This is a genomic window from Cyanobium sp. ATX 6A2 (assembly GCF_024346355.1).
Lineage (GTDB): Bacteria > Cyanobacteriota > Cyanobacteriia > PCC-6307 > Cyanobiaceae > NIES-981.
In genome coordinates, this window is record NZ_JAGQCU010000017.1 from 1 (window position 1) to 54,377 (window position 54,377).

Below are 54,377 nucleotides of genomic sequence, written 5' to 3' on the forward strand. Positions count from 1 at the left end.
CCACGCCGATCCATCTCGAACTCGGCCGTGAAACGCTGCAGCGCCGACGGTATTTGGGGGGTAGCCCCCTGAGAGACTAGGTCGATGCCAGGAACCACACCCTTCCAATCCCTACACAGGTTTTAAGCCATCCGTTTCACAGCGGTGTCTGGCAGCCAGGTGCGTCTGTCTGTGAGTATGAGAGCGGCTCATCAGCGCGCGTTTCCCTACTTGTGAGGATCTGTGTCTGGTCTTCAGCCTGCTGATCGCATCATCGTGGCGCTCGATGGCATGGATCCGGATTCCGCCCTGCGCTTCAGTGAATCGATCCCCGAGCTCCAGTGGGTGAAGGTGGGCCTGGAATTGTTCGTTGCTGGTGGTCCGCAAATCGTTGCGGCGCTGCGGGATCGGGGAAAGCGGATCTTCCTCGATCTCAAATTCCACGACATTCCAGCCACCATGGCGGCAGCTTGCCGACAGGCTGCCGCCCTTGGCGCCGAGCTCATCACCGTGCATGCCTCTGCCGGCTGTTTCGCCCTTACCCAGGCCCAGCTTGCTGTGACGGAGGAGGCCCAGCGGGAGGGGCACCAGCCACCGTGCTTGCTTGCTGTGACCGTGCTCACGAGCTGGGATGAGCAGGCGTTCCAAGCGCAACTCAAGGTTGCTGGTTCTCTTGAGCAGCACGTCTCCCAGCTGGCCGACCTGGCCGTCCAGGCTGGGATCGGAGGATGTGTCTGCTCCCCCCACGAGCTGGCCGTCTTGCGAGCGCGCTATCCCGAACCGTTTGTTCTGGTGGCACCCGGGATACGGCCCCAGGGGAGCCCCATTGGAGATCAGGCCCGGGTGATGGCGCCGGCTGAGGCGCTGGCGGCTGGAGCCAGTCGGTTGGTGATCGGTCGGCCGATCACGGGTTCGGTCAACCCACCCGAGGCCTTTGCCGACTGTTGCCGGAGTTTGAAGCACGGCTGAGGGGGAGCTGGTCGGCGGCCAGCACCTCGGCGTAGAGCTGTTCCACCGCATCGATGTTGTTGGCGAGGGTGTAGCGCTCCAGCACCCGTCTGCGGGCCCGCAGGCCCAGTTCCGCTGTGAGCACCGGTTGATCCCGCAACACCGGCAGGAGCGTTCGCAGCTGGGTCGTGACCCCCTGTGTGCGCATCACGATGCCCGCCCCACCCTCCAGCACTTCACCGTCGGCTCCAGCATCGGTGGCCACGCAGGCGGTGCCGCTTGCCATGGCCTCCAGCAGTGCCAGGCTCAGCCCCTCCACCAGGGAGGGCAACAGAAACACCTCAGCGATCTGTTGCAGGGCCACGCGCACTTCCAGGCGGGATTCGTAGCCCCACCAGACCACATCCGCCTCCTCACGACCGGCCTGCAGGGCACCCAGCAGCGGGCCATCACCCACGATCACGAGCACGCAACCGGCCGGACGCACCAGCCGCCAGGCCTTGAGCAGTGCCTCAACGTTCTTCTCCGTGGACAACCTGCCCATGTAGAGAAACACCCTTTGGCCCCTGAAGCGCTCCCGCAGCTCGGGAAAAGCCGCGCTCGGTTGCGTCTCGGCCGGACACCAGAGCTGGGGATCAACCCCATTGGGGATCACCGCCAGCCGCTCGGCTGACACCCCCAGCCGCTCCAGCACTTCAGCCTGGAGCTCGGAAAAGATGATCACGCGATCAAAGCGGGCCAGGGAGCGGGCGTAGAGCTGGTAGGTGAGTTGCTGGGTGCCGGAGGCGAGATTGCGCAGGCTGGCATCAAACGCCGGGTGAAAGGTGGCCACCAGCGGCAGTCCAAGTTGTTGGCAGAGTTCCGGCAGGCGGAAGTCGAGCGGCGAAAGGGTGAGGCTGGCGTGCACCAGATCTGGCTGCAGCCGCTCCAGCGATTCCCGCAGTTCCCGCTGGGCACCCGGTGAGGGGATCGTGTACACCTGCGACTTCACCAGGTAGGGCAGTGCCACATCGGCTGCAGGGTTTGCCCGCGATGGATCTGTCGCGGCGCGTTCATCAGCCAGCTGAGCGTGGCTGTCGCCCGAGAACGAGCCTGATGGCGTGACGGGCTGTCGCCCCTGGGGTTCGGCGAGGCCGAACTGACCGGTGGCCGGGGTGTCGAAGTGGATGAAGCTGACCCCGTACCCGCGGCTCTTCAAGGCGTGAGTCGTGTTGAGGCCATAGGTGACGTTCCCGCAGAACGGCGATTTCTTGCCCAGCCAGGCAACATGAATCACCAACCTGTCCGCTTGAACTGGGTTGACGCTACCAGCGGCGCCAGGGTCGCTCCGCCAGCGCTGCCACCAGCGCCAGAGCGGCGAGGGTCTGCAGCACAGGCAGCAGGCCCCAACGGCTCACCGTGGCCCCGGCCAGCACCAGGGGCAGGCTCAGGGCGATGTTGATGAGGTTGTTCTGCAGACCGAACACCTTGCCCCGCTGCGACCTGGGCGTGCCTTCCTGAATCGTGGTCTGGGTGGGGATCGCCAGCAGGGCTGCCCCCACTCCCAGCACCCCGCACAGCAGCAGCGTGAACGGCAGGCTGCCGAGCAGCCGCCCGAGCAGCAGCAGACTCCAGCCGATCAGGGCCAGCCCCGCTGCCGCCAGCCGGTGCCTGCCGATCGCCTGGCCCAGCTGGGCCACGGCCAGTGCTCCGGCGGCCAGCCCCAGGGCACTCATGGCCAGGGGCACTCCGAAGCGGGTGGGGCCGAGCCCCGGCACGGCCGCGGCCAGGCTGATCGCCAGCACGGTGAGGGCTGCCAGCAGGCTGTAGAGCAGCACCAGCTGGAGCATGGCCCAGGCCACCCGCGGCCGCTGGCGCAGCACCGCCACGCCCTCCCCCAGTTCCCGGCGCAGCGATCGTTGCCGCCGCCGCGGTTCGTCGTGGCGGCGGATCCTGCTGATCGCCAGCGCCGCTGCCACGTAGCAGAACGGCAACAGCAGAAACTCACCCCCATTCACCCCCAGCCGGGCCAGGCCATCACGCAGCAGCCGCAGGATCGGTTCGCCCAGGGCGAAGCCCACGATCGTGGTGGCCATGCTCGTGGTCTGATAGATCGAGTTGGCCGCCAGCAGCTGGGGCTGGGGCACGAGGCTGGTGATCGCGGCCTGCTCAGCCGGTGTGAAGAACTGGGTGAGTGACGACTCCAGAAGTGTGAGCACCAGCAGCGCCCAATACCCCCAGGGCAGTCCCAGCCACTGGGGCCCCTCCAGCAGGCTCAAGGGAACCAGCAGCACCAGCACGGCCCGCAGGCCATTGGAGGCCACCATCACCCTGCGCTTGGGCCAGCGATCGGCCCAGACTCCCGCCAGCGCCCCCAGAAACACCGCCGGCAGCGTGTTGGCCACGTAGATCCCTGTGGCCAGGAGGGTGATCAGCTGGGCCCTGGTTTCCGGCACCTCGATCCGCATGGCCGCAGCTGCCCCCGCCAGGGCGGGGCTGCTGGCGGTGCCGCTCACCCAGTGCTGGGCGATCAGGAACACCATCAGCACGATGTAGAACTTGTCGGCCAGCTGGGAGAAGATCTGCCCCAGCCAGAGCCAGCGGAAGTCGTGGCGGGCGAGCACCGCCGCCACGCCGGTGTCCTGGCGATCGTTGGCCGGGGGAACTGTCACGGCGGGGCGTCCCCATCCATCGCGCCACTCTCAAGCAGGCCGTTGAGGCTGTTGGCCAGCAGGCGGAAGGCGCGGGGCCGCCGCCCGAGATGTTCATCGCACCAGCAGGCCACCAGCTCCAGCAGTCGCAGCCACACCACCGGTGGACCCATCAGGACGCCATCCCGGCGCCGTGGCGGCGCCGGCCGCACCAGCCGCTGCAGCAGCGCCAGCTCCGAGGCGTTGAGCACCAGGCGGGCCTGGCTGTGGCTACCGATCATCAGCCCGTCGGCCGGCACGAAGCTGCTGCGCCAGTTCCGGTCGCCGATCGGCGGTTGCAGGGGTTCCCCGCTGCGCGCACAGCGGCCCAGGGGCAGGGCGTAGCCGCCCAGCGCCAGCAGGTGCACCGACCCCTGCACGGCCACCGCCAGGGCCTCTACCCCCGCTTGTGGCTCGCGCACAAACGCTTCCAGCCGCCCCAGCTGCAACAACAGGTCGGCCAGCATGCCGGGGGCCGGTACCTCGTCCGGCACCAGTGCCAGGCACAGTTCGGCCAGAGCCTGCGCCGCAGCCAGGGTTTCCAGCTGCTGGCCCAGGCCGCCATAGCTGCGCAGCAGGCGCAGTTGCCGCACCCGCCGCAGGCCCCGGTTGCCGCCCACCTGCAGGCGCAGATGGGCCAGGGGCACCGCTGCCGCCAGGCTGCTCTTCGGCCGGCGGGCGCCTGGCACCGCCAGGCGGATGAGGCCATGGCTGTCGCTGAGCAGCGTCAGCAGCCGATCGTTCTCTCCCAGGGGCCTGCAGCTCAGGGCCAGGCCCTCCACCGGGAACTCGGCCACGGCAGCTCAGGCCCGCAGGGCCTGCATCAGTGCCACGCCACGGCTGGTGCCCAGCCGGCTGGCGCCGGCTTCCACCAGGGCGAAGGCCTGCTCCAGATCGGCGATGCCCCCCGAGGCCTTCACGGCGGCCCGGCCCCGGGCCAGCTGCCGCAACCGCTCCACCAGTGCTGGCGTGACCGCCTGGCCGAAGCCGCTGCCGCTTTTGAGGAAGCGGGCGCCGGCGTCGATGCTGATCTCCACCAGCAGCTCCAGCCTGGCCGGCGGCAGCCGTTCGGCTTCCAGGATCACCTTCACCGGCAGCCCGAGATCGCAGATCGCCTCCAGTTCACTGAGCACGGCGCCGGTGTCGCCATCGGCCAGGGCGCCGAAATCGGGCACCACATCGAGTTCGTCAGCTCCGGCGGCGGCCGCCGCTTCGGCCTCGGCAAGCTTCACCTCCGGCGGAATGGCGCCGAAGGGAAAGCCCACCACACTCACCAGCCGTGGCGACGGGCCGCGACCCTCACTTGGCCGCGGCAGTCGCTCCCGGGCCGGGGTCACCCAGCGTGAGGCCAGGCAGACCGCAGCGAATCCGAAGTGGCGGGCTTCATCGCAACAGCGGTGGATGGCGTCGAGACCGTGGTGGGGATCCAGCAGGGCATGGTCGATCAGGGGGGCGATGTCGGGCCGTTCCTGGCTCACGGGGACCGGCTCAGGCGTCCTTGGCCTGGATCACCCCGAAACCACCGTGGTTGCGGTGATACACCACCTGCAGCTGGCCGGAATCGGCATCGCGGAACAGGAAGAAGTCGTGGTCGATCAGCTCCAGCTGGTGCACGGCGTCATCAAGCGTCATCGGCTGCATGTCGAAGTACTTGCGGCGCACGCCGCGGCTGGGAAGCTCGGGCTCCTTGCCGTCGGTGAGGCTGGTGCCAGGCGGCGGCAGTGTGGCGGCTCCCGCCTCCTCATCGCGGGCCGAACGGTGCACCGGACCCTGGCTGCGTTCCTGCAGGCGCTTTTTGTAGCGGTCGAGCTGGCGCGTGAGCTTGCTCGCCACCAGATCGATGCTGGCGTAGAGGTTGTCGCTGCGCTCCTGGGCACGGATCACGGTGCCGTTGGCGAACATCGTGACTTCGGCGATCTGCTGCGGCACCCGCGGGTTGCGGGCCACCGACAGGTGCACGTCGGCCTCCTTCACCATGTCCTCGCAGTGGCTGACGGCACGGGACAGCTTGGTTTCGGTGTAGTCCCGGATCGCCTGGGTCACTTCAAGATTGCGGCCATGGATCAACAGTTTCATCAGATGGCAGCCGCCTCCGGTTTTCTCATGTGCCAACGGTAGGAAGGCGCCCTCCCCATGGCCCCCTCGTCCGACGCAATCCTTTTTGAAGCCTCCAGGCCGGTGCCCTTTGCACGGGCCTGGCATGCCCAGCGCCAGCTGCAGCGGCGTCTGCTGCAGAACCCGGCCGGCGCCGATGCCCTGCTGCTGCTGGAGCACGAGCCCTGCTACACCCTCGGGCGCGGGGCCAGCACGGTGCACCTGGGCTTCGATCCGGCGGCCCCGCCCCTGCCGCTGCACCGGATCGACCGCGGCGGCGAGGTGACCCACCACCTGCCCGGCCAGCTGGTGCTCTATCCGGTGCTCAACCTGCAGCGTCACGGGGGCGACCTGCACCTCTACCTGCGCCAGCTTGAGCAGGTGGTGATTGACCTGCTGGCCGGCCTCGATCTGGACGCCACCCGCCTCGAGGGCCTCACGGGCGTGTGGCTGGAGGGGCGCAAGCTGGCGGCGATCGGTGTGGGCGCCCGCCGCTGGATCAGCCAGCATGGCCTGGCCCTGAATGTGGACTGCGGCCTGGAGGGATTTGGGGCGATCGTGCCCTGCGGCATCGCCGGGAGGCCAGTGGGCCGCCTGGCGGACTGGCGGCCCGAGCTCACCGCTGCCGACCTGCGCCGGCCCCTGGCGGACTGCTTCGCCGCGCGCTTCCAACTGCGCTTGCGGCCCCCCGCCGCCTGCGAAGCGCTGGAGGGGTGGTAAGGGTTGAAGGGAGATCCGCATGTGCTGCCATGGCCGTTGCTGAGGTCAAGTGGACGGCCAGCCGACGCGACAGCCAGGCTCTGGCCGAACGCCACGACTGGAGCGCCCTCACCGGCCTGGAGCAGCTCTGGCCGGAGCTGGTGGGGCTGTACGGCGATGCTCCGGCGGTGGAGGCCCCCCATGCCCGTGAGCCGGAGGCCTGCAGCTACCGGCAGCTGCAGCTGCGGATCGAGCAGGTGGCTGCGGCCTTCACGGGCCTGGGTGTGAAGGCCGGGGATGTGGTGGCGCTGTTCGCCGAGAACGGCCCCCGCTGGCTGATCAGCGACCAGGGCCTGATGCGCTCTGGCGCTGCCGACGCCGTGCGCGGCAGCGCGGCGCCGCTGGATGAGCTGCGGTACATCCTCGAAGACTCCGGCGCCATCGGTCTGGTGGTGGAGTCGGCGGCGCTGCTCGAGCGGCTGGCCCTCTCGGCCGAGCGGCTGGCTGCCCTGCGCTTCGTGGTGCTGCTGGAGGGGGAGGCGGCGGCAGAGCCCGGGGATCTGCCCTGTCTCTCCTGGGGCCGGTTGCTGGAAGCGGGGGCGATGGCCCTGGATCAGGGCAGGGCCGCCCCTGCGCCGCCGTCGGATCCGGCGCGCCTGGCCACGATCCTCTACACCTCCGGCACCACAGGCCGCCCCAAGGGCGTGCCCCTCAGCCACGCCAATCTGCTGCACCAGTTGCGCCACTTCGGCGTGGCCGTGGCACCCCACCCCGGCGACCGGGTGGTGAGCGTGCTGCCGATCTGGCACTCCTATGAGCGCAGCGCCGAATATTTCCTGTTCTCGGCCGGCTGCTACCAGACCTACACCACCCTCAAGGCACTGCGGGGTGATCTGCAGCGGGTGCGCCCCCACTACCTGATCAGTGTGCCGCGGCTCTGGGAGGCGCTGCTGGCGGGGTTCGAGGAGGCCCTGGGCGCCATGCCGCCGATGCGCCAGGGCCTGATCAGCCGGGCTCTGGCCAACAGCCGGGCCTACGGCCTGGCCCGCCGCCAGGCCCTCGACCTCACCCTGGCCCCCGAATCCGTCGCCGCCCGCCTCACGGCCGTCCTGCAGGCGGCACTGCGCTGGCCCCTGCACCGGCTGGCGGCCGTCTTGCTCTGGCCCCGGGTGCGCAGCCAGCTGGTGGGCGGGCGCCTGCGTACCGCGATCAGCGGCGGTGGCGCCCTGGCCCTGCATGTGGACAGCTTCTTCGAGGCCATCGGCATTGAGCTGCTGGTGGGCTATGGCCTCACCGAGACCAGTCCGGTGCTCACCTGCCGCAGGCCCTGGGCCAACCGCCGCGGCAGTGCCGGCCAGCCCCTGCCGGCCACCTCGATCCGCATTGTGGATCTCGACCATCGCCGGCCCCTGGCCATCGGCGAGCGGGGGCTGGTGCTGGCCCGGGGCCCCCAGGTGATGGCGGGCTACTGGGGCAAGCCTGAGGCCAGCGCCCGGGCGCTCGATGGCGAGGGCTGGTTCGACACCGGTGATCTGGGCAGGCTGCTGCCCGATGGCTGCCTGGTGCTCACCGGCCGGGCGAAGGACACGATCGTGCTCAGCAGCGGTGAGAACATCGAGCCCGGCCCCCTGGAGGAAACGCTGGCGGCCAGCGAGCTGGTGGAGCAGGTGATGCTCGTGGGCCACGACCGCAAGCAGCTCGGCGCCCTGCTGGTGCCCCGCCGTGAACCGCTGGAGGCGTTTGCCAGCCAGGCCGGCCTGCCCCTCTCCGAGGGCGGGAGAGAGGCCGAGCCGGCACTGCTGCGCGCCCTCACCCGCGAGTGCAACCGCCTGCTGGCGGCCCGGCCCGGCGCCCGTCCCGAGGAGCGCCTGGGCGCGGTGGCGCTGGTGCAGCCATTCAGCCTCGAGAACGGCCTGCTCACCCAGACGCTGAAGCAGCGCCGGGACCGCATCGCCGAGCGCGACGCGGCGGCGATCGAGGCCCTCTACCGCTGAACGGCCGGATCGGCCGCCAGTTCGCCGAAGAAGGCCCGGTACTGGGCTGGCCCGCCGGGAAACAGGGCATCCAGCCGCAGCGGATCCTCGGGGTCGGTGAGTCCTTGGAGGCGGCCGTCGGCCATCGAAGGCCGGCTTACCTGGCCGCCGCTGCTGTCCACCAGCACCACCCGGTTGGGCCGGTCGAAGCATCGGCCCAGATCCTGCAGCAGCGTGAGAAAACCGCGGTCGCTCCCCCCTCGCCGCCAGCTGCCGGGCGTGGGCCCGGGGGTGGAGGTGATCGTGTCGCCCACCCCCACCAGCTGGGGCATCAGCGAAGGCGGGATGCGCTCCGCCGCCAGGGCCAGCAGATCGGCGTGGAGGCGGGGAGCCGTGCGCACGTTGAAGGCCTCACCCAGGGGGTGCACACCGTGGTGGCGGGCGATGTGGCGGTTGATCAGCACCAGTAGGCCCGCCTCCTTGACGGCCCCGCGCAGCATGAACTGCACATCGGTGGTGCCGATCCCGCTCTCCGAGGCCCAGACGGGCCGTTCGCGGCCCTCGCCGTCGAGCACGTTGGGGGCAATGTGCAGGAAGAAGCTGCCGGCAAGGCTCTGCAGCTCGGCCTCCTCGAGCAGGCCCTGCATCAGCTCCAGCAGACCCTGCTGCAGCTCCCGCGCCAGCGCTGCCGGACGCTCGCCGGCGGCGCTGAGCTGGAACAGGCCATTGAGATTGACGGTGGGCGAGAGGGGGTTGTCGAGCACGGCCCGGGCGATCTGGCGCTCCAGCTCAGGGCTGTCCAGCCGTGGCAGCAGGCCCGGCAACCAGGCCCGCAGCTCCTCGGCCATGCGCGCGGGGAGCGCCTCCAGGAAGGCCAGCTCGGTGGCACTCACCCCGGGGGTGTCCACCTGGCCGTGGCGGTTCTGCAGCTGCACCCCGCCGGCCGCCAGGCCGGGGAGATAGAGCCCATGCCGGCTCGGAACGTGGGCCTCCCCCAGGGCCCGCTCCACCAGCCGGTTGACCCCGCGGCGGCCTTCGTGCTCGCCGTTGGTGAGCACGCTGAAGCGGCCGTCGAGTTGCCTGGCGGCCTGCACGTAGCTGGGCTCGATCCGGCGGGTGAGGGGGTCGAGCACCAGATCCATGCACACCCCATCGAGGTCCTGCACCACCAGGAGGCTGGCCGGATCCCGCAGCCGGGGGCGGAGTTCGGCGAGCAGATCGGTGGGGCTGAGTGTGTCCACGGGCCGCAGCAACTCCGCTCACCCTGCCAGCGGAGCCCCGCTGCCGTGGTGGTTGACCGGTGGCAGGGCGACTGACAGCCTGAGCACTGAAGCAGTGAGTTCATGGCCGACGGCACGATCACCATCAAGCGCTCGATCACCGTGCGGGCCGTGGTCACACCCCGCTGGAAGGAGGACGCCGAGCGCGAACTCAGCAATGCCCTGGCCAACAGCGATGGCCAGCTCGCCCAGCTGGAGCGGGAGGGTCAGCAGCTGGTGGACGAAATCCGGCGCCAGAGCCTCAATCCGCTCGATCCCCGCGTGCAGGAGCAGGTGGGCTCGGTGCAGCAGCAGGTGGCCTCCAAGCGGGCTGAACTGGAGGAGCAGAAGCGCCAGATTCTCGAGCAGCAGCGCCAGGTGAGCGAGCTGGAGATGGAGCAGGTGGTGGAGCAGGGCCAGCTGGAGAGTGTGGTCGCCGTGGGGGTGGGCGACAACCTGGTGGAGAAGCTGCAGGCTGCTGTGCTGGTGCGCGATGGCGTGATCGAAGCCATCGAAGGCGCCCTCTGAACGGGACGCCAGCGGCAGGGCTCGTAAAATTCCCCCCGACACTGCGGCGCATCCCGTTGGCCACCCACGAAATCTTCATGCCCGCCCTCTCCTCGACGATGACGGAGGGGAAGATCGTGGAGTGGCTCAAGCAGCCGGGCCAGCGCGTTGAGCGCGGTGAATCGGTGCTGGTGGTGGAGAGCGACAAGGCCGACATGGATGTGGAGGCCTTCCAGGAGGGATACCTGGCCGCCGTGCTGATGCCCGCCGGCGGCACCGCGCCGGTGGGGGAGACCATCGGCCTGATCGTGGAAACCGAGGCGGAGATCGCCGAGGCCGCCGCCAAGGCCCCGGCTGCCCCCGCTGCGGCTGCCGCTCCGGCCCCATCGACCGCGCCGCCGGCCGCCGCTGTCCCATCGCCTCCCGCGGCGCCCCCAGCCCCTGCACCCACGACTGCCGCCGCTCCACCGGCTGCGCCGGCTGCTCCCGTGCCCGCCTCCACGGCCAGCGGCCGGGTGGTGGCGTCCCCCCGTGCCCGGAAACTGGCCAGCCAGCTGGGGGTGGACCTCAATGCCCTGCGCGGCAGTGGCCCCCATGGCCGCATTCAGGCCGAGGACGTGCTGTCTGCCACCGGCCAGCCGATCACCGTGCCCCGGGTGGCCGAGGGTACCGGCCCGGCCCTGGCTCCTGCCGCTGCCGGGAACGGCAACGCCGCCGCCGCCCCGGCGTCTGCGCCCGCCGGTCAGACCTTCGGTCGGCCCGGCGAGGCGGTGGCGTTCAACACCCTGCAGAACGCGGTCAACCGCAACATGCTCGCCAGCCTGGAGCTGCCCTGCTTCCGGGTGGGCTACACGATCACCACCACCAAGCTCGACGCCTTCTACAAGCAGGTGAAGAGCAAGGGCGTGACCATGACCGCCCTGCTGGCCAAGGCCGTGGCCGTGACCCTGGCCCGCCATCCCCAGGTGAATGCCGCCACCAGCGCCGACGGCAGCGCCATGGCCTATCCGGCGGCGGTGAATGTGGCGGTGGCGGTGGCGATGGAGGACGGCGGCCTGATCACCCCGGTGCTGGCCAGCGCCGATCAAACCGACATCTATTCGCTGGCGCGCAACTGGGCCGACCTGGTGGCTCGCGCCCGCAGCAAGCAGCTGCAGCCCGATGAATACAGCACCGGCACCTTCACCCTCTCCAACCTGGGGATGTTCGGTGTGGACCGCTTCGACGCGATCCTGCCCCCGGGCACCGGCGCCATCCTGGCGGTGGCCGCCTCGCGGCCCACGGTGGTGGCGGGCAAGGACGGCTCGATCCGTGTGGCCAACCAGATGCAGGTGAACCTCACCTGCGATCACCGCACCATCTACGGGGCGCACGCCGCCGCCTTCCTCAAGGACCTGGCCCAGCTGATCGAGACCAATCCTGAGAGCCTTGCACTCTGAGCCCAACAGCTCGGCGGCGCCGGCCGACCAGCGACTCTCCAGCTACAGCTTCGATCTCCCCCAGAACCGCATCGCCCAGCGGCCCGTGGAACCCCGTCACGCCGCCCGGCTGCTGGCGGTGGATTCTGCGGGGGTGGGCCCGGCTCCCCATGCCCGCCACCTCACGGTGTGGGATCTGCGCCAGGAGCTGCGTCCCGGCGATCTGCTGGTGGTGAATGACACCCGGGTGCTGCGGGCCCGGCTGCGGGCCCGGCGTCCCAGCGGCGGGGCGGTGGAGCTGCTGGTGCTCGAGCCCTGGGAGCCCAGGCCTGGTGACGCTGCAGGCCCGGGCCAGTGGCTGTGTCTGGCCAGACCGGCCAAGACACTCAGGCCCGGCGACTGGATCGAGGTGGTGGCTGAAGGGCAGCCGCCGCTGGCGGTGCAGGTGCTGGGCAGTGATGCCGACACCGGCGGGCGGATCGTGCAGTTTCCGCCCGACTGCGGCGATGCGGCCACCCTCGAGCCGTTGCTGCTGCGTTACGGCGCCATGCCCCTGCCGCCCTACATCCAGGACCACGACGCCGCGGATCACGAGCGCTATCAAACCCGCTACGCGGCCCGTCCCGGCGCCGTGGCGGCCCCCACCGCCGGCCTGCACCTCAGCGACGCCCTGCTGGCGGCGATCCGCGGGCGGGGGGTGGAGGTGGCCAGCACCACCCTGCATGTGGGCCTCGGCACCTTCCGTCCGGTGAACACCGAAGACCTCAGCCGCCTGCAGCTGCACAGCGAGTGGGTGGAGGTGAGCCCCCAGCTGGTGGGGGCGGTGGCCGCCTGCCGGGCCCGCGGCGGCCGGGTGATCGCCATCGGCACCACATCGGTGCGCAGCCTGGAGGCGGTGGCCAGGCTGCACGGCGGCGAGCTGGCGCCCCACAGCGGTCCGGTGAACCTGGTGATCCAGCCCGGCTACCGCTTTGCGGTGGTGCAGGGCCTGCTCACCAACTTCCACCTGCCCAGGAGCTCACTGCTGCTGCTGGTGAGTGCCCTGATCGGCCGTGAGCGCCTGTTGGCGCTCTACGCCGAGGCGATCGAGCGCGAGTATCGCTTCTTCTCCTATGGAGATGCCATGTGGATTCCCCCGGAAGCCGTGCTGCCGGGGGCACGGACCTGATCAGGCGGCAGCCAGATTGGCGGCCACGAAGTCCCAGTTCACCAGCTTTTCGAGGTAGGTGGTGATGTAATCGGGCCGGCGGTTCTGGTAGTCGATGTAGTAAGCGTGTTCCCACACATCCATGGTGAGGAGAGCCTTCTGACCATGGGCGAGGGGAAGGTCGGCATTACCGGTCTTGGTGACCTTGAGGGTGTCGCCGTCCAGCACAAGCCAGGCCCAGCCGCTGCCGAACTGGGTGGCACCGGCGGTTTTGAATTGCTCAACGAAAGCTTCGAAGCTGCCGAAGTCGGCGTTGATCTTGTCGGCCAGGGCGCCGGTGGGCTGGCCGCCACCACCGGGCTTCATGCACTGCCAGTAGAAGCTGTGGTTCCACACCTGGGCGGCGTTGTTGAACACGCCAGCCTTGCCCGTATCTCCGGCCACGCTGGAGATCGTGTCCTCCAGGCTCTTGCTCTCGAGATCGGTTCCGGCAACCAACTTGTTGAGGTTGGTGACGTAGGCGTTGTGGTGCTTGCCGTGGTGGAACTCCAGGGTCTGGCGGGAGATGTGGGGCTCCAGCGCGTCGAGGTCGTAGGGCAGGGCGGGGAGCGTGTGAGCCATGAAACAGGGAGTATTGCTGGATGTTGCCGTGCGGTGGTCCGTACGGCACCGCGATCCTAACGAGCCCTCCAGGAGAGCTGTCCTGGCTGCGCCGGCTGCCCGGTGCTGCCCTGGCCCCGCTCAGCCCTTGATCTCCAGCAGCTCCACCTCGAAGATCAGGGTGGCGTTGGGGGGAATCACCCCCCCGGCGCCGCGCTGGCCATAGGCCAGATCCGGAGGAATCACCAGCTTGCGCTTGCCACCCACCTGCATGCCGGCCACGCCCTCATCCCAGCCGCGGATCACGCGACCGGCGCCCAGGGGGAAGGAGAAGGGGCCGCGGCCGTAGCTGCTGTCGAATTCGCGGCCGTTCTCCAGGGTTCCCCGGTAGTTCACCACCACGGTCTGGCCGGAGCTGGCCACAGGTCCATCACCGATCTGCAGGTCGGTGATGCGCAGGCCGCTCTCGGTGATCCGCTCCTTGGGGGCCACCAGCTCCCCCCCCAGGACACTGGCCTGGGCCAGCTGCGGATCGATGTTGTCTGGGGCCATGGTGAAGAGGGTGGGGTTGGGATCCTCGGGATCGAGCTCGAAGGCATCCCGTTCCGCAACGTCTGCCGGGGCATTGCCGCTGCGGACGAGAGCCGGGGTGACAGGGGCTCCGCTCGTGGAGGGGGAGCTGGGGGCGGCGGCCACCGGGGTGGGACTCACCAGCTGGCTGATCAGCGCCAGCAGCAGGCAAGCCACACACACTCCGGAGCTGATGAGGATGTCGCGCATGGCCGTGATGGGGATGGCCCGATTGTGACTCACCTGCCGCCGGGCTCGCCGTCCCGTTCGCCCTGGCTGCGCTGGCGCAGGGTCTGCTCCAGGCGGTCGATGCGGCCGCGCAGCTCATCCAGCTCGCGCTGCAGGGGAACGCCCAGATCCTGCAGCAGCTGATCGCGGTTGCGCTCCAGTTGTCGCTCAGCCTGTTGCTCGAGGCCCGGGGTGTCACCCCGCAGGGCCTTGAGCACGTCCTCCACCAGGGCCGGGGCGTGGCTGGGATCGAGCTTGCCGCTGCGCACCCACTCCTGGCTCACGTAGCGCAGCCGGTCGGCCAGCAGGGACGTGGTGCCCAGGCCCCGGAGCAGAAGTTGTTGCAGGGGGTTGTTCGGATCCATCGACAGCAGCGGATTCAACCAGCCCAACGATGGCGCTGATTACCCTGGCTGGCCATGACCCAACGTGTCGAGCTTCAGCTAGGACCATCCCAGTCCCTGGCGCTCGCCGCCCTGAGCGGGGCCCTGGCCGGCTGGGCCCTGCCTCCGGCGGGCGCCGTGCCGCTGCTGTGGCTGGCCCTGGCGCTGCTCTGGGCACTGGTGGCGGGGCCGGCACCGGGGGGGGCGTCGGCCTGCTGGGGGGCGGCGTCGGTGCTGGTGAGCCACCGCTGGCTGCTGGGCCTCCACCCCCTCGACTGGATCGGGGTTCCCCTGGCCCTGAGCCTGCCCCTCTGCTGGCTGCTGCTGCTGTTGATCTCGGCCCTGGGCGGGGTTCTGGTTGGGATCTGGGGCCGGTGCGCGGCTCGACTGGGGCCGACGCGGCCCAGCAGTGCCCTGTTGCTGGCGCTGGCCTGGGGCCTGGCGGAGGTGCTGCTGGCCCGCGGGCCGTTGTTCTGGATCGGCCTGGGGGGATCGGCCCTGCCCGGCGACCGGGCCCTGGCGGGGTTTGCGTCGGTGGGTGGGGCGGGCCTGGTGGCGGCGCTGCAGCTGCTGATCGGCTGGGGGTTCTGGTGGGCGTTCCGGGAACGGCGGCGACTCGGGCTCAAGGTGCTGCCGGCGCTGCTGCTGCCGCTGCTGTTGCTCCATGGCGGTGGCCTTGCCCTGATCAATCGCGGCGGGGAGCTCGGGGGCGGCGGCCCTGCCCTGGAGCGGGTGATGGTGCTCCAGCCCGCCATCCCCACCCGGGAGAAATTCGCCGCGACCTCGCGCCTGCGCCTGCAGCGCCAGTTGCAGACGGGCCTGGAGCAGGCCCGGGCGCGGCAGGCGGATCTGGCGGTGTTGCCGGAAGGGGCTTTGGGGCTGGATCCGGTGCTCGCGCAGCCGGCGGCGGTTGAACTGCTGAGTGGGGGCTTCCGCAGCGCCGGCCCTGCCGGCGCGCAGCGCAGCGCGCTGCTGCGCTTCCCCGCGGGATCGCGTCAACCCGCCCAGGCGATTGACAAGCACCGCGTGGTGCTCCTGGGGGAGTGGGTGCCGTTTCAGGGACTGGTGCGCTGGAGTGGCCTGTCGGCGGTGGGGGGCATCGAGCCGGGGCCGCCCTCACGCCTGCTGCCCCGGATCCCGGCGTCCATCGGGGTGGCGATCTGCTACGAAATTGCCGATGGTCATGGACTGGCCGCCGCCACCTGGAATGGCGCGGGCTGGTTGCTGGCCAGCGCCAATCTCGACCCCTACCCCCTGGTGCTGCAACGCCAGTTCGAGGCGCTGGCCCAGCTGAGGGCGATCGAGAGCAACCGCTGGCTGGTGAGTGTGGCCAACACCGGCCCCAGCGGGCTGATCTCACCGCAGGGAGTGATCAGTGAGCGGCTGCCGGCCTCCAGGCCTGCCATGGACCTGCTCAGCGTGGCCATACGGTCTGGGCTGACCCCCTATGTGCGCTGGGGAGAGCTGCCGCTGATCGTGCTGGCGCTGCTCCTGGGTTGCTGGCGCTGGCTGCTGCGATGAACCGCTCCTGATTCCAGGAGGATGGACAACCTCACAGAACGTCGGACAGGAGCCTCAGCTGCGGGATGTGCCCTGCCCCTCCGGAGGGATGAACGATGGAGCCAAGGAGACTCGAACTCCTGACCCCCTGCATGCCATGCAGGTGCTCTACCAGCTGAGCTATGGCCCCGTTTGTACGCCCTTTGGCGCGGTCAGAGCTTACAACGCGGCCTGCCCTGTCCTCACACCTGGCGCCACACCGCCACCAGGCGGCCCTGCACCGTCACCTGGTCGGCCGGCACCACGATCGGCGCATAGGCAGGGTTGGCTGCCTCCAGGGTCACGGTGCCGCCCTGGCGGTGGAAGTGCTTGAGGGTGGTGCCGCTGCCGGGCACCAGGGCGCTCACGATCGTGCCCGGCTTGAGGCGGCTGGGGTCGTGCACCGGCTCCAGCAGCACCACATCGCCGTCGGCGATGTGGGCGTCCACCATCGAGTCGCCGTTGACGCTGAGGGCGAATAGCTCCCGGCCGCCGATCACGGCCTGCAGATCCAGGTGCTCCCGTACATCGTCGAAGGTCTCCACCAGTCCGCCGGCCGCCACGGCTCCCAGCACCGGCACGCCGCTGGCCTCCTGGCCCAGCAGCCGCAGGGTGCGGGCCTGGCCCTCCTCCCAGGTGAGCCAGCCCTTCTGCTGGAGGTGACGCAGCCGGCTCTGGATCGGCGCCGGGGAGCGCAGGCCCATGGCCTGCATCATCTGGCGGATCGAGGGGCTGTGGCGATGCTGGCCGATGTAGTCAGCCAGCCAGTCGTAGAGCTCCTGCTGGGCCGCGGTGAGCTCCTGGCGATGGGGGGCGGAGGGACTGGTGAGGGAAGGGCCGGAGAGGGATCGGAATGGGGAGATCGCCACGGCCTGGAGGGAGCGCTGGTACTGATACAGATGTACCCTCCCGAGGCCGGTTTGTCCAGCCCCGTCTGCTCACACCCCTCCCAGCAGAGCTGCCAGCAGGGCCTGCTGGGCGTGCAGGCGGTTCTCGGCCTGGTCGAACACCCGGCTGGCACTGCCCTCGATCACGCCGGCGCTGATCTCCAGGCCCCGGTAGGCGGGCAGGCAGTGGAGCACGATCGCCCGCGGGTCGGCCTCGGCCAGCAGGTCCTCGTTGAGGCACCAGCCGGCGAAGGCCTGCTGCCGGGTCTCCTTCTCCTCCTCCTGTCCCATGGAGGCCCACACATCGGTGTAGAGCGCGTGGGCGCCACGCACGGCGGCGACAGGGTCGTGCAGCACCTCCACCGTGGCACCGCGGCTGGCTGCCAGGGACTGGGCGCGTTTGCAGATGCCGTCATCCGGCGCAAAGCCCGGCGGGCAGCCCACGCGCACGTTCACCCCCAGCAGGGCGCCGCAGAGCATCAGCGAGTGGGCCACATTGTTGCCGTCTCCCACATAGCTGAGAGTGAGGCCTGGGAGCTCGCCGAAGACTTCCTGCAGGGTGAGGTAGTCGGCCAGGGCCTGGCAGGGATGCTCCAGATCCGTGAGGGCGTTGATCACCGGAACCGACGCCCAGTGGGCGTAGTCCTCCACCTCCGCCTGGGCGAAGGTGCGGATGGCCAGCCCATCGACAAAGCGGCTCAGCACCCGGGCGGTGTCGGCGATCGGCTCACCACGCCCCACCTGGGTCACGGAGGGGTCGAGGTCGATCACCTGGCCCCCCAGACGGCCCATCGCCACCGAGAAGCTCACCCGGGTGCGGGTAGAGGCCTTGAGGAAGATCAGGCCGAGCACCTTGCCGCTCAGATCCAACCGCACCTGCCCTTGTTTGACGGCGCTCGCCAAGGCAAGCAGTGCGCTGGTCTGCTCAGATGACAGGTCAGCGGAGGAGAGCAGGTCGCGGCCACGCAGCTCGGTGAGGCAGGCGGCGGTTGAGGCGGACTGCGCTGAGGCGGACTGCATCGGGGCCACAACAAACAACACTTATGCGGGATCGGGGGCCTCGCCGTCAAGCGACGGCCCCCCGGGCCTGGCCCACTCAGGCCACCAGGGCGGCCTCCCTGGGCAGGGTGCTGCTGGCCAACAGGTCCTTGAGTTCGTCCCCCTCGATCACCTCCTTGTCGAGAATCTTCTGGGAGATCGTTTCCAGCAGCTCTCGGTTGTGCTGCAGGATCGACAGGGCGCGGTCGTGGGCGCGATCCACCAGGCCGCGCACCTCCTTGTCGATGGCCTGGGCCGTGGCGTCGCTGACCACCCGCCGGGGATTGCTGGGGCCACCCAGGAAGCGGCTGCCGCCCTGTTTGTCGTAGGCCAGGGGGCCAAGGGTCTCACTCATGCCATAGGTGCCCACCATCTGCTCGGCGATGTCGGTGGCGCGCTGCAGGTCGTTGGCGGCGCCGGTGGTGACTTCGCCGAACACCACTTCCTCGGCGCTGCGGCCGCCCAGCAGGGTGGTGATCTGACCCTCGAGGTCTTCCTTGGAGTTCAGGAAGCGCTCTTCGGTGGGCAGCTGAAGGGTGTAGCCCAGGGCGCTCATGCCCCGCGGCACGATTGAAATCTTGGCCACCTTGCTGCCCCCTGGCATCAGGTGACCCACGATCGCGTGGCCCACCTCGTGGTACGCCACCACCTTCTTCTCATCGGGTTGCAGCACCCGGCTCTTCTTCTCCAGGCCGGCCACCACGCGTTCGATGGCCTCGTTGAGGTCGCCCTGTTCCACAGCTGTGCGGTAACCGCGGGCGGCCAGCAGGGCCGCTTCGTTCACCAGGTTGGCCAGGTCGGCTCCGGCGAATCCGGCGGTGGCCTGGGCGATGCGATCGAGGTCCACCCCGTCGGCCAGCTTCACCTTCTTGGCGTAGATATCGAGGATGGTGCGGCGGCCCGAGAGGTCGGGGCGGTCGACCAGAACCTGGCGGTCGAAACGACCGGGGCGCAGCAGGGCGGCGTCGAGGGTTTCCGGCTGGTTGGTGGCCGCCAGCACGATCACCGGCTTCTCCTGGGAATTGAAGCCATCCATCTCGGTGAGCAGCTGGTTGAGGGTCTGCTCGCGCTCGTCGTTGCCGCCGACCACGCCCATCGAGCCGGAGCGGCTCTTGCCGATGGCATCGAGTTCGTCGATGAAGATGATGCAGGGAGCTTTCTTCTTGGCTTCCTCAAACAGATCGCGCACCCGGGCGGCGCCGGCGCCAACGAACAGCTCCACGAATTCGGAGCCGGAGATGATGAAGAAAGGTACCTCGGCCTCACCGGCCACAGCCTTGGAGAGCAGGGTTTTGCCGGTGCCCGGAGGGCCCACCAGCAGCACTCCCTTGGGGATGCGGGCGCCGATGGCGGCATACCGTTCGGGCTTCTTGAGGAAGTCGACGATCTCGGTGAGCTCGGTTTTGGCCTCATCCACTCCAGCCACATCGGCGAAGGTGACCCGTGATTCCTCATCGGGCACATACACCTTGGCTTTGCTTTTGGTGAAGCTGAGAGCTCCCTGGGCACCGCCACCCATGCCGCTGCGGCGGGCAAAGAACTGCAGCACCAGGATGAAGATCAGCGGCGGCACCACCCAGCTCAGCAGGGTGGTGAAGAAGTTGGGTTTCTGGGGTGGTGCGGCGGCAAATTCCACCCCGTGCTGCTCCAGCCGCTGGGGCAGATCCATGTCGAAGATCGGCGTGGTGGCCAGCACCGTGGGGGCTCCTTCGGCAGGAGGTTCCTTGAGCTCGTAGCGGATCTGGTCCTGGGTGATGAAGGCGCGACTCACCGTGTCGTCATTCACCTGATCGATGAACAGCGAATAGGGCACCCTCGGCACCTGCTGCATCGAGTTGTTGGGCAGGAAATTGCTGAACAGCAACAGCACGCCAATGCCGATCAGCACCAGGTTGATCAGACCGAAGCGGCGCGTCGGACGGTTGTCGTCCTGGCGGATGGGCATGGCGCTGACGGGTATCTCGCCCCAAACTAGGCGTGGGCGGCGGCGGCCGATCTGCCTCGGGGGTGGGAGAACCGAATCGTCATGCCCGAGCCCCAGGTCCATGTGTGGTCGCTACTCACTCACCAGCCGGCTGGATGCCCTGCTGCCCCGCCTGCGCGGACCCCTGCCGGAAGGCCTGGAGCACCATTACTCCCCCCGACCCCTGATCCGGCCCGGTGAGCCGCTGCTGATCCAGCGCCTGGAGCAAGGAAGCCCCCAGGTGGATCTGGCCCTGTGGGGGCTGCTGCCGGCCTGGGTGCGCGATCCGCGCGGGCTGGCGCGGCCGATCAACGCCCGCAGCGAAACGGTGGCGGAGAAACCCAGTTTCCGCGCTGCCTGGCGGCACCGGCGCTGCCTGATTCCGGCCGACGCCTTCTTGGAGAAGGGCTTTCGCATCGCCCGCCTGGACGCGGCGCCGTTCTGGCTCGCAGGGGTGTGGGAGCGCTGGCTGGGCGCAGACGGTGAGCAGCTGGACAGCTGCTGCGTGCTCACGACCGAGCCCAATGCCCTGATCGCTCCCATCCACGGGCGCATGCCGGTGGTGATCCCCGAGGCCGCCGAAGCCCCCTGGCTGGAGGCCGCCGACGGCGCCGGCCGGCGCCGGCTGCTGTCCCTGCTGGAGCCCTGGGACCCCGCCGGATGGCAGCGGCTGCCCCTAGACCAGCCACAGCTGGCGTTGCCGATGCCATGAGCGAACGGGTGTGTGACTATCCGCGGCCACCGGCCCTGGTGGCCAGTGAGGAGCTGGTGCGGGTGGAGGCCCTGGGGCTGGTGCTGGCGGAGACCCGCCGCTCCCTGCGGGTGCTGGAGACCTTCCATCCCCCCACCTACTACCTGCCTCCCGAAGCCGTGCGTGCGGAGTTGCTGCAGCCCTGCGCCGGCGCCAGCTTCTGTGAGTGGAAGGGGGTGGCGCGCTACTTCGATGTGGTGCGCGATCCCGGCGGCCCCGGGGAGCGGCGCCTGCGCCGCGCCGTGTGGACCTACCCCGAGCCCAGCGAGCCCTTCGCCGCGTTGGCCGGCTGGTTTGCCGTGTATCCCGCGCTGATGGAGGGTTGCTGGGTGGATGGGGAGCGGGTGATCCCGCAGCCGGGTGGCTTTTACGGGGGCTGGATCACGACCCGGGTGGAGGGTCCCTTCAAGGGCGATCCGCACCATCCGGAGCTTGTATGAGGGTACGGGTGGGAAAGGGCATCGAAGCGCCCTGGGCCTCCACCACATCGCCGATGCGCAGCAGCAGGTTCTGCTGCAGGGCCCAGGCATCGACCACATCGCCGCTGTCGCCATGGCAGAGCAGACGCAGATCCAGGCTGGATTCGCCGTAGCCGGTGAAGTTCACGGCCTTGGCCTTGTCCTGGTCCACGGCGGGATGCTCGGCCAACACCTGCTCCAGGTCGGCCACGATCGGGGGAATGCGCGCGCGATCGTTGTAAGTGAGGCCGAATTCAATCCAGATCCGCCGGTTGTCGGTTTCGGCAATATTCACCACCGTGTTGGTGGTGAAGATGGTGGTGGGCACGAATACCGGCTGCCGCTCGAGGGAACGCAGGCGGGTGTAAAACCAGCTGATGTTCTCCACGGTGCCCATCAGGGTTTCGGAGGGGATTTCGATGAAGTCGCCCACCACGAAGGGGCGATTGATGTAGAGGCTGAGCCCGCTCAGGGAGTTGGACACGATGCCCTGGGCCCCGAAACCCAGCGCCGCCGCGCCGAAGCCCCCGGCCGTGATCAGCAGTGCCGCTGACACCCCCAGCAGCCGCAGCACCTCCAGCACCAGGATCACCAGGGCGGCGATGCCGATCACCTTGGTGAGCACATCGAAGAGAAAGATCTGATCCTTCTCGTTCAGGGCCGGCAGCACGCGGGAGGCGTAGTCACGGGTGTTGGTTCTGATCTCCCGTTTCCAGCGCAGCAGCGTCCAGGTCACACCCAGCATCACCACCAGGTCGCGGATCTCGGCTCCGTTGCGCTCCAGGGCGACCACGGAGGGGGAGAGCAGCGCTCCGACCCACCAGCCCAGGGCGCTCAACAGGATCGTGGCGCTGATGCTGCGGCGTGCCGCCACCAGCAGACCCCGGCCCAGGCCGCCGCGCTCCAGCCGCCGGGCCAGGAGGTTGATCACCACTAGGCTGAGCAGGCTCAGGGCCAGGCCGGTGAGCGGCATCTGCAGCTCCAGCGGCAAGCTGTTGGTGGGATCCGGCATGGGCTCCTGTCGGCTGGGTCGGTCGGTGCAGAACCAGGGTGCCGCAAGGGGAGGGTGGCCGGTGTCAGCGGTTCTCCAGCTGCCAGAGCAGATCGCTGCCCAGCAGTTGCGGTTCCCGGCTCCGCCAGGACGGCACCTGGCTCAGGTCAGTGAAACCCAGCTCCCCCACCGGTGTGCAGGCGGGAGTGCCACCCATCACTCGGGGGGCGATCACGGCGGCGATGCGCTGCACGGCGCCGTCGGCCAGGGCTGCGGCGGCCAGCGCTGGCCCGCATTCCCACAGCACCTGGTTGCAGCCCCGCTGCGCCAGGGCCACCAGCAGTGCCGCCGGCGTGCAGCTGGGCAACAGCAGCCGCTCCACCCCCCGCTCGTCGAGCTGGAACCGGGCTCTCGGCGGTGCCTCCACTCCGTGGGCCACCAGGGTGGGGGCGACCTCCTGGTCCCAGAGGCGGGCCTCGTTGGGCAGGTCCAGGCTCCGGCTGAGCACCACCCGCAGGGGCTCGGGTCGGCGCCGACCGCGGCTGGTGAGCAGGGGGTTGTCGGCGCGCACGGTGCCGCCACCCACGATCACGGCGTCGCAGCGGCTGCGCAGACCATGCACCCAGTGCCGCGCCGCCGGGCTGCTGATCCACTGGCTGGCCCCATTGCTGAGGGCGATCCGGCCATCGACACCCATGGCCCACTTGAGGATGCCCAAAGCCCGGCCACTGGCCAGGCGATGCAGGAAGGCCGCGTTCAGCTCCCGGGCCTCGGCCGCGCCCACCCCGCTGATCACCTCCACGCCGGCGGCCCGCAGTTCGGCGATGCCGCCGCCATTCACCTGAGGGTTGGGGTCGGCCATGGCGATCACCACCCGGCGGATGCCGGCGTTGATCACGGCGGTGCTGCAGGGCGGGGTGCGTCCGTGGTGGCAGCAGGGCTCCAGCGTCACCACCAGGGTGCCGCCCCCGGCCCGCTCGCCGGCCTGGGCCAGCGCCATCGCCTCGGCGTGGGGCTCGCCGGCGCGGGCATGGAAGCCCTCGCCCACCAGAACGCCCTGGCGATCGAGCAGCACGGCTCCCACCAGGGGGTTGGGGCTGGTGCGTCCCGACGCCAGGGCCGCCAGCTGCAGGGCCCGCCGCATCCACGGCCGCCAGCGCGCGGCCTCCGCCTCAGGGCAAGGCGCATCGGCCGCGGGGTCAGGGGTGTCGGCTGTCATGGTGACCAGCCTGACGCAACAGCGCCGCCCGTCCGGGGCAAGGTAGGGCCAACTCTGCAGCCGATTCCATGGCCTCCAGGGAGGACTGGCGGCTCCCCTCCAATCCCCAGTTGCTGCGCTTTCTGCTGCTGGTGGCCAGTGGCTGGGCTGCCATGCAGGTGATCGCCACATTCCAGGTGGTGCTGCTCCTGTTCAGTGCCGCGGCGGTGCTGGCGATGTTGCTCAACGTGCCGGTGTGCTGGTTCAGTCGGGTGATGCCACGGCCAGCGGCCATCTCCCTCACCGTGATCGGTGGGCTGGGCGCCGGGCTGGCCCTGGCCTGGATGCTGGGCCTGCAGTTGGTGAATCAGGCAAGCCAGTTGCTGGCCCAGCTGGAGGCTGTGATTGCGGATCCGCAGCTCCCCTTCCGCGGCAGGCTCGGTGCCTACCTCGATCAGCTGGACCTGGAACGCATCATCGATCTGGTGCGCTCCAACTTCGACACCGGCATCGGCTTGCTGGGGGGCGCCGTGGGCAACGTTCTCGGCGTGGTGGTCTTGGTGGTGCTCACCGTGTACATGCTTGTGGATGACGGGAGGTTGTGGCGGGCCCTGCTTCAGCTGCTGCCGCCGGCGCTGCGTGGCCGGCTGCACCGCAGCGTGCGCCGCAACGTGCTCGGCTTTCTGCGCGGCCAGATCACCCTCGTGGTGTTCCTCACCAGCACCAGCCTGCTGGCCTTCAGCCTGCTGGGGGTGAAATTCGCCCTGATCCTGGCCCTGGTGGTGGGGCTGCTCGATGCGATTCCCGGGATCGGCGCCACGCTCGGGGTGATCACCATCAGCGTGGTGGTGCTGGCCACCCAGGGGTACGGCGTGGCCCTGGCCGTGGTGGCGGTGTCGGTGCTGCTGCAGCAGATTCAGGACAACGTGCTCCAGCCCCGGGTGATGGGTCGCGTGCTCTCGATTCCACCCCTGGTGCTGTTTCTGGCCCTGTTCCTCGGGGAACGGGTGGCCGGCCTGCTGGGGATCCTGCTGGCGGTGCCGGTGGCGGGAATGGTGATCAACTGGGAGCGCGACCGCTGGAGCGGCGACCGGCGGGTTTCGGGCCCCAGTGAGTTGCCCTGAAGCCAGTGGTTGAGCTGTTCACCCCAGCTGCTCAGCCGTTCACCAGGGAACGCCATTCGGCCACCACGAACGGGGGCACCGGCAGCTCCGTGAACACCCCTGGAAGGAACAGCCGCAGGGGCCGGTTCTGGCTGAGCTCGGCGATCAGGGGGGAGAGGTCGAATTCGGCCGCGGCGGAGCGGCCGTCGGCGGCCAGCTGGGGATTGGCGAGGGTGAGGTCGGCGAGCTGCCAGTGGCGCCGACCGCTCCGCACCGCCAGGGCGGTGGGATGGTCGAGCCTCACCTTGCCGGGATAGCCCACGATGCGCAGCTTCAGCGCCCCCCCCGGCGGCCCCTCCCGGTAGGCCACCAGCTGCCAGCTCTGGTAGTCGAGGTCGCGCAGGCTCTCGAGGCTGCGCAGCACCGGCCTGCCCTGTTCGTCGCTGTGGGCATGGAGCTGGGCGGCGGCGGGTGCCGCCGCCAGGGCCAGGCCGGCCAGCAGGCACACCAGGCAGAGGGTGGCGCTCAGGGCCGCACGCAGGAGCAGGGGCATGGGGCTCAGGGGTCGGCGCTGAGGGCCGGTTGGGCGGCGCATGGCTGTCGCTCAGCACCCGGAATCACCTGCCAGTTGGTGTGGGTGGCCCACAGGGCCCAGATCGCCATCGCTCGTAAGTAGTGGCAGGCGCGGAAGGTGTGGGCGGCCGTGATCGCTTCGGGGGTGCGGAACTGCAGCCCGCCGCTGTACACCTGCTCCACCACGGCGCCGGTGATCGCCAGGGCGGTGCTGGTATCGCCCATCAGCCGGTAGTAGGCGGCCAGGCCGAAGTTGATGCCGGTCCACACCTCCAGGGGGTGGGTGCCGTTGGGATCGAGGGGGGTGCCGTCGCGGCGCAGACCGTTGGCCACCCCCAGCCGGCCGCCCTCGAAGCGCTCGAAGCAGGCCTCACGGATGGCGTTCAGGGCCGAGCGGGCGCGGGTGTCGTCCACCACCGGTGGCAATCCCAGCAGGCGGGCGTAGAAGTCGCCGCAGAGCTGGTCGGCCATCACCACGGGCGTGTCGCTGTCGGCGTCGATGGCGTAGTACTCGCCGTTCCAGAGCAGGCGGTCGAAGTTGGCGCGGCTCTGCTCCAGCCAGTGGCTGAACTGCCGCTGCTCGCTGGAGGTATCCAGCCCCAGCTCCAGCTGCAGCCGCTGGCCCATGGCCAGGGCCGCCTCCAGGGCTGCGATCCAGAGGGCACCGCAGTAGGCGCTTACCCCCTGCAGCGGCCAGTCGTCGAAGGTCTGGTCCGGGGCCCCGCCGTTGTCGGGGAGGCCGTCGTCGTTGGCGTCGAAGGTCTTCAGGTAGCGCAGGGCCTGCACCGCCGCCGGCCAGCAGTCGGCCAGGAAACGCAGGTCCTCGCCGTCGGGGGCGCGGCACACGCTGCGCCACACCTGCAGCACAAAGTCGCTGGCCAGGTCCTTCCAGAGGTTGCAGTCCTGGTAGGCGGTGTAGTTGCTGGCATCCCAGGGCCGCTCGTTGGGGGCGCCGAGGTCGTGGGGGGTGGCGCCGGCCAGCTTGCGTGGCGCCTCCACCCGGCCCCGGCCCTGGGTGAAATACCAGCCGATCGGCCGCAGTGTGGCATCGGCGGCGGGGATGGCGCGGGCGAAGCTGCGCAGCACGCTGCGATCCAGCTCCGGCCACAGCTGCAGCAGGGCGAAGGAGCCGTAGAGCCGCACGTCGAGGCTTTCATACCAGGCGTAGTCGAAGCACTCGAGCACCCCGAAGCGACCCACCGGATCCTCCTGGCTGGCCGCAGTCCAGAGGGTGCCGCCGCTGGCCAGGTCGTAAAGCTCGTTGAACAGGGCCATGCGGATCGGCTCCGGCAGGTCGGTGCGCTCCAGCACCGGTTGCTGCCAGGCCACGATCCGGCCGTGCCAGTCGCGCCAGTCGCGCAGCGCCTCGGCGGCGATGGCGGCGGCGTTGTCGCCGCCGGCACCGAAGACATCGGTGTAGCGGCGCAGCGCCCGGCTGCCCGTGGCGAAGGCCGTGACCGGCAGATCCCAGCTGATCACAATTGGGATCTCGATCGCCTGGCCGGGTTCGAGGCGCAGCCGCACCGCCAGGGCGGCGCTGGCGGGGTCGTGCTCCTGGCTGTGGCGGTCGTTGTTGCTGTCAGGGATGGAACCGTCCCGGCTGAACGGCTGCCACAGCTCAGCCCCGCTGCCGGCCGGGTCCCAGCGGCTGCAGCGCAGGATCTGCAGGCCGGGATGGCGCTCCTCCAGGCCGGCGTCGGTGGCGATGCACCACTGGCCCTGGCCCTCGGCGACCGGTGCGCTGCGCTCCCCCTCCAGCAGCACCCCCTTGAGGCCCGGTTCGTCCAGCCAGCGGTTGCGCTGGCCGGCGCTGCGGCCGATGGCCGGCACGTAGCTGTGCTCGGGGCTGCCGTCGTCGCGGAACGTGACGGCTGCTGTGGGGTCGGTGTTGGTGAACCAGCCGCAGGTGTTGCGCCAGCTCAGCAGCAGCGAGAGCTCCAGCGGCTTGCGGGTGGGATTGCGCAGGGTCCACACGAACACCGCCAGCGGGTAGCTGCTGCGCCGGTAGTCGCCCGGGAGAACCGGGCTGAAGGCCTCGCAGCTCAGCTCGGCGTTGAACACCCCCGTGTAGTGGCTGGCGCTGAGGGGGTAGCGGGCGCTGTAGGTGCCGGTGCTGCGCTCGGCGCTGCTGGCCGGATACCAGCTCCAGGCCTCCAGAGGCGGGCCGGCTTCGGGGCGGGAGGCATCCCGCTCGGGCTGCACCGCCAGGGCGTGGGCCTGCGCCTGCTGGCCGTCGCTCTCGAACAGGGCGAACTGGCAGTCGGGGAGGGTGCCGAACCAGTGCTCGCCGCCGTCCAGGTGCCAGAGGTTGAAGCTGCCGTCGGGGGCGCGGCCGATGCAGCCGGCCCCCAGGCCCCCGAGGGGCATGCCGTGGTTGGGGCCGTCGTCGAGGTTGCTGGCGTAGCGCACCGTGTAGGGCTGCTCCCAGCCCATCCCGAGGGGCCGCTGCCAGCTGGCGGCAGGCGCCTGCCAGCCCCTGCGGCCGCCGCTCAGCAGGGAGGTGAGCGCGGGAATGCCGAGGCGCGCCATGGGCAGGACGACGGAGGGGCCGGCTTGGGAAGTGCGCCCAGCTTGTCAGAGCTGCCCTGAGGCCTCCTGATCGATCAGGGCATCGAGGGTGGCGGCGGTGCGCACCAGGGCCTGGTAGTGCTGCACCAGCCTTCGGTTGCGCTCCAGCCAGCTGGCCGGATCAGCGCCGCCGCCAGCGCCCAGGCCAGCGGCCGGGCCGTGGCCGTCGCCGTCGAGCAGCTCCAGGCTGTCCTGCTGCTGCAGCAGGGCGAGCACCAGTTCGTGCAGGCGCTGGCGGCGATCGCTCATGGGGCGGGCATCGTCCGGGTGGGCATCATGGCGCCAGTGGCCGTGCTGCGCTGAGCTCCGCCAGAGCCTGGGTTGATGTGGTGGGCTGCGATGCCTCCGGCCTGCCGGGCCTGCCGCCGGCGCAGCGAGCCCTGCTGCAGGGCGCCCGGCTGCTGGTGGCACCGGCACGGCTGCAAGAGCAGCTGGCGCAGGCCTGCCCGCATGCCGAGCGGCTCAGCAGCGAGCGGCCCGAGCGGCTGCTGCCGCGGCTCCGCCAGGCCCTGGTCAGGGCTGAGCCGGCGGTGGTGCTGGCCAGTGGCGATCCGCTCTGGTTCGGCATCGGCCGGTTGCTGGTCCAGGAGCTGGGTGCGGCGGCGCTGCGCTTCCATCCAGCCCCCAGCTCGCTGCAGCTGGCCTTCGCCCGCATCGGCCGGCCCTGGCAGGACGCTCGCTGGATCAGCCTGCACGGCCGCGACCCTGAACCCCTGGCGGCGGCCCTGCAGCAGCGCCCGCCGGCCCTGGCGGTGCTCACCGACCCCGGCCGCGGCGGTGCCGGCGAGGTGCGGGCGCTGCTGCGGGCCTCGGGCCTGGAGGCGGCCTACGGCTTCTGGCTGTGCGAGCGGCTGGGCCATCCGGCCGAGCGGGTGCAGCGGCTGGCAGCGCAGGCGTGTCTGCCGGCCGATCTCGATCCGCTGCACCTGGTGCTGCTGATCGCCGAACCGCCGCCACCGCCGCTGGATCCGGCGGCCCTGCCACTGTTCGGCCTCGACGACGGCCTGTTTCTGCAGCACGACGATCGCCCCGGCCTGATGACCAAGCGGGAGGTGCGCATCCAGTTGCTGGCCGATCTGGACCTGCCCGAGCGCGGGGTGCTGTGGGACATCGGTGCCGGGGTGGGCTCCATCGGTCTGGAGGCCCTGCGGCTGCGGCCGGATCTGCAGGGCTGGCTGGTGGAGCAGCGCGGCGGCGGCGCGGCCCTGATCAGCGCCAATGCCGCGCGGCTGGGGGTGGCACCGGCCGGGGTAGTGGAGGGGCGGGCGCCGGAGGCCCTGGCGGCGCTGCCGGATCCCGATCGGGTGCTGCTCGGCGGTGGCGGCCGCGGGCGGCTGGCGCTGCTGGCAGTGGTGCTCGATCGGCTGCGGTCGGGCGGGCGGGTGGTGATCCCCCTGGCCACCGTGGAGGCGCTGGCGGAGCTGCGGCCGCCGCTGGAGCGGGCCGGCCTGGCGGTGCGGGTGGCTCAGCACCAGGCCTGGCGTGGTGCTCCCCTCGCCGACGGCACCCGGCTGGCGCCGCTCAATCCAGTGCTGGTGCTGGTGGGGCAGTGTCCCTGAAGGACCCGCTGCCCAGGGGTTCGATGGTGACCGGCGTGCCGGCCGTGATCCCCAGCCGGGCCGCTTCGCCGGCCGCCAGCTCGAGCACCCCCTCCACCGGCTCGGCCGGGCCGTAGCTGGGGCAGGGCAGGCGCGGGCAGGGCTGGACGTCGGCCTCGATCGCCAGCACCCGGCCGGAGCTCACGAACAGCATGTCCAGTGCTGCGGGGGTGCGGTGCATCCAGAAGCGCGCCGGCGCCGGCGGTTCGTAGGGGAACCACATGCCCCGCAGGGGCGGCAGGGGCGGCCGCAGCTGCAGCCCCAGGGCCTGGCGGCGCGGGGTGTCGGCCACCTCCAGCTCGATGCAGCGCTGCGGCGCCAGGCACCAGCGGGCCGTGATCGGCAGCACCTGGGGCGCCCCCTGATCCCCCCGGGCCCGCAGCGCAGCGGTGGGGATCAGCAGGCCGGCCAGGGCCAGGCCCGCCAGTGCCAGGGCCCTCGGCGCTGCCGGCCTCATCCGCCGCCTCCCAGCGCGGGCAGGCCGGCGCTGAGGCAGTAGCCCTGGCCCCGGATCGTGTGGATCAGGCGCCGCTCGCCCTCCTGCTCCAGTTTCTGGCGCAGATAGCGCACGTACACCTCGATCACGTTGCTGGCCATGCCGCGATCGTCGTTCCACACCTGGCGCAGGATCTGATCGCGGCTCACCACCCCGCCCTGCCGTTCGAGCAGCAGCAGCAGCAGCTGGTATTCCCGGGCGGTGAGGGCCACCGTGCGGTTGCCGCGCTTCACCTGGCGGCTGCTGGGGTTGAGGGTGAGGTCGGCCACCTGCAGCAGCGGTGAGGGCAGGCCGCTGCGGCGCCGCAGGTTGAGTTGCAGCCGCAGCCGCATCAGCAGGTCGCTGGTGCCCTGGCCCGGCAGCCAGAAGTCGTCAGCGCCGGCGCTCAGGCAGCGCACCCGTGCCTCCACCGAGTCGGCCTCCACCGCCAGCAGGATCGGCACATCGACGAAACGCCGGCGCAGCGCGGCGATGCGCCCCTGCTCCTGCGGCCCCAGCAACACCAGATCGGGCCCTGCTCCGGGGGCCTCCGGATTCCGCTCCAGCGCGTAGCCGGAGGCCTCCAGCCGCGCCGCCAGGGCCTCTGCTTCCGGCCCCAGCAGCAGCAGCCGGGCCGCGCTCATGGGAGTTCCCCGTTGCCGGGTTTGGCCACGTGGGGCAGGCCCCAGCCCAGCTTGTTGCGCAGCACCCCGAAGAACTCGTGATCGGCCAGTCGCACAAACCGCACCGGATGGTCACTGCGGCGGATCAGGATCCGGTCTTCGGGCCAGATGTAGCAGCCGGCACTGCCGTCCACCACCATCATCAGCCGCTCCGGGGTGGCGGGAAACACCGTGACCGGCTCGCGATCGCTGAACACCAGCGCCCTTGAGGCCAGGGAATGGGGGGCGATCGGCGTGAGCTGCAGCACCGGGCAGTCCGGCGTGATCACCGGACCCCCGGCGCTGAGGGCGTAGGCGGTGGAGCCGGTGGGGGTGGAGAGGATCACGCCGTCGGCGGCGATGTCCACCGGGGCGTGGCGGCCGATGGCGATCTCGAAATGGCACATCGACGTGAGCGGCTCGCGGTGCAGGGCCATTTCGTTGAGGCAGAGCACCTCCCAGCGGCGCTGCTCGCTGCGCAGCACGCTCACCACCAGCATGCTGCGCTCCTCCACCGTCCAGCGGCCGGAGATCACCTGCTCGAGGGCCCCATCGAGCTGGTGCAGGTAGGCCTCGGCCAGAAAGCCCAGATGGCCGGTGTTGATGGTGAGGATCGGCACGCCGATCGGTGCCGTCTGGCGCGCCGCAGAGAGCACGGTGCCGTCGCCGCCGAGCACCACCGCCAGCTCCAGCTCCTCGCTGAAATTGTCCGGCACGCAGGCCCTGAAGCCGCGGTTGCGCAGGTGCTGGTCGGGGTTGGCGAAGCCCACCATGCCCCCGGAACTGCTCACCCGCCGCACGTCCCAGCCGTGGCCCCTGAAGCGCTCCTCAAGGGCATCGGCGGTGGTCATGGCCAGGCCCTTGCCGTCATTCACGATCAGTCCGACGCGGGGCACCGATCGCTGGGCGGGGGGCTCGTTGAGTTTATGGGCCGGCTTCAGAACTGCTCCAGGAAACGCAGATCGCTGGTGTAGAGGCGGCGGATGTCATCGATGCCGTGGCGCACCATGCAGAAGCGCTCCACCCCCAGGCCGGCGGCGAAACCGCTCCAGCGCTCCGGATCCAGCCCCATCCCCTCCAGCACCGCCGGATCGACCATGCCGCAGCCCATCACCTCCAGCCAGCGGCCCCGCCACTGCACATCCACCTCGGCGCTCGGTTCGGTGAAGGGGAAGTAGCTGGCGCGGAAGCGCACCGGCAGGTCGCCGAAGAAGCGCTGCAGAAAGGCCGTGACGGTGCCGCGCAGATGGCTGAAGGCGAGGCCCTCGTCGATGGCCAGCACCTCCACCTGATGGAACACCGGCGAGTGGGTGGCATCCACGGCGTCGCGGCGATACACCCGCCCCGGGGCGATCACCCGCACCGGCGGCGGGTTGGTCTCCAGGTAGCGGATCTGCACCGGTGAGGTGTGGGTGCGCAGCAGCCGGCCGTCCTGGAGGTAGAAGGTGTCCTGCATGTCCCGGGCCGGGTGATGCTCGGGGATGTTCAGGGCCGTGAAGTTGTAGTGGTCGGTCTCGATCTCCGGCCCCTCCGAGACCCGGTAGCCGAGGCCGCTGAAGATGTCCACGATCTCTTCGATCGTGCTGATCAGCGGGTGGCGACGGCCCACTGGCACGTAGCTGCTGGGGGCCGTGACATCGAGGCTTTCGCGGGCGATGCGCTGCTCCAGCACGGCTGATTTCACCGCCTGCAGGCGTTCGCTGAGCTGCTCCTGCACCTGCTGCTTGAGCACGTTGGCCCGCTGGCCGATCACGGGACGGTCAGCGCCCGGCAGCTTGCCCATGGCCCCCAGCACGGCCGAGAGCCGCCCCTTCTTGCCCAGCAGGCCCACCCGCAGCTCATCGAGCTCGGCGGCGCTGCCGGCGGCGGCGATGGCGGCGGCCGCCTCGTTCTCCAGCTGCTGGAGCTGGGCGCTCAGATCCTCAAGCGACACGGTGACGCCCACGACAAACCCGCTGTTGGTGGCCAGGAGGAGACTGTACGGAGCAGTCCCCCAAACCGATGCCACCCCTGAGGATCCTGATCAGCAACGACGACGGGGTCTTTGCCGCCGGGATCCGCACCCTGGCCAACGCCGCCAACGCCCGCGGCCACACGGTGAGCGTGGTTTGCCCCGATCAGGAGCGCTCCGCCACCGGCCATGGCCTCACCCTGCAGACCCCGATCCGGGCGGAGCGGGCCGATGAGCTGTTCGATGACGGCATCACCGCCTGGGCCTGCAGCGGCACCCCCAGCGACTGCGTCAAGCTGGCGCTGTTCTCACTCCTCGATGAGTGGCCCGATCTGGTGCTCTCGGGCATCAACCACGGCCCCAACCTGGGCACCGACGTGCTCTATTCCGGCACGGTGAGCGCGGCCATGGAGGGCACGATCGAGGGACTGCCCGCCCTGGCGGTGAGCAGTGCCGATTTCCAGTGGCGTCAGTTTGAGCCCGCGGCCGGCCTGGCCCTGGATGTGGCTGAGCGCATGCTCGCCGAAGAGTGGCCCCAGGGGCTGCTGCTCAATCTCAACGTGCCGCCGCGGCCCGCCGAGAGCATCGGCCCCCTGCGCTGGTGCCGCATCGCCGTGCGCCGCTACACCGACCAGTTCGAGCGCCGCATCGATCCCCGCGGCCGCAGTTACTACTGGCTGGCCGGCGAGGTGGCCAACGACCTCGACGCCGCCGTGGCCGGCCCACCTCTATGGCCCACCGACGTGGCCCATGTGCATGCCGGTGGGGCTTCTCTGAGCCCCCTGCAGCCGGAATTCTTCTGGATGGGTGACACCACCACCCTGCCCAACCTCGAGGCCCTGAATGTGGCCGGGCCTCAGCGCACCCTGTAGATCCGCTGCAGCATCCAGAGGCTGAACATCAGGCCGATCAGGTGGGCGAACAGCACCTGGGTGTTGCCCAGCACCGTGAACATCTCGATCGCGGTGATCGGCAGCCCCACCACCTGCCTGCTTGCCCCTCCGGCCCCTTCGATCTGGGCCCCGAAGAACCCCGGCACCTGCTGGGAGGCCTGCACGAACAGGCTGCCGGCCATGGCCTGATAGCCCAGCGAGGCCAGGGTCAGGCCTCCCAGGTCGACCAGCAGCCCACGCTTGAGCAGCCGGCCGGTTTCCCCGCGGCTGGGTTTCACCCCACTGGCCAGGGCGCGGCCGCAGCGCACCACCAGCCAGCTCTGCCAGCCGCTGAACAGCAGCACCAGGAAGGCCAGGGTGGTGAGGCTGATGCCCGGACCCAGGCCCAGGGCCCGGGCGGAATTGGCCGCCAGCCGGCCGCCGATGTTGTTGAACAACAGCACCCCCACCACCACCACGCCGAGCACCACCTGCGCCCAGAAGCGGATCCAGCCCATGCGCCGCAGGGCCCCCGACAGCCTCTGCAGCTCCAGCTCGTCGGTCATCGGCCTCGATTGCGGTGCCCCAAACCTGCCATGGGAAGATCACCAGGGTGTGCCACGGCTTCGGGAACTGTCGCGTTGATTCCCCTGCACACGCCCCGGCAGGCCCAGCGCCCCACCGCCATCGCCCTGGGCAGTTTCGATGGCCTGCACCGGGGCCACCGGCGGGTGATCGCCGCTGTCACCGCTGCCGGCGCGGGGGTGCCCACCGTGGTGAGCTTCTGGCCCCATCCGCGCGAAGTGCTCTACGGCGAGCCCCGCCTGCGCCTCGACCTGCCGGCCGAGAAGCTGGAACTGCTCCAGCCCCTGGGCATCAGGCAGCTGGTGCTGGTGCCGTTCGACCGCCAGCTCGCCGCCCTCGATCCGCAGGCGTTCGTGGACCAGGTGCTGGTGGATCAGCTCGAGGCGCGCCGGGTGGCCGTGGGGGCGAACTTCCGTTTCGGCGCCGGCCGCCGCGGTGACGCCCGGGATCTGCAGACGCTGGCAGCCGCCCGCGGCATTGCCGTGAGCGTGCTGCCGATGCTCTCCGACAGCGACGAGCAGCTGAGCAGCAGCCGCATCCGCCGGGCCCTGAGCGCCGGCGACATCGCCGAGGCCAGGCGCATGCTGGGGCGTCCCTACCGCTTCAGTGGCGTGGTGGTGCGCGGTCGGGGCCTGGGCCGCCAGCTGGGCTGGCCCACCGCCAATCTGCAGGTGGACGGCCGCAAGTTTCTGCCGCAGGAAGGGGTGTATGCCGCCCTGGCGCAGCTGGATGGGTCCGATTCCGCCATGGCGGCGGTGATGAATCTGGGCCCCCAGCCCACCGTGGACCCCACCGCCCCCTCGGCGGTGGAGGTGCACCTGCTCGATCGCTCCCTGGAGCTGGTGGGTCGACAGTTGCGCGTGGAGCCGCTGGCCCTGCTGCGCCACCAGCGCCGCTTCGATGGCATCGAGGCCCTCAGCACCCAGATCGCCGCCGATGCAGGCCAGGCCCGGCACCTCTGCCGCGATCTAGGCGATCGGGTAGGCGTGGGTGAGGCCCCACACAATGAAGGCGCCGATGCCCCCCAGCAGCAGAATTCCTGACACCAGCACCAGCATCGGATTGTCGCCGCCGCCCTGATCAAAGCCGTCTGCCATGGCCTGGATCTGCCGGCCAGCGGCAGTGCACCTGTGGCCTCAGTTAACCAGCATCCGTTGTTCGCCATGGTCACGCCCGACACGCCGCGCACGCCCGACACGCCGCCCACGCCCGACAGCCCCGCGCCGGAACGGGCGGCCGTGCAGCGCCTGCTGGATGCCAATCTCGACCGGGCCCGGGAGGGCCTGCGGGTGCTGGAGGACTGGGCCCGCTTCGGTCTCGAGCGCGCCGATCTGGTGGCCCGCACCAAGGACCTGCGTCAGCGGCTCGGGGGGCTGCACCGCACGGCCTACAAACAGGCACGCCATACGGCCACCGACCCGGCCGCCGGGATGGGCCATCCCGCCCAGGCCCAGCGCCTGTTGCCCGCCCAGGTGGTGGCGGCCAATGCCGCCCGGGTGCAGGAGGCCCTGCGGGTGCTGGAGGAATTCGGCCGGCCCCTCGACCCCCAGCTGGCGCTGGAGGCGGCGGCGATCCGCTACCGGCTCTACGACCTGGAGCTGGAGCTGCTGCGGGCTGGTGCCGCCGACAGTGAACGCCGCCGCCGCCTGCAGGCCGCCCATCTCTATCTGGTCACCAGTCCGGTGCCTGAGCTGGAGGAGGTGGTGGCCGCCGCCCTGGCCGGCGGCGTGCGGCTGGTGCAGTACCGGGCCAAGGAGGGCAGTGCGGCCCAGGGCGCCGGGCCCCTCACAGATGCCCAGCGGCTGGCGCAGGCGCGCCGCCTGCGCCAGCTCTGCGCCCGCCACGAGGCCCTGTTTCTGGTGAACGACCGCATCGATCTGGCCCTGGCGGTGGATGCCGATGGGGTGCATCTTGGGCAGGACGACCTGCCCCCCGCCGTCGCCCGGCGACTGCTGGGGCCGGAGCGGTTGATTGGGCGCAGCACCCATGCCCTCGAGCAGCTGCGCCAGGCCCAGGCCGATGGCTGCGACTACGTGGGGGTGGGCCCGGTGAACGCCACCCCCACCAAGCCCGGCCGGGAGCCGGTGGGGCTGGCCTATGTGCGCGAGGCCGCCGCCGCCAGCGCCATTCCCTGCTTCGCCATCGGCGGCATCAGCGCGGCGGCGGTGCCGGCCGTGCGCCAGGCCGGTGCCAGCCGGGTGGCGGTGGTGCGGGCGATCACCGAGGCCGCCGACCCGGCGGCCGCTAGCCGGCAACTGCTGGCGGCCCTGGAGCAGGAGCACTGAACCCAGGCCGCGGCGGCGGCACAGCTGGGGGTCAATCACGCAGCATGGGGCCAGGTGCAGGCTGCCGATGGCCCCCGCCAGCGAGATGTCGATCCAGGTGAACGGTGAGCCGCGCCGCTGTGCGGCCGGACTGAATCTGGAGCAGCTGCTGGTGGAGCTGGGCTACCGCCCCCCGCTGGTGGTGGTGGAATTCAACGGCGAGATCCTGCCCCGCGGCCGATGGGGCGCCCAACAGGTGCAGGAATCCGACGTGCTGGAGGTGGTCACCATCGTGGGAGGTGGTTCTTAGATTCCGCAGATACCACCGCTGAGGCCGGTACCTGTTGCCGCGGCCTCGTCATCCTCCTGGCGCAACCTTCCCTGCGCCCGTCCTGAACCGGTTTCCCATGCGTCCCTCACTCTTCCTGCGCCGTGCTGTCGCCTGGCTGGCCCTGCCGGCCCTGGTGCTGGGGCTGATGGTGCTCGCCCCGCAGCCCTCCTGGGCGGCCAGCGGTGGCCGCATCGGTGGTGGCAGTTTCCGCGCGGCCCCCTCCATGCCCCGCAGCTTCAGCGGCGGTGGCGGCGGGATGCGCGGCGGCGGTGGCTTCGGTGGTGGCTATGGCGGCGGTTACCGCGGTGGTGGTATCGGCTTCCCCTTCCTGATTCCGATCTTCGGTTTCGGCGGCGGCGGTCTGTTCGGCTTTCTGGTGCTGATGGCCGTGGTGGGTCTGATCGCCAATGCCGTGCGCGGCACCGGCGGCGGCTTGCCCCAGGGCGGTAGTTCCCGCGCCGTGATGGCACCCCGCAGCGACGGACCGGTGAGCATTGCCCAGGTGCAGGTGGGGCTTCTGGCCTCCGCCCGCCCACTGCAGGACGACCTGCGCAGGCTGGCCGGGTCGGCTGACACCAGCCACAGCGCCGGTCTGCAGACCGTGCTTCAGGAAACCACCCTGGCGCTGCTGCGCCACCCCGACCTCTGGGTCTACGCCAACGTCGAGGTGGGCCAGGTGCCCTTCGCCAGTGCCGAGGCCACCTTCAACCGCCTGTCGATGGCTGAGCGCAGCAAGCTCGATCGCGAGCTCACCACCAACGTGGCCGGCCGCCGCTCCCAGGAGGCCGCCGCTGCCGCCGCCGGCGACAGTGACGCCACCAGCGACTTCATCGCCGTGACCGTGCTGCTCGCCAGCCGCCGCCCCCTCCCCCTCAAGGGCGCCGACAACGCCGACCAGCTGCGTCAGTCGCTGCAGGTGCTGGGGGCGGCGAGTGCGGCTGATCTCATCGCCCTGGAGGTGATCTGGCAGCCCGATGGTGCCGGCGAGGCCTTCAGCACCGAGCAGCTGCTCACCACCTACCCCGATCTGCGTCACGTCTGAGGATGCGCAGGGCCGCCATGGCGGCCCCGTAACCGTTGTCCACATTCACCACGCACAACCCCGGCGCGCAGCTGGCGAGCATGCCGGTGAGGGCAGCTCGCCCGCCGGCGCTCACCCCATAGCCCACGCTCACCGGCACGCCGATCACGGGCTGGGGCAGCAGGCCCGCCAGCACGGTGGGCAGGGCGCCCTCCATGCCGGCGCAGGCGATCAGCACATCCACCTCGGCCAGGGCCTCGAGCTGCTCCAGCAGGCGGTGCAGCCCGGCCACGCCCACATCCAGCAGCAGCTCGGCGGCCAGCCCGTGGCAGTGCAGCGCCACCTGGGCCTCGCTGGCCACGGCCAGGTCGCTGGTGCCGCCGGCCAGCACCGCCACCCGGCCCCGGCGGGGGTCGGGGAACGGCAGGGCGGAGCTGGTGAGGCAGCGGGCCTCGGGCACATAGCGCAGGGCCGGCTTCGGTGCGTCGGCGCCGGCCAGGAGGGTGTGCACCGCGGCGGCCTTCTCCGCTGCCACGCGGGTGGCCAGCACGATTTCGCCGGCGGCCTGGAGGCTGCGCACCACGGCGGCGATCTGTTCGGCGCTCTTGTGCTCGCCCCACACGGCCTCCACCATGCCCAGGCGCTGGCGACGCTGCAGATCGAGGCGATGCCGGCGGGGTTCGCCGCTCCCCTGTTCGCCGCTCCCTGGTTCACCGCTGTTCACTGGGGTTCCAGTTCCCCTTCGAACACCAGCGGGAAGGGATTGCCCGCGGGCACGCCGGTGCCCTGGCGGGCGATCTGCTCGAAGCGCTCCTGCACCTGCTCCAGCTCCGGGGTGGGAATCGACTGCCACTGGGTGCGGCTGGCCCAGCGGATCAGCAGGATCGCCTCCTCCCGCCCTGGATCCCAGAACAACTCCCGGCCCAGAAAGCCGTCCTGGCGGGCGAGGAAGGGTCCCCAGCTGCCCCGCTCGGCGTCCAGCCAGGCCTGGCGCTGGTGGGCCGGCACCCGCAGGCGCAGTTGTTCCACCACCACCGATCCCCCGGCCGCCGCCGGGGGGGGCGCTGTGACCGACACCGCAGCCAGCAGTGCCAGAACCCCCAGCACCCTCACGAGCCGATTCAGCAGCTGGGCGGGCGCCGCGCTCATGGCTGCAGCAGCAGGGCCACGGCGTGGCAGGCGATGCCCTCCTCGCGGCCCACGGGCCCGAGCTGCTCGTTGGTGGTGGCCTTGATCCCCACCTGATCGGCGCGCAGGCCCATGCGATCGGCGATGGCGCTGCCCATGGCCTCGATGTGGGGCCTCAGCCTGGGCCGCTCGGCCACCACCACCGCATCCACGTTGCCCACGCTCCAGCCGCGCTCCTGCAGCAGGGCCACCACCTGCTCCAGCAGCACCAGGCTGTCGGCCCCCCGCCACTGGGGGTCGTCGGGGGGGAAATAGCGGCCGATGTCGCCCAGGGAGAGGGCTCCCAGCAGGGCGTCCATGATCGCGTGCACGAGCACATCGGCGTCGCTGTGGCCATCGAGCCCGAGGCCGGCCGGGTGCTCCAGCCGCTGGCCTCCCAGGATCAGGGGCCGCCCCGGTACCAGCCGGTGGATGTCGTAGCCGTTGCCGATGCGCAGCTGCATGGAGGGCGAGGGGGTTGAGGTGCCGCCCTGGCCAGTCTTTCACCGTGTTGCAGCAGCCGGGGCAGGGTTCGGCTGCTGTCAAGCGCTCTAATAGGTATGAATAACGAACTCCCCGCTCGTGGTTCTGCGCTGTGTGGTGGTTGAAGACCAGGTGATGTTCCTGCAGCTCCTGGTGGCGATGCTGCGCACCCTGCCGGGTCTCGAGGTGGTGGGCACGGCCCAGGGGGCGGCTGAGGCCCTGGCGGTGTGCGGAGACCTTCAACCCGATCTGCTGATCCTGGATCTGGCCCTTCCCGACGGTGATGGTGTGGCGGTGATGGCGGCCCTCGCCGAGCGGGAGCATCCACCCCGGGTGATCGTGCTCTCCGGCCAGGTGAGCAGCTTTCTCTGCCCGCGGCAGCTGCGCCCCCATGTGCAGGCGGTGGTCGATAAGACTCGCGCCTACGACGATCTGCGCAGTGAGGTGCAGCGCCTCCTGGATCCCCGGTTTGAGGACAGCGGTGAAGCCGACGCCAGGGGCCGGCTCACGGTGCGCGAGCGCCAGGTGTTCGCCCTGATCGGCAAGGGCTGCACCAATCGCGTGATCGCCGAGCAGCTCGGCCTCTCCCTGCGCACGGTGGAGACCCACCGCAAGAACATCACCGGCAAGGTGGGGGCCAAGGGCGGAGAACTGGTGCGCCTGGCCGCCCTGGATCTGCAGATGACCCTCGACCGTGTGGACTAGGGCCCTGGCACTGGCGGGCCTGGCGGCCCTGGCGGTGCTGATCAACCTGAACCCCCCCACGCTGGTCTTCGATCTCCAGCTGATGCTGGGCATGGCCGTGGCCGTGCTGTCCCTGCTGCTGTTCGGCTGGTGGGGGCTGGTGGTGGGGGCGGCGGCCCTGCTGGCGGGTGCGTGGCACTGGGGGCACCCGTTCGCGGTGCTGATCGGCATGGCCCAGCTGGTGTGGCTGCGCTGGTTCCTCGACCACCGCAACGGCGGCCCCGGCCAGCAGGGCAATGGCCGGATCGTGTTGGCGGCCATCGCCTACTGGCTGGTGGTGGGCATCCCCGCGGTGCTGCTGCTGGCCACCCAGGTGCTGGGGGTGGAGCTGCTCCGCGCCCAGGCGCTGGGGCTCAAGGAAGCGGTGGCGGCGGTGCTGAGCACGGCCCTCGGCCTGGGGGCCTACCTGCTCTGGCGGGTCTTGCGGGAGCGCGGCAAGCCAGGACGGCTGAGTGCGCGCGGCCTCACCTTCACCGTGGTGGTGCTGGCGGTGAGCCTGCCGGCGGTGATCACCCTGATCAGCCTCTCCAGCCAGCTCAAGTTGACGCTGCTCGAAGGCCAGCGTCAGCGGCTGGAGATGGTGGCGGCCCTGGTCACCACCCAGGTGCTGGGCCAGACCCAGGCCCCCGGGAAGCGCCTGCCCGATGGCCTGGCGGCCCGCTGGCAGCTCCCCCAGGGGCTGGCGGGGAGTTCCGATCCGGCCCTCTTCGCCCGCCTGGATCGCGACTTCGAGCCGCTCGCTTCCGCCCCGATCAACACATCCGGCCTCACCATGCTGGTGCCGCGTCAGGCGGAGTTGCCCCTGCAGGCCCGGCAGCAGGGCTACTGGCTGGCGCGGGCCGGATCCACCACCGTGGTGCAGCCGGCCTGGCCGCTGATCCGCCGGCTCGACGCCGAGCTGGTGATCCCCTGCTTTCGCCGGCTGGGACTGGTGCTGCTGCTGGCGGCGGCCCTGGCCGAGCTGCTGGCCAGTGCTGTGGACCGCCAGCTCGCCTGGATGGTCCGCCCGCTTCGCCGGCAACCGCAGGCCGGCCAGACCAGCGAGCTGGCCAGTTCGGCCATCGCTGAGCTGCAGCAGCTGGTGGAGCTGGTGAATGCCAGTGCTCGCCGTGCAAAGGAGCTGGGGGCGTCGCTGCAGCGGGCTGAGGACGAGCTGGCCCACACCGCCCTGGCGATCACCGAGGCGATTCCGGTGGGCACCTACACCACGCTGCGGCGGCCCGGTGAGCAGGAGGCTCGCTTCGCCTTCCTCAGCGACCGCTTTCTTGAGATCTGCGGCCTGGAGCGGGGGGCCCTGCAGGGGGCCGAGGTGAGCCGGGCCTTCACCTCCCTTCACCCGGAGGATCAGGCCGAGTTTCTGCGCCTGGAACACGAGGCCAACGCCCACCGCCACCCCTTCCGCGGCCAGGGCCGTGTGCGGGTGGGTGGAGCCACCCGCTGGCTGCGGGCCGAATCGGTGCCCCGCGATCTGCCCGACGGCTCCACCCTCTGGGAGGGGGTGCTCACCGATGTCACCGAGGAAGTGGAGACCCGCCAGCGGCTGGAAGCCCAGCAGCAGCAGCTGCGCCGCATCCTTGACTTCCTGCCGGTGGCGGTCGCCATCGACCGCATCGAGCCACCCCAGGAGATCCTGTTCCAGAACCGGCGTTGCCTGGAGCTCTTCGGCTATCCCCTGGATGAGGTGCCCACCGTGGAGGCCTGGGCGCAGGTGGCCTACGACGATCCCGAGTACCTGGCCAGCCTCCTCCCGGAGTGGAACGAGGGCATGCGCAACCTCGCCAGCGGCGGAACGATGAAGCCCATGCAGGTGCGCGTGCTCACCCGCGACCGCCGCTGCCGCGAGGTGGTCATCTCGGTCACCCAGCTCGACGACCTGATGCTCGTCACCTTCCTCGACGTGACCGAGAGCAAGCAGGCAGCGGCCGCCCTGGAGGAGGCCCTGCGGCGCGAGAGCACCCTCAAGGAGCGCCAGCGGCGGGAGCTGGAGGCCAAGCTGCACACCAGCCTCACGGCGGCGGCGGTGGCCCATGAGATCAACCAGCCCCTGAGCGCCCTGCTGATCAACACCCAGATGCTGCAGGATCAGCTGGAGCGGTTGCCCGAGGGCGAGCTGCAGCGCACGCTGCGGCCCCTGCTGGAGCTTCAGCTTCGGGAGAGCGAGCGGATCGTGGACACGATCGAGCGCATGCGCATGCTGCTGCGCAACGTGCGCACCGATCAACAGCGCATCGACCTCTGTGAGGTGGTGGAGAGTGCCCTGCTCTACCTGGCCGGCCTGCTCGACAGCCAGGCCGTGGCGCTGGAGGGAAGCGGCCTCGATCAGCCCCGCTGGCTGCTGGGGGATGGGGCCCAGCTGCAGATCGCCGTGGCCAACCTGATCCGCAACGCCGTGGAGGCATTGGCTCAGGCTGCTGTGGCAAAGCCGCTGGTGCGCCTCAGCCTGGAGCGCCGGCCGGGAGCGGAGGGGGGCAACTGGCTGGAGCTGCGCATCGCCGACAACGGCCCCGGCTTTGCCGACCACCAGCGCGATCAGCTGCTGCTGGCCAGCACCAAGGCCGGTGGCAGCGGCATCGGCCTGTTCGTGGCGGCCACCGCCGTGGAGAACCACGGCGGTGGCCTGGAGCTGGGACGCAGCCGGGATCTGGGTGGTGCCGAGGTGCTGGTGCGGTTACCGGCCCTGCCCGAGCCTCAGGGCTGAGGCTCGGGCACGGGCAGGGGCACCACCTGCAGGTGGTTGCCCTCCCGGCCCATCACCATCACCGCCGCACCGGCCTCCAGGGCTTGCCGGGGCTCCAGGTTGGTGGCCGCCCAGCTCTGGCCCTGCCAGCGCACCCGGCCCTCGCCGTCGGCATCGAAGGGGCTGATCACCCGCGCCTGATCGGCGGCGTGGGAGAGAGGGATGGGCCGCTCGCGCCGGCGCTGCGACCAGCGCTGCAGCCCCACCAGCAGCGCGCCGGTGAGCAGGGCGAACAGCAGCAGCTGGAGGGCCGCCGGCAGGGGCAGCAGGGCCGTGGTGAGCGACAACGCCAGGCCGGCGAGGGCACCGGCCAGCAGGCCGTCGAATTCAGCCCCGAGGACCTCCAGCAGCAGCAGCGTCAGCCCCACCACCAGCCAGATCAGCGCAGCGACAGCCATGGTCGGGGGAGGGGGAACGCGTGGTGATGCCTCTCCATGCTGCCTACCCTGGGGGGGTGCCGTCGATTCCGGCCTTCACAGGCCGCCGTTGCCCATGGAATCTCTGTTCGGTCTGCCCGCCCTGGTGGTGATGGCGTTTCTGGGCATCAACAGCGTCAAGATCACCAGCGGCGGCCAGTCGCGGCTGGTGGAGCGTCTGGGCAAATACGACCGCCAGCTGCAGCCGGGGCTGTCGTTCGTGCTGCCGGTGGTGGAGAAGGTGGTGAGCCATGAATCGCTCAAGGAGCGGGTGCTCGACATCCCACCCCAGCAGTGCATCACCCGCGACAACGTGGGGATCGAGGTGGATGCCGTGGTGTATTGGCAGCTGCTGGAGCACGCCCGGGCCTACTACGGCGTCGACAACCTGCAGGCGGCGATGGTGAATCTGGTGCTCACCCAGATCCGCGCCGAGATGGGCAAGCTCGATCTGGATCAAACCTTCACCACCCGCCAGGAGGTGAATGAGGCCCTGCTGCGCGAGCTCGATCAGGCCACCGATCCCTGGGGCGTGAAGGTGACCCGCGTGGAGATGCGCGACATCAAGCCGTCGTCGGGCGTGCAGCAGGCGATGGAGCAGCAGATGACCGCCGAGCGCCAGAAGCGGGCGGCGATCCTGCGCTCCGAAGGCGAGAAGGAATCCCAGCTCAATGCCGCCCGGGGCCGGGCTGAAGCCCTGGTGCTCGACGCCAGGGCCAAGCAGCAGGCCCTGGTGATGGAGGCCGAGGCCCAGGCCCAGCAACAGGCCTTGCTCGCCCAGGCCCGCGCCGATGCGGCCACCCGCCTGGCGGAGGCGATGCAGGCCCACCCGGAGGCCACTGAGGCGATCCGGCTGCTGCTCGCCCGCGACTGGATGGCGATGGGCGAGGCGATGGCCCAGGCGCCCGGCGGCAGCGTGCTGATGGTGGATCCCCAGAGCCCGGCCAGCCTGCTGACCGCCCTGCGGGGGTTGCAGCAGGGTCCCAAGAGCTGAGGCTTACCGCTCGCCCCGGTTCTGCTGCTCCTGGCGGCTTTGCCAGTGGGCGAACAGATCGGGCCGCCGCTCGCGGGTGCGCTGCTGCTGCTGCTGCTGGCGCCAGCGGGCGATGGCGCCGTGGTCGCCGCCGCGCAGCACCTCCGGCACGGCCATGCCCCGGAACTCCGCCGGGCGGGTGTAGTGGGGATGCTCGAGCAGCAGGGCGCTGTGGCTCTCCTCCTCCAGCGAGGCGGCGGTGCCCACGGTGCCCGGCAGCAGCCGCACCACGCCATTGATCACCACGGCCGCCGGCAACTCGCCGCCGGTGAGCACGAAGTCGCCGATCGACACCTCCTCGTGGGCCAGGCTGCGGATGCGTTCATCGAAGCCCTCGTAGTGGCCGCAGAGCAGCACCAGTTGGTCGTAGCCGACGGCCCAGCGCTGCAGGTCGGCCTGGCGCAGCGGCTGCCCCTGGGGGCTCATCAGCAGCACCCGGCTCCGCGGCAGCACCGGAATCGCCTCCACCGCCGCGAACACCGGCTCCGGTTTGAGCACCATGCCGGCCCCGCCGCCGTAGGGCTCGTCGTCCACCTTGCGGTACCGGTCGGTGGCGAAGTCGCGCGGGTTGTGGGTGTGCAGGGCGGCGATGCCGGCCTCGAAGGCCCGGCCGATCACGCCCAGGTGCAGCAGTGGCCGCAGGGCCTCTGGGGCCAGACTCACCACATCGAGGCGCATCGGCTCAGGAGGCCGCCGGGGCTGGCCGGCTCACGCGGCGGATCTCGGAGCTGAAGCTGGCCCGGCCGGGGCTGCCGTCGCTGCGGCTCTCCACCGTGGAGCGCAGCCGCAGGTTGGGCTTGGTGAACCAGATGCGCTCGCGCACCTCGCCGCCTTCGCCGCTGAGGCTGAGTTCCAGGCTGCCGTCCGGCCAGAGCTGCCAGCGCCCCAGGGCGCCGTTCACCTCGAAGCTGCCGTTGCCGGCAAACAGGAGCTGGCGCTCCGCCTGGCCCTCGGGGCACAGGCGCAGGCCGCCGGGGGAGCCGGCGCTGCTGGGCTCGATGTAGCCCACCACCAGCTCGCCCCGATCGCTGCTGTGCCACTCATCGCCGTTCTCGCCCTCACTGCCCTCGCCCAGCGCGAAGCGGCTGCGCAACGCCATCCACTCGCCGGCGCAGAAGCGCAGGAAAGCTCCGATCTCCTGGGGCGGAAAGCCGCCCTGCTCGCTGTGGGTGTCGCTCATCGGGCGATTCTCTCAGTCGCCCCGGTAGCCCAGCTCGGTGAGCCGGGCGGCGCTGCGCCGCCAGCCCGGCACCACCTTCACGAACAGCTCGAGATACACAGGCCCGCCGAGCAGCTTCTCCATCTGCAGCCGCGCCCCCTGGCCGATGGTGCGCAGCATGCGCCCGCCCTTGCCGATCAGGATGCCCTTCTGGCTGGCGCGCTCCACCACCACCGTGGCCAGCACAGCGGTGCGCGGCCCATCGTCCACCACCCGATCGATGCTCACCGCCACCGAGTGGGGCACCTCCTCGCGGGTGTGGCTGAGCACCTGCTCGCGGACCAGCTCGGCCATCAGCACCTGCTCGGGCTGATCGCTCACCGTATCGGGGGGGTAGAGGTGGCCACCGGGTGGCAGGGCCGCTCCCAGGGCCTGCACCAGATCGGCGGTGCCCTCGCCGCTGAGGGCACTCACTCGATGCAGGGGCCAGGTCAGGGGCGGCCGCTCCCCGTCGCCGGCCAGCAGCTGGCGGTAGCTGTCCTCCAGGTTCTCGGCCTGCGCGGGCGCCACCTGATCCCACTTGTTGAGGGCCACGTGCACTGGCTGGCGGCAGTGGCGCAGCAGCTCCACGATGAAGCCGTCGCCGCGGCCGGCGTTCTCGCTGCCATCCACCAGCAGCAGCACCACGTCCACGTCGCCGATGGCGCTGCGGGCGGCTTTCACCAGCCGCTCGCCCAGCAGATGGTGGGGCTTGTGGATGCCGGGGGTGTCGAGCAGCACCAGCTGGGCAGCGGGGGTGGTGAGGATGGCCCGCAGGCGATGGCGGGTGGTTTGCGCCACCGGCGAGGTGATCGCCACCTTCTGACCCACCAGTTGGTTGAGCAGGGTGCTCTTGCCCACGTTGGGGCGGCCGATCAGGGCCACGAAGCCGGAGCGGAACGGCGCTGCTGCGCCCGCGTCATCAGTGACAGCGTCTGAGGCGACAGCGTTGCCCAGGGTGTCGCTCCGGGTGCCGCTGGCCAGGAGCCGCGCCGATTCGGCGGGATCGGGAATCGGCAGCAGCACGCCGGCATCGCCAGCGGGCATGCCCAGGCGGCCCTGTGCGTTGCCGGTGCTGCCGGTGCTGCCGGTGCTGCTGGCGCTGAAGGGGTGCGGGTCCATAACCTCAACACTGCCAGTTCGCTGCACCCGGCGCCGCTTGCCATGACCACCACCCCCCTCGAACCCACCTTCCAGCAGGCCATGGAGATCACGGCCCAGTGGCTGGGGCTGTGGGAGAACGGCGAACTCAGCGATGAGGTGCTGGCCGATCGGGTCGCCGAGCTGGTGGCCAGCCGGGACGGCGGCCGCGGCTTCTTCGTGATCAGCCTGGTTGGCGACTGTCCGCTGATGGACCGTCTCCCAGACCCCCTGGTGCTGCAGCTGCGGGAGGCCGGAGCGGGCGTGGTGGACCTCACCGCCCGCAACCTGGCCATGAGCACGGCCATGGCCCTGCACCATCAGCGCCTCGGAGACGCTCAGCAGCAGGCGGGGTCGGAGCGGGTGCGGCGGCGCTGCACCGACCTGCTGCGGCTGCTGGAGCCGCTGGCCGTGAAGGAACGGCTGGAAACACTGCTGGCTGCCGCCCGCGACGGCGCCGGAGACGACGTGGCCTTCCTGGAGCGCTGGGGCTATGACGCCGAGCAGAAGCGTGCCATCACCGGGGCGATCGAGGCCGTGGCTGACTGAGGATCAGTGGCATGCGGCTGGCATCAAACTGGCATTAAAAAGGGTTCTGTACAGGCTGTACAGAACCCCCAGTTCTTGAAACGTCTCTGAATTCTGAACTCAGCGGTTGCTGGAGCGATCCGTCTGCTGGAGCGATCAGTCGCGGCGGCCACCGCCCTGCAGGGCGATGATCAGACGCAGGATGAAGATGAACAGGTTGATGTAGGTGAGATACATCCCCAGTGCCCCGGCCAGGTATTGATCGTCGTTGTATGTGCGCGGCATCGTGTAAAAGTCCACGAAGGCCGCCCCCACGAACAGCACGGTGCCGAAGCCGGCAATGATCAGTTCCAGGCCCGTGCCGCCGAACATGCCGGGCACGAAGATGCTGCCCACGATCTGCACCACCATCGCGATCAGCAAGCCGACGATGCCCAGACCCACCACACCGGTGAGGGCCTGGCCGACGCTGTCGCTCATGCGCCGGCCGACGAAGGAGGCGATCACGAAGGTGATGCCGGTGGCCAGGGTGGCGGTGCCGATCGCGCCCACGCCGGCCACGCTGACTGCGTAGGCGACGATGCCGCTGAGGGTGAAGCCGGTGATCAGGCTGTAGGCGGCCAGCAGGGGCAGAGCGGAGCTGTTCTGCGACTTCCTGGCGACGTTCTGGGCCACGAAGAAGAGGATGAAGTTGCCGACCAGGGCCACCCAGAACAGGGGCATGAACAGCCCCGGGCTACTGGCCATCAGGGTGAGGCCCCCGAGCACGCCCGCGGCGGTGAGCACCATGCCGCCACCCACGTAGGGCAGGGCTTTGTTCACGACGTTGGGGCCCACCAGGGCGCTGGATTGCGCCTCGCGGATGGCCTCCTGAAAATTGCTGCTGGCAGGCATGGCGCCCCAGAACTTCAAACTCCATCCATCCTGCCAGCGTCCGGCCGCTGGCGACAGCGCCCGGATGCTCCCCCTGGTGCGGATCTCCCCCTTCAGCGCCGGCGCTTGTCGCGCTGCTCGTAGGCCGTCACCAGCCGCTGCACCAGGGGGTGGCGCACCACGTCGGCGGCGCTGAGATGGCAGATGGCCACCCCCTCCACCCCGTCGAGCACCTGGGCCGCTTCCACCAGCCCGCTCACCATCGCGCTGGGCAGGTCGGTCTGGCTGGGGTCACCGGTGACCACCATGCGCGAGTTCTCGCCCAGGCGGGTGACCACCATGCGCATCTGGGCGCTGGTGGTGTTCTGGGCCTCATCGAGGATCACGAAGGCGTCGGCCAGTGTGCGTCCGCGCATGTAGGCCAGGGGGGCCACCTCGATCACACCCTTCTCCAGCAGCACGCCGGTGCGCTCCGCCCCCAGCAGGGTGTGCAGGGCGTCGTAGAGGGGCCGCAGATAGGGATCCACCTTCTGCTGCAGGTCGCCGGGCAGGAAGCCGAGGCGTTCACCGGCCTCCACCGCCGGCCGGGTGAGGATCAGCTTCTCCACCCGCCGGTCCTGGAGCATGCGCACCGCCAGCACGGTGGCCAGGAAGGTTTTGCCGGTGCCGGCCGGGCCCAGGGCCAGGGTGAGGTCGTGGCGCTCCATGGCCTGTACGTAGGCCTTCTGGCGCAGGGTGCGCGGCCGCAGCAGGCGGCCGGTCTGGCTGCGGGCCAGCACCAGGTTGCCGAGGTCGCGGTGCTCCTCGCCGCGGCCGCTGTCGAGGGCCTGCAGGGCGGTGTTGAGGTCCACCTGACTGATGCTCTGGCCGTCCTGCCAGAGGGGCCGCAGCAGATCGAGCAGGGAGGTGGCGCGCTCCAACTGGGGAGCTCGGGCCCGCAGGCACAGATCCAGACCCCGCAGCACCACAGAGGCGCCGGTGAGGGCTTCGAGCCGGCGCAGGGTGGCTTCCCCCTCACCGGCCAGGGCCAGGGCCGCCTGCGGTGAGGGCAGGGAGAGGGTGGCGCTGCAGAGGCCTTCGGATTCGGCCATCGGGCCGTAGCTCAAGCGTCCGCGGGGGCCTCGTCGGCGGGAGCTTCGGCAGCTTCGGCTTGAGCAGCGGCGGCAGCGGCAGCGGCTTCAGCAGCGGCGGCAGCTTCAGCTGCCTTGGCCTCGGCGGCTTCCCTGGCGGCCTGTTTGGCGGCAGCCTCGCGGGCGGCGGCCTGCTTCTTCTGGCCCACCACCACTGATGGCCGCACGCTCTTCTCCACCAGGCCGCCGCGCTCCAGCAGGGTCAGCACGGTGTCGGTGGGCTGGGCGCCCTGGGCCAGGCGGGAACGGATGGCCTCGGTGTCGAGCCGGGTTTCCTTGGTGCGGGGGTTGTAGAAGCCCAGCTCTTCAAGCGGCCGACCGTCGCGGCGGGAGGTGCTGTTGACGGCCACCAGACGGAAGCTCGCTTCCCGCTTCTTGCCAAACCGCTTCAGGCGGAGCTTGATCATCGTGGCCTAGCCGCAAAAGGGACAAAGAAACAACTTAGCCCCTGGGGTGCACCGGGTTTCAGAGGTCGCCGAAGCCCTTGCGCTTCTTCGCCGGCCTGGGGGCCTTGCCCGGTGCGCGACCACGGCCGTGGCCCGGCGCCCCCCCAGCCGGCATGCCACCCATCCCCGGCATCCCGGCCATGCCAGGGAAGCCACCGCCCATGCCAGGCATGCCCGGCATGCCGCCGCTCTGGCTCATCTGCTTCATGAAGCCGCGCATCTTCTGAAAGTCGGCCAGCACCTTGTCCACATCGGCGGGGGGGTGGCCGCTGCCGCCAGCGATGCGCCGGCGACGGGAGGGGGTGGAGGCCAGCAGGTCGGGGTTGCGCCGCTCCGACTCGGTCATCGAGCCGATCATCGACTCGATCCGCTTGAGCTGCTGCTCCCCCTGCTTGAGCATGCCGTCGTCGATCTTGTTCATGCCGGGGATCAGCTTCATCAGCCCGCCCAGCGAGCCCATGCGCTTGATCAGGCGCATCTGCTGCAGGAAGTCGGAGAAATCGAAGGTGGCCTGCTGCAGCTTTTCCTGCATGCGGGCCACATCGGCCAGTTCCACCTCCTTGGTGGCCTTTTCCACCAGGGTGAGCACATCGCCCATGCCCAGGATGCGACTGGCCATACGCTCGGGGTGGAACGGCTGCAGGGCCTCCACCTTCTCGCCGGTGCCGATGAACTTGATCGGCGCTCCGCTCACCTTGCGGATCGAGAGCGCCGCCCCGCCGCGCGAATCGCCGTCGAGCTTGGTGAGCACGGCACCGGTGATGCCCACCTGCTCGTGGAAGGCGCGGGTGAGCTCGGCCGCCTCCTGGCCGATCATCGAGTCCACCACCAGCAGCACCTCATCGGGCTGGCAGGCCTCGCGGATCCGCACCATCTCCTCCATCATCGATTGATCGATCTGGAGGCGGCCGGCGGTGTCCACCAGCACGGTGTCGAAGCCCTCCTCGCGGGCCTTGGCGATGCCTGCTGCGGCAATGGCTTCCGGTTTGACGTCGGTGCCGAGACTGAACACCTCCACGCCGATCTGGGCGCCCAGGGTCTGCAGTTGCTCGATGGCGGCGGGGCGGTAGACATCGGCGCCCACCATCAGGGCCCTGCGCCCCTGCTCCTTGAGATGGAGGCCGAGCTTGGCGGTGGCGGTGGTCTTACCGGCTCCCTGCAGACCAGCCATCAGCACCACCGCCGGCTCCCCGGGTCTGCCACCGGCAGCCAGGGGAGTGTTCTCGCCGCCCATGGTGTCCACGAGCTGTTCGTGCACCACCTGGATGAATTTCTGATCCGGGCTGACGCCGCGCACCACTTCGGCGCCGAGGGCCTTCTTGCGCACCTCCGCCACGAACTCCTTCACCACCTGCAGGCTCACATCGGCCTCCAGCAGGGCGCGGCGTACGTCCTTGAGGGCGCCCTCCACGTTGGTTTCACTGATCGTGGCCTGACCCCTCAGGCCCTTGACCGCATCCTCAAACCGCTGGGAGAGCTCATCGAACATGGCGGTATGGCCTGGTGCGGATGGGATGGATCGTAAAAAGCGGCCGGCGCCAGCTTCGCGGCAGCCTGCTCAGTTCACGCGCTCGAAGCTCACCAGCCGCCAGGTGTCGCCCTCGCGGCTGAACACGTAGCGGTTGCGCAGGGTGAGGTTGCTGGCCTCACCCACGGCCTGGCCCTGGCTGTCGCGGCGTTCGCCCCGGTAGCGGATGCTGGCCACCGCGGTGACACGCTGGGGCGTGCTGGCCTCCAGGCGCAGGTTCTCCACGCTGGTGTCGATGCGCTGGGTGTGGTTTCTGGCCTGGTCGGAGCGCCGTTCGGCCTGCAGCTGGCGCAACTGACCGTCCTGGGCGAGGTCGTCCAGCTTGGCCTTCGGCTCTTCGCCGGCCAGCACCGCCGACTTGGCCGTCAGCCAGGTCTCGAGCAGGGTCTGGATCTCGGTTGGGCTGGGCTCGTCGCTGCGCAGCGGAATCGCCGCCGGCGGAGCTGGGGCAGGGGTGGCTGGCGGAGCCGGGACAGCGCCCCCGGTTGCACCGTCGCCGCTCGCCGCCTCCCCGTTGGCCGCACCGCTCTGCTCTGGTGCCTCTGGGCTGCCGTTGCTGCCGCCGGTGCCCTCGGCGGCCGGCTCAACCCCCACCCCAGCCGGCCTGGACCGCAGCAGCGTGACCAGGCCCAGGGCCACCAGCGCGGCGGCAAGGGCGGCGGCCAACAGCAGGGCCGGCCGCCGCCAGCGCCCGGCCATCCACCCCGGCACAGCCTGCTGCTCCTCAGCGTCCTCCGCCCCATCCAGGCTGTCGTCGCTGTCGCCGTTGTCTTCGCCCAGGGGCCCGAAGCCGAGCAAGGCCTGGGCTCCGGGCAGGGCCGCGCCAGCCAGGGCGAAGGGTGAGCGCAGGCCAGCGCCGAACAGCGGCTGGCTGCCCGCGGGGCTGTCCGGGCTGAAGGTGGTGGCCGCGGTGGCGGCCACGGGTGACGGCTGCAGGCTGTCGAGGTAAGCCTGCACGTCGCGATCGGCGAAGTAGGCCTCGAGGTCGGCGTCGGCCTCCAGGTCGCGGTAGCCGGGCAGCACGTCCCGGGCCAGCCAGTCGCGGCAGTAGGCGCACACCTGGGCCAGGGGATCGTCGCTCTGGCGGGCCGCCCACTGCTTGAGCTCCTCGCTTGCGGCCTCGGCAAACTGAAACTCGGCGCTGTCCACCTGGCCCAGCAACAGGTTCAGGCAGGCCAGCAGGGGCTGCAGTTCCGGCTTGTCGAGGACCAGCAGCCGGCTGCGGGCGGCAGCGATCCGCTCCGGTTTGCGCTGCGCGAAACCGAGCGCGGTGAGGGCCGTGGCGGCCAGGAAGTCGGCATAGGCCGACTGGGGTGCCCAGCGCTCGAACAGATCGATCTGCTCCTGCACCGTGAGGTAGGCGCGGATCTGGCGGAAGAAGGCCTGGAATTCCTCCGCGCTGAAATCGGGGTCGCCGTGGCCGTCCAGCCCCCCCCGTTCGGCCACCAGCTCCTCCAGCAGTGCCAGTCCGTCGCTGCGCTCCTGGGTGGAGCCGAGGTCGCGGCTGAGCAGATCGAGCACCCGGTAGGGCCGCAGGGTGCGGCGCTGGCTGGCCATCCGCTGGCGCAGCTCGCCGTGCTGACCCATGCGCTGCAGCAGCTGGCTGCCCTGGCCCAGCACCTGGGCCGCGGCTTCGTAGCGGCGCTCCTGGCGCAGTTCTGAGGCTGCCTCCAGGCAGGCCAGGCCGGCCAGCAGGCTCAGATCGGCTTCCCGGCCGCTGCCCAGGGCCGGGGCCTGGGGCGGCTGCAGGGCACGGCTGGTCAGCTCAAAGCAGTCGATGGGCAGGCCCGCCTCCAGCAGCAGCAGCAGGCCTGCCACGTCCTTGCTGGCCGGCACATCCAGGGCGGCCAGCAGCGATTCCCCCGACGCGCTGAGGGCGGTGAGTTCTGATTCGTAGTGGGATCGCCGCACCGGATCCGTGAGCAGGTCGGCGCTGCTGCGGAGCAGCTCGGCACGGGCCTGCAGGGTGTCCAGCGTGAAGCCCTGCTCGGGGGGACGATCGATGCGCTGCTCTGACACGCGGAGCACCGACTGCAGATCGGTGTTGGGGCTCACTCCGAGCAAGCGGAAGTGATCGATCGGTAGGTCCAATCCCCTCGCTCGGGCGGGTGTCCGACTGTATACAGGGTCCGTCGAGAAGAGAATTGATTACTGGGACATGGCCACCGGGGACTGACCATCGTGGACACTGCGGCCGGGGCCAGACCCCGTAGAGTCCGGCCACGATTTCAGGCCATACCCTCCAAGTCCTGTTCACCTTCCCTTCCACCCAGCCACACAGCCCCAGCAACCCAGCTCCATCCACACACCCGAGTTCAGAGCCCGCCCTGACCAGCACCTTGACCCGATGACCCAGGCAGACACGAGCCGCGACCTGGCAGGCCAGGCGCTTCAAGGTTCCGGAGCCCCGTCCTGCTCCGCCGACTCCACCCACGTGGCCGGCGCCCACGCCGAGCGGCTCGAGAATCTCTACCCCGGAACTCCGGCCGTGGTGGATCGGGAGCAGGGCCTGATCCTCTACCGCGACATGGTGCTGGGTCGCCGTTTTGAGGACAAGTGCGCGGAGATGTATTACCGCGGCAAGATGTTCGGTTTCGTGCATCTCTACAACGGCCAGGAGGCTGTGAGCACCGGTGTGATCAAGGCCATGAAGGCCCAGCACGACTGGTTCTGCAGCACCTACCGCGATCACGTGCATGCCCTGAGCTGCGGCGTTCCGGCACGCGAGGTGATGAGTGAGCTGTTCGGCAAGGAAACGGGTTGCAGCAAGGGTCGCGGTGGCTCGATGCACCTGTTCTCCAGGGAGCATCACCTGCTTGGGGGCTATGCCTTCATCGGCGAGGGCATTCCGGTGGCCCTGGGGGCGGCCTTCACCAGCCGCTACAAGCGCGATGCCCTCGGTGATGCCTCCAGCGATGCCGTCACGGCGGCCTTCTTCGGCGACGGCACCTGCAATGTGGGTCAGTTCTACGAGTGCCTGAACATGGCGGCCCTCTGGAGGCTGCCGATCCTGTTCGTGGTGGAGAACAACAAGTGGGCCATCGGCATGGACCACAACCGCGCCACCAGTGATCCGGAGATCTGGCGCAAGGCCGCGAGCTTCGGCATCCACGGCGAGGAGGTGGACGGCATGGACGTGCTGGCCGTGCGCGCCGCCGCCGAGCGGGCCATCGAGAGGGCTCGATCGGGAGAGGGCCCAACCCTGCTGGAGTGCCTCACCTACCGCTACCGCGGCCATTCCCTGGCCGATCCCGATGAGCTGCGTGAGCAGGCCGAGAAAGAGTTCTGGGCCAAGCGTGACCCGATCAAGGGGCTGGCCGGCCACCTGATCGAGCAGAACCTGGCCACGGCCGATGAGCTCAAGGCCATCGACAAGGAGATCGACGCCGAAGTGGCCGATGCGGTGGCGTTCGCCCTGGCGGCTCCGGAGCCCAAGGGAGAGGAGCTCACCCGTTACATCTGGGCTGAAGACTGAGCTCAGGATTCAGCTGGGGCGCCAGGGTCCACCTCAGAGGCCGTGCAGCCTGGCCTGCTCCGCCGCCGCCCGGAACACCAGGCTGTGGCGCTCCACCAGCTGCGGCAGATCGTCGTAGCCACCGCCGATCACGCTGGCCACCGGGATCCCCCGCCGCAGGCAGGCATCGAGCACCAG

The 54,377-nt window shown here is 70.4% G+C and carries 56 protein-coding genes and 1 tRNA gene (1 of these 57 running past the window's edge); 21 read left to right on the forward strand and 36 right to left on the reverse strand.

Translation table 11 applies throughout. The features are described 5' to 3' along the window. Positions 1-270: 270 nt before the first annotated feature. Entirely contained in the window at positions 271-948 is a 678-nt protein-coding gene (gene pyrF / locus KBY96_RS13025) for an orotidine-5'-phosphate decarboxylase (protein WP_254979962.1), read from the forward strand. On the opposite strand, the gene KBY96_RS13030 is transcribed toward pyrF, so the two are convergent. From KBY96_RS13030 to hpf, 5 genes are read right to left on the reverse strand one after another with little or no spacing between them, the layout of a single operon-like run. Further along, complete coding sequence (locus KBY96_RS13030) at positions 896-2,203, reverse strand: glycosyltransferase family 4 protein (RefSeq protein ID WP_254979963.1); 1,308 nt, start codon at positions 2,201-2,203, stop codon at positions 896-898. The genes pyrF and KBY96_RS13030 overlap by 53 nt on opposite strands. A gap of 28 nt (positions 2,204-2,231) precedes the next feature. Further along, the gene (locus tag KBY96_RS13035; RefSeq protein ID WP_254979893.1) at positions 2,232-3,578 is read right to left on the reverse strand and encodes an MFS transporter; all 1,347 of its coding nucleotides are present in this window, start codon (positions 3,576-3,578) and stop codon (positions 2,232-2,234) included. Continuing rightward, on the reverse strand, positions 3,575-4,393 hold the full coding sequence (recO, locus tag KBY96_RS13040) for a DNA repair protein RecO (protein WP_254979894.1): 819 nt from the start codon (positions 4,391-4,393) through the stop codon (positions 3,575-3,577). The genes KBY96_RS13035 and recO overlap by 4 nt, the downstream gene beginning before the upstream one ends. A gap of 6 nt (positions 4,394-4,399) precedes the next feature. Continuing rightward, the gene (deoC, locus tag KBY96_RS13045) at positions 4,400-5,074 is read right to left on the reverse strand and encodes a deoxyribose-phosphate aldolase (RefSeq protein ID WP_254979895.1); all 675 of its coding nucleotides are present in this window, start codon (positions 5,072-5,074) and stop codon (positions 4,400-4,402) included. 10 nt (positions 5,075-5,084) lie between these two features. Continuing rightward, positions 5,085-5,672, reverse strand: coding sequence for a ribosome hibernation-promoting factor, HPF/YfiA family (gene hpf / locus KBY96_RS13050; protein ID WP_254979896.1), 588 nt, complete (start codon positions 5,670-5,672; stop codon positions 5,085-5,087). Between the two features lie 57 nt (positions 5,673-5,729). On the opposite strand from hpf, the gene lipB reads away from it, so the two are divergent. Then, positions 5,730-6,410, forward strand: coding sequence for a lipoyl(octanoyl) transferase LipB (lipB, locus tag KBY96_RS13055; protein ID WP_254979897.1), 681 nt, complete (start codon positions 5,730-5,732; stop codon positions 6,408-6,410). A gap of 29 nt (positions 6,411-6,439) precedes the next feature. After that, a complete protein-coding gene (locus KBY96_RS13060; RefSeq protein WP_254979898.1) occupies positions 6,440-8,383 on the forward strand; it encodes an AMP-binding protein in 1,944 nt (647 codons plus the stop codon). On the opposite strand, the gene stpA is transcribed toward KBY96_RS13060, so the two are convergent. Beyond that, a complete protein-coding gene (gene stpA, locus KBY96_RS13065; protein ID WP_254979900.1) occupies positions 8,374-9,603 on the reverse strand; it encodes a glucosylglycerol 3-phosphatase in 1,230 nt (409 codons plus the stop codon). The genes KBY96_RS13060 and stpA overlap by 10 nt on opposite strands. Positions 9,604-9,705: 102 nt before the next feature. On the opposite strand from stpA, the gene KBY96_RS13070 reads away from it, so the two are divergent. From KBY96_RS13070 to queA, 3 genes are read left to right on the forward strand one after another with little or no spacing between them, the layout of a single operon-like run. Further along, the gene (locus KBY96_RS13070; RefSeq protein ID WP_254979901.1) at positions 9,706-10,149 is read left to right on the forward strand and encodes a YlqD family protein; all 444 of its coding nucleotides are present in this window, start codon (positions 9,706-9,708) and stop codon (positions 10,147-10,149) included. Between the two features lie 56 nt (positions 10,150-10,205). Then, positions 10,206-11,567, forward strand: coding sequence for a dihydrolipoamide acetyltransferase family protein (locus KBY96_RS13075; RefSeq protein WP_254979903.1), 1,362 nt, complete (start codon positions 10,206-10,208; stop codon positions 11,565-11,567). Beyond that, the gene (queA, locus tag KBY96_RS13080) at positions 11,557-12,714 is read left to right on the forward strand and encodes a tRNA preQ1(34) S-adenosylmethionine ribosyltransferase-isomerase QueA (RefSeq protein WP_254979905.1); all 1,158 of its coding nucleotides are present in this window, start codon (positions 11,557-11,559) and stop codon (positions 12,712-12,714) included. The genes KBY96_RS13075 and queA overlap by 11 nt, the downstream gene beginning before the upstream one ends. On the opposite strand, the gene KBY96_RS13085 is transcribed toward queA, so the two are convergent. From KBY96_RS13085 to KBY96_RS13095, 3 genes are all read right to left on the reverse strand, one after another. Beyond that, complete coding sequence (locus KBY96_RS13085; RefSeq protein ID WP_254979906.1) at positions 12,715-13,314, reverse strand: superoxide dismutase; 600 nt, start codon at positions 13,312-13,314, stop codon at positions 12,715-12,717. A gap of 120 nt (positions 13,315-13,434) precedes the next feature. Further along, positions 13,435-14,073 carry an FKBP-type peptidyl-prolyl cis-trans isomerase gene (locus KBY96_RS13090; protein WP_254979907.1) on the reverse strand — a complete coding sequence of 213 codons (639 nt, stop codon included), beginning with the start codon at positions 14,071-14,073 and terminating at the stop codon, positions 13,435-13,437. 29 nt (positions 14,074-14,102) lie between these two features. Further along, positions 14,103-14,456, reverse strand: coding sequence for a phasin family protein (locus KBY96_RS13095; protein WP_254979908.1), 354 nt, complete (start codon positions 14,454-14,456; stop codon positions 14,103-14,105). 54 nt (positions 14,457-14,510) lie between these two features. Between KBY96_RS13095 and KBY96_RS13100 the strand changes: the two genes are divergently transcribed. Next, entirely contained in the window at positions 14,511-15,995 is a 1,485-nt protein-coding gene (locus KBY96_RS13100; RefSeq protein WP_254979909.1) for an apolipoprotein N-acyltransferase, read from the forward strand. Positions 15,996-16,091: 96 nt separating this feature from the next. Here KBY96_RS13100 and KBY96_RS13105 read toward each other — a convergent pair. The 4 genes from KBY96_RS13105 to ftsH all read right to left on the reverse strand — a co-directional run bounded on the left by KBY96_RS13105 (position 16,092) and on the right by ftsH (position 19,883). After that, positions 16,092-16,164, reverse strand: a tRNA-Ala gene (locus KBY96_RS13105). 52 nt (positions 16,165-16,216) lie between these two features. Further along, positions 16,217-16,876 (reverse strand): transcriptional repressor LexA, encoded by a 660-nt coding sequence (lexA, locus tag KBY96_RS13110; RefSeq protein ID WP_254979964.1) that lies wholly within the window; start codon positions 16,874-16,876, stop codon positions 16,217-16,219. 75 nt (positions 16,877-16,951) lie between these two features. Then, positions 16,952-17,920: an ornithine carbamoyltransferase gene (argF, locus tag KBY96_RS13115; RefSeq protein WP_254979910.1), complete on the reverse strand. Its 969-nt coding sequence runs from the start codon at positions 17,918-17,920 to the stop codon at positions 16,952-16,954. A 76-nt stretch (positions 17,921-17,996) separates the two neighbouring features. Further along, entirely contained in the window at positions 17,997-19,883 is a 1,887-nt protein-coding gene (gene ftsH, locus KBY96_RS13120) for an ATP-dependent zinc metalloprotease FtsH (RefSeq protein ID WP_254979911.1), read from the reverse strand. A gap of 100 nt (positions 19,884-19,983) precedes the next feature. Here ftsH and KBY96_RS13125 point away from each other — a divergent pair, with 100 nt between their 5' ends. Further along, positions 19,984-20,613, forward strand: a complete 630-nt coding sequence (locus KBY96_RS13125; RefSeq protein WP_254979912.1) for an SOS response-associated peptidase — start codon at positions 19,984-19,986, stop codon at positions 20,611-20,613. Beyond that, the gene (locus KBY96_RS13130; protein ID WP_254979913.1) at positions 20,610-21,092 is read left to right on the forward strand and encodes a DUF427 domain-containing protein; all 483 of its coding nucleotides are present in this window, start codon (positions 20,610-20,612) and stop codon (positions 21,090-21,092) included. Before KBY96_RS13125 ends, KBY96_RS13130 begins: the two co-directional genes overlap by 4 nt. Here KBY96_RS13130 and KBY96_RS13135 read toward each other — a convergent pair. Then, positions 21,058-22,122 (reverse strand): mechanosensitive ion channel family protein, encoded by a 1,065-nt coding sequence (locus tag KBY96_RS13135; protein WP_254979915.1) that lies wholly within the window; start codon positions 22,120-22,122, stop codon positions 21,058-21,060. The two genes, KBY96_RS13130 and KBY96_RS13135, sit on opposite strands and share 35 nt — an antisense overlap. 64 nt (positions 22,123-22,186) lie before the next feature. Next, positions 22,187-23,245 (reverse strand): bifunctional diaminohydroxyphosphoribosylaminopyrimidine deaminase/5-amino-6-(5-phosphoribosylamino)uracil reductase RibD, encoded by a 1,059-nt coding sequence (gene ribD / locus KBY96_RS13140; protein WP_254979965.1) that lies wholly within the window; start codon positions 23,243-23,245, stop codon positions 22,187-22,189. Between the two features lie 143 nt (positions 23,246-23,388). Between ribD and KBY96_RS13145 the strand changes: the two genes are divergently transcribed. Next, positions 23,389-24,423, forward strand: a complete 1,035-nt coding sequence (locus KBY96_RS13145) for an AI-2E family transporter (protein WP_254979916.1) — start codon at positions 23,389-23,391, stop codon at positions 24,421-24,423. Positions 24,424-24,454: 31 nt separating this feature from the next. Here KBY96_RS13145 and KBY96_RS13150 read toward each other — a convergent pair whose 3' ends face one another. The 3 genes from KBY96_RS13150 to KBY96_RS13160 are packed head-to-tail and all read right to left on the reverse strand — an operon-like array spanning position 24,455 to position 27,792. Further along, positions 24,455-24,955 carry a DUF3122 domain-containing protein gene (locus KBY96_RS13150; RefSeq protein WP_254979918.1) on the reverse strand — a complete coding sequence of 167 codons (501 nt, stop codon included), beginning with the start codon at positions 24,953-24,955 and terminating at the stop codon, positions 24,455-24,457. Between the two features lie 5 nt (positions 24,956-24,960). Next, positions 24,961-27,504: a GH116 family glycosyl hydrolase gene (locus KBY96_RS13155; protein WP_254979920.1), complete on the reverse strand. Its 2,544-nt coding sequence runs from the start codon at positions 27,502-27,504 to the stop codon at positions 24,961-24,963. A gap of 45 nt (positions 27,505-27,549) precedes the next feature. Beyond that, complete coding sequence (locus tag KBY96_RS13160) at positions 27,550-27,792, reverse strand: hypothetical protein (protein ID WP_254979922.1); 243 nt, start codon at positions 27,790-27,792, stop codon at positions 27,550-27,552. An 80-nt stretch (positions 27,793-27,872) separates the two neighbouring features. Here KBY96_RS13160 and cbiE point away from each other — a divergent pair, with 80 nt between their 5' ends. Next, on the forward strand, positions 27,873-29,102 hold the full coding sequence (gene cbiE, locus KBY96_RS13165; RefSeq protein WP_254979924.1) for a precorrin-6y C5,15-methyltransferase (decarboxylating) subunit CbiE: 1,230 nt from the start codon (positions 27,873-27,875) through the stop codon (positions 29,100-29,102). On the opposite strand, the gene KBY96_RS13170 is transcribed toward cbiE, so the two are convergent. Genes KBY96_RS13170 through pheS form a run of 4 tightly spaced genes read right to left on the reverse strand, consistent with a single transcriptional unit; the run spans position 29,065 to position 32,223 of the window. Then, positions 29,065-29,598 (reverse strand): DUF192 domain-containing protein, encoded by a 534-nt coding sequence (locus tag KBY96_RS13170; RefSeq protein ID WP_254979925.1) that lies wholly within the window; start codon positions 29,596-29,598, stop codon positions 29,065-29,067. The genes cbiE and KBY96_RS13170 overlap by 38 nt on opposite strands. Continuing rightward, entirely contained in the window at positions 29,595-30,260 is a 666-nt protein-coding gene (locus tag KBY96_RS13175) for a response regulator transcription factor (RefSeq protein WP_254979926.1), read from the reverse strand. Before KBY96_RS13175 ends, KBY96_RS13170 begins: the two co-directional genes overlap by 4 nt. Further along, positions 30,257-31,174: an NAD(+) kinase gene (locus KBY96_RS13180; protein WP_254979927.1), complete on the reverse strand. Its 918-nt coding sequence runs from the start codon at positions 31,172-31,174 to the stop codon at positions 30,257-30,259. Before KBY96_RS13180 ends, KBY96_RS13175 begins: the two co-directional genes overlap by 4 nt. A 41-nt stretch (positions 31,175-31,215) precedes the next feature. Beyond that, complete coding sequence (gene pheS, locus KBY96_RS13185; RefSeq protein ID WP_254979928.1) at positions 31,216-32,223, reverse strand: phenylalanine--tRNA ligase subunit alpha; 1,008 nt, start codon at positions 32,221-32,223, stop codon at positions 31,216-31,218. A gap of 56 nt (positions 32,224-32,279) precedes the next feature. Between pheS and surE the strand changes: the two genes are divergently transcribed. After that, positions 32,280-33,101 carry a 5'/3'-nucleotidase SurE gene (gene surE / locus KBY96_RS13190; protein ID WP_254979930.1) on the forward strand — a complete coding sequence of 274 codons (822 nt, stop codon included), beginning with the start codon at positions 32,280-32,282 and terminating at the stop codon, positions 33,099-33,101. Here the strand turns inward: surE and KBY96_RS13195 are convergent. Beyond that, complete coding sequence (locus KBY96_RS13195; RefSeq protein ID WP_254979931.1) at positions 33,086-33,667, reverse strand: DUF3611 family protein; 582 nt, start codon at positions 33,665-33,667, stop codon at positions 33,086-33,088. The genes surE and KBY96_RS13195 overlap by 16 nt on opposite strands. Before the next feature lie 75 nt (positions 33,668-33,742). Here KBY96_RS13195 and KBY96_RS13200 point away from each other — a divergent pair, with 75 nt between their 5' ends. The 4 genes from KBY96_RS13200 to KBY96_RS13215 all read left to right on the forward strand — a co-directional run bounded on the left by KBY96_RS13200 (position 33,743) and on the right by KBY96_RS13215 (position 37,323). Further along, positions 33,743-34,729, forward strand: coding sequence for a bifunctional riboflavin kinase/FAD synthetase (locus KBY96_RS13200; protein WP_315859498.1), 987 nt, complete (start codon positions 33,743-33,745; stop codon positions 34,727-34,729). A gap of 120 nt (positions 34,730-34,849) precedes the next feature. After that, positions 34,850-35,971, forward strand: coding sequence for a thiamine phosphate synthase (locus KBY96_RS13205; protein WP_254979932.1), 1,122 nt, complete (start codon positions 34,850-34,852; stop codon positions 35,969-35,971). A 67-nt stretch (positions 35,972-36,038) separates the two neighbouring features. Beyond that, positions 36,039-36,260 (forward strand): sulfur carrier protein ThiS, encoded by a 222-nt coding sequence (gene thiS, locus KBY96_RS13210; RefSeq protein WP_254979933.1) that lies wholly within the window; start codon positions 36,039-36,041, stop codon positions 36,258-36,260. 97 nt (positions 36,261-36,357) lie between these two features. After that, positions 36,358-37,323, forward strand: coding sequence for a DUF1517 domain-containing protein (locus KBY96_RS13215; protein WP_254979934.1), 966 nt, complete (start codon positions 36,358-36,360; stop codon positions 37,321-37,323). Here KBY96_RS13215 and larB read toward each other — a convergent pair. The 3 genes from larB to ispF all read right to left on the reverse strand — a co-directional run bounded on the left by larB (position 37,292) and on the right by ispF (position 38,933). Beyond that, positions 37,292-37,936: a nickel pincer cofactor biosynthesis protein LarB gene (gene larB / locus KBY96_RS13220; RefSeq protein ID WP_254979966.1), complete on the reverse strand. Its 645-nt coding sequence runs from the start codon at positions 37,934-37,936 to the stop codon at positions 37,292-37,294. The genes KBY96_RS13215 and larB overlap by 32 nt on opposite strands. 86 nt (positions 37,937-38,022) lie before the next feature. Then, on the reverse strand, positions 38,023-38,451 hold the full coding sequence (locus tag KBY96_RS13225) for a TIGR03792 family protein (RefSeq protein WP_254979935.1): 429 nt from the start codon (positions 38,449-38,451) through the stop codon (positions 38,023-38,025). Next, positions 38,448-38,933, reverse strand: coding sequence for a 2-C-methyl-D-erythritol 2,4-cyclodiphosphate synthase (gene ispF / locus KBY96_RS13230; protein WP_254979936.1), 486 nt, complete (start codon positions 38,931-38,933; stop codon positions 38,448-38,450). Before ispF ends, KBY96_RS13225 begins: the two co-directional genes overlap by 4 nt. 118 nt (positions 38,934-39,051) lie before the next feature. On the opposite strand from ispF, the gene KBY96_RS13235 reads away from it, so the two are divergent. Both KBY96_RS13235 and KBY96_RS16440 read left to right on the forward strand, forming a co-directional pair. After that, complete coding sequence (locus tag KBY96_RS13235) at positions 39,052-39,657, forward strand: response regulator transcription factor (RefSeq protein ID WP_254979937.1); 606 nt, start codon at positions 39,052-39,054, stop codon at positions 39,655-39,657. Further along, on the forward strand, positions 39,647-42,394 hold the full coding sequence (locus tag KBY96_RS16440; protein WP_254979938.1) for a PAS domain-containing sensor histidine kinase: 2,748 nt from the start codon (positions 39,647-39,649) through the stop codon (positions 42,392-42,394). Before KBY96_RS13235 ends, KBY96_RS16440 begins: the two co-directional genes overlap by 11 nt. Here KBY96_RS16440 and KBY96_RS13245 read toward each other — a convergent pair. Continuing rightward, the gene (locus KBY96_RS13245) at positions 42,385-42,831 is read right to left on the reverse strand and encodes an NfeD family protein (RefSeq protein WP_254979939.1); all 447 of its coding nucleotides are present in this window, start codon (positions 42,829-42,831) and stop codon (positions 42,385-42,387) included. The genes KBY96_RS16440 and KBY96_RS13245 overlap by 10 nt on opposite strands. Positions 42,832-42,925: 94 nt before the next feature. Here KBY96_RS13245 and KBY96_RS13250 point away from each other — a divergent pair, with 94 nt between their 5' ends. After that, entirely contained in the window at positions 42,926-43,843 is a 918-nt protein-coding gene (locus tag KBY96_RS13250; protein WP_254979940.1) for an SPFH domain-containing protein, read from the forward strand. A gap of 3 nt (positions 43,844-43,846) precedes the next feature. Here the strand turns inward: KBY96_RS13250 and trmD are convergent, their stop codons facing one another. The 3 genes from trmD to era are packed head-to-tail and all read right to left on the reverse strand — an operon-like array spanning position 43,847 to position 46,202. Next, positions 43,847-44,560, reverse strand: coding sequence for a tRNA (guanosine(37)-N1)-methyltransferase TrmD (trmD, locus tag KBY96_RS13255; protein ID WP_254979941.1), 714 nt, complete (start codon positions 44,558-44,560; stop codon positions 43,847-43,849). A 4-nt stretch (positions 44,561-44,564) separates the two neighbouring features. Continuing rightward, a complete protein-coding gene (locus KBY96_RS13260) occupies positions 44,565-45,062 on the reverse strand; it encodes a phycobiliprotein lyase (protein WP_254979944.1) in 498 nt (165 codons plus the stop codon). Between the two features lie 12 nt (positions 45,063-45,074). Beyond that, on the reverse strand, positions 45,075-46,202 hold the full coding sequence (era, locus tag KBY96_RS13265; RefSeq protein WP_254979946.1) for a GTPase Era: 1,128 nt from the start codon (positions 46,200-46,202) through the stop codon (positions 45,075-45,077). 42 nt (positions 46,203-46,244) lie between these two features. On the opposite strand from era, the gene KBY96_RS13270 reads away from it, so the two are divergent. Beyond that, positions 46,245-46,769, forward strand: coding sequence for a hypothetical protein (locus KBY96_RS13270; RefSeq protein WP_254979947.1), 525 nt, complete (start codon positions 46,245-46,247; stop codon positions 46,767-46,769). A gap of 135 nt (positions 46,770-46,904) precedes the next feature. Here KBY96_RS13270 and KBY96_RS13275 read toward each other — a convergent pair whose 3' ends face one another. From KBY96_RS13275 to KBY96_RS13295, 5 genes are all read right to left on the reverse strand, one after another. Next, entirely contained in the window at positions 46,905-47,642 is a 738-nt protein-coding gene (locus tag KBY96_RS13275; protein WP_254979948.1) for a Bax inhibitor-1 family protein, read from the reverse strand. A 92-nt stretch (positions 47,643-47,734) separates the two neighbouring features. Then, positions 47,735-48,712, reverse strand: a complete 978-nt coding sequence (locus KBY96_RS13280; protein ID WP_254979949.1) for a PhoH family protein — start codon at positions 48,710-48,712, stop codon at positions 47,735-47,737. A gap of 11 nt (positions 48,713-48,723) precedes the next feature. Further along, positions 48,724-49,158 (reverse strand): 30S ribosomal protein S16, encoded by a 435-nt coding sequence (gene rpsP / locus KBY96_RS13285; RefSeq protein WP_254979950.1) that lies wholly within the window; start codon positions 49,156-49,158, stop codon positions 48,724-48,726. A gap of 58 nt (positions 49,159-49,216) precedes the next feature. Beyond that, complete coding sequence (gene ffh / locus KBY96_RS13290; RefSeq protein ID WP_254979952.1) at positions 49,217-50,686, reverse strand: signal recognition particle protein; 1,470 nt, start codon at positions 50,684-50,686, stop codon at positions 49,217-49,219. A 69-nt stretch (positions 50,687-50,755) separates the two neighbouring features. Next, a complete protein-coding gene (locus KBY96_RS13295) occupies positions 50,756-52,780 on the reverse strand; it encodes an ARC6/PARC6 family protein (protein WP_254979953.1) in 2,025 nt (674 codons plus the stop codon). Positions 52,781-53,072: 292 nt separating this feature from the next. Here KBY96_RS13295 and pdhA point away from each other — a divergent pair, with 292 nt between their 5' ends. Beyond that, positions 53,073-54,200, forward strand: a complete 1,128-nt coding sequence (pdhA, locus tag KBY96_RS13300; RefSeq protein ID WP_254979954.1) for a pyruvate dehydrogenase (acetyl-transferring) E1 component subunit alpha — start codon at positions 53,073-53,075, stop codon at positions 54,198-54,200. A gap of 33 nt (positions 54,201-54,233) precedes the next feature. Here the strand turns inward: pdhA and KBY96_RS13305 are convergent, their stop codons facing one another. Further along, positions 54,234-54,377 carry the end of a histone deacetylase gene (locus tag KBY96_RS13305; RefSeq protein WP_254979967.1) on the reverse strand. 771 nt of this gene lie beyond the right edge of the window, so only the last 144 of its 915 coding nucleotides appear in the window; the start codon falls outside the window, past its right edge; it ends in the stop codon at positions 54,234-54,236.

What these genes read in the sequence shown, in the direction of transcription:
- pyrF (WP_254979962.1), top strand. Translation starts at nt 271, where the DNA reads ATGGATCCGGATTCCGCCCTGCGCTTCAGTGAATCGATCCCCGAGCTC.
- hpf (WP_254979896.1), bottom strand. Translation starts at nt 5,672, where the DNA reads ATGAAACTGTTGATCCATGGCCGCAATCTTGAAGTGACCCAGGCGATC.
- lipB (WP_254979897.1), top strand. Translation starts at nt 5,730, where the DNA reads ATGGCCCCCTCGTCCGACGCAATCCTTTTTGAAGCCTCCAGGCCGGTG.
- KBY96_RS13060 (WP_254979898.1), top strand. Translation starts at nt 6,440, where the DNA reads ATGGCCGTTGCTGAGGTCAAGTGGACGGCCAGCCGACGCGACAGCCAG.
- KBY96_RS13070 (WP_254979901.1), top strand. Translation starts at nt 9,706, where the DNA reads ATGGCCGACGGCACGATCACCATCAAGCGCTCGATCACCGTGCGGGCC.
- KBY96_RS13085 (WP_254979906.1), bottom strand. Translation starts at nt 13,314, where the DNA reads ATGGCTCACACGCTCCCCGCCCTGCCCTACGACCTCGACGCGCTGGAG.
- KBY96_RS13090 (WP_254979907.1), bottom strand. Translation starts at nt 14,073, where the DNA reads ATGCGCGACATCCTCATCAGCTCCGGAGTGTGTGTGGCTTGCCTGCTG.
- KBY96_RS13095 (WP_254979908.1), bottom strand. Translation starts at nt 14,456, where the DNA reads ATGGATCCGAACAACCCCCTGCAACAACTTCTGCTCCGGGGCCTGGGC.
- KBY96_RS13100 (WP_254979909.1), top strand. Translation starts at nt 14,511, where the DNA reads ATGACCCAACGTGTCGAGCTTCAGCTAGGACCATCCCAGTCCCTGGCG.
- argF (WP_254979910.1), bottom strand. Translation starts at nt 17,920, where the DNA reads ATGCAGTCCGCCTCAGCGCAGTCCGCCTCAACCGCCGCCTGCCTCACC.
- ftsH (WP_254979911.1), bottom strand. Translation starts at nt 19,883, where the DNA reads ATGCCCATCCGCCAGGACGACAACCGTCCGACGCGCCGCTTCGGTCTG.
- KBY96_RS13125 (WP_254979912.1), top strand. Translation starts at nt 19,984, where the DNA reads ATGTGTGGTCGCTACTCACTCACCAGCCGGCTGGATGCCCTGCTGCCC.
- KBY96_RS13130 (WP_254979913.1), top strand. Translation starts at nt 20,610, where the DNA reads ATGAGCGAACGGGTGTGTGACTATCCGCGGCCACCGGCCCTGGTGGCC.
- KBY96_RS13135 (WP_254979915.1), bottom strand. Translation starts at nt 22,122, where the DNA reads ATGCCGGATCCCACCAACAGCTTGCCGCTGGAGCTGCAGATGCCGCTC.
- ribD (WP_254979965.1), bottom strand. Translation starts at nt 23,245, where the DNA reads ATGCGGCGGGCCCTGCAGCTGGCGGCCCTGGCGTCGGGACGCACCAGC.
- KBY96_RS13145 (WP_254979916.1), top strand. Translation starts at nt 23,389, where the DNA reads ATGGCCTCCAGGGAGGACTGGCGGCTCCCCTCCAATCCCCAGTTGCTG.
- KBY96_RS13150 (WP_254979918.1), bottom strand. Translation starts at nt 24,955, where the DNA reads ATGCCCCTGCTCCTGCGTGCGGCCCTGAGCGCCACCCTCTGCCTGGTG.
- KBY96_RS13155 (WP_254979920.1), bottom strand. Translation starts at nt 27,504, where the DNA reads ATGGCGCGCCTCGGCATTCCCGCGCTCACCTCCCTGCTGAGCGGCGGC.
- KBY96_RS13160 (WP_254979922.1), bottom strand. Translation starts at nt 27,792, where the DNA reads ATGAGCGATCGCCGCCAGCGCCTGCACGAACTGGTGCTCGCCCTGCTG.
- KBY96_RS13170 (WP_254979925.1), bottom strand. Translation starts at nt 29,598, where the DNA reads ATGAGGCCGGCAGCGCCGAGGGCCCTGGCACTGGCGGGCCTGGCCCTG.
- KBY96_RS13175 (WP_254979926.1), bottom strand. Translation starts at nt 30,260, where the DNA reads ATGAGCGCGGCCCGGCTGCTGCTGCTGGGGCCGGAAGCAGAGGCCCTG.
- surE (WP_254979930.1), top strand. Translation starts at nt 32,280, where the DNA reads ATGCCACCCCTGAGGATCCTGATCAGCAACGACGACGGGGTCTTTGCC.
- KBY96_RS13195 (WP_254979931.1), bottom strand. Translation starts at nt 33,667, where the DNA reads ATGACCGACGAGCTGGAGCTGCAGAGGCTGTCGGGGGCCCTGCGGCGC.
- KBY96_RS13205 (WP_254979932.1), top strand. Translation starts at nt 34,850, where the DNA reads ATGGTCACGCCCGACACGCCGCGCACGCCCGACACGCCGCCCACGCCC.
- thiS (WP_254979933.1), top strand. Translation starts at nt 36,039, where the DNA reads ATGGCCCCCGCCAGCGAGATGTCGATCCAGGTGAACGGTGAGCCGCGC.
- KBY96_RS13215 (WP_254979934.1), top strand. Translation starts at nt 36,358, where the DNA reads ATGCGTCCCTCACTCTTCCTGCGCCGTGCTGTCGCCTGGCTGGCCCTG.
- larB (WP_254979966.1), bottom strand. Translation starts at nt 37,936, where the DNA reads ATGGTGGAGGCCGTGTGGGGCGAGCACAAGAGCGCCGAACAGATCGCC.
- KBY96_RS13225 (WP_254979935.1), bottom strand. Translation starts at nt 38,451, where the DNA reads ATGAGCGCGGCGCCCGCCCAGCTGCTGAATCGGCTCGTGAGGGTGCTG.
- ispF (WP_254979936.1), bottom strand. Translation starts at nt 38,933, where the DNA reads ATGCAGCTGCGCATCGGCAACGGCTACGACATCCACCGGCTGGTACCG.
- KBY96_RS13245 (WP_254979939.1), bottom strand. Translation starts at nt 42,831, where the DNA reads ATGGCTGTCGCTGCGCTGATCTGGCTGGTGGTGGGGCTGACGCTGCTG.
- KBY96_RS13250 (WP_254979940.1), top strand. Translation starts at nt 42,926, where the DNA reads ATGGAATCTCTGTTCGGTCTGCCCGCCCTGGTGGTGATGGCGTTTCTG.
- trmD (WP_254979941.1), bottom strand. Translation starts at nt 44,560, where the DNA reads ATGCGCCTCGATGTGGTGAGTCTGGCCCCAGAGGCCCTGCGGCCACTG.
- KBY96_RS13260 (WP_254979944.1), bottom strand. Translation starts at nt 45,062, where the DNA reads ATGAGCGACACCCACAGCGAGCAGGGCGGCTTTCCGCCCCAGGAGATC.
- era (WP_254979946.1), bottom strand. Translation starts at nt 46,202, where the DNA reads ATGGACCCGCACCCCTTCAGCGCCAGCAGCACCGGCAGCACCGGCAGC.
- KBY96_RS13270 (WP_254979947.1), top strand. Translation starts at nt 46,245, where the DNA reads ATGACCACCACCCCCCTCGAACCCACCTTCCAGCAGGCCATGGAGATC.
- KBY96_RS13275 (WP_254979948.1), bottom strand. Translation starts at nt 47,642, where the DNA reads ATGCCTGCCAGCAGCAATTTTCAGGAGGCCATCCGCGAGGCGCAATCC.
- KBY96_RS13280 (WP_254979949.1), bottom strand. Translation starts at nt 48,712, where the DNA reads ATGGCCGAATCCGAAGGCCTCTGCAGCGCCACCCTCTCCCTGCCCTCA.
- rpsP (WP_254979950.1), bottom strand. Translation starts at nt 49,158, where the DNA reads ATGATCAAGCTCCGCCTGAAGCGGTTTGGCAAGAAGCGGGAAGCGAGC.
- ffh (WP_254979952.1), bottom strand. Translation starts at nt 50,686, where the DNA reads ATGTTCGATGAGCTCTCCCAGCGGTTTGAGGATGCGGTCAAGGGCCTG.
- pdhA (WP_254979954.1), top strand. Translation starts at nt 53,073, where the DNA reads ATGACCCAGGCAGACACGAGCCGCGACCTGGCAGGCCAGGCGCTTCAA.